This window comes from Pseudomonas sp. FSL R10-2964, from assembly GCF_009600035.1.
GTDB classification, from domain to species: domain Bacteria; phylum Pseudomonadota; class Gammaproteobacteria; order Pseudomonadales; family Pseudomonadaceae; genus Aquipseudomonas; species Aquipseudomonas bubulae.
In genome coordinates this window covers 57,672-112,938 of record NZ_WIWH01000008.1, presented here as the reverse complement: position 1 = coordinate 112,938, position 55,267 = coordinate 57,672, and the positions used below count along the sequence as shown (strand labels likewise).

The 55,267-nt window shown below is 57.7% G+C and carries 62 protein-coding genes, 1 tRNA gene and 1 pseudogene (2 of these 64 only partly in view); 17 read left to right on the top strand and 47 right to left on the bottom strand.

The window, feature by feature from the left end; translation table 11 throughout:
• On the top strand, positions 1-727 hold the 3' portion of the coding sequence (locus GHN92_RS06725; RefSeq protein ID WP_095024006.1) for a class II 3-deoxy-7-phosphoheptulonate synthase. 620 nt of this gene lie to the left of the window's left edge; the window shows 727 of its 1,347 coding nt (coding positions 621-1,347); its start codon lies beyond the left edge, outside the window; it ends in the stop codon at positions 725-727.
• Between the two features lie 124 nt (positions 728-851).
• Here the strand turns inward: GHN92_RS06725 and GHN92_RS06720 are convergent, their stop codons facing one another.
• Complete coding sequence (locus GHN92_RS06720; RefSeq protein WP_133144889.1) at positions 852-1,031, bottom strand: DUF1127 domain-containing protein; 180 nt, start codon at positions 1,029-1,031, stop codon at positions 852-854.
• 96 nt (positions 1,032-1,127) lie between these two features.
• On the opposite strand from GHN92_RS06720, the gene GHN92_RS06715 reads away from it, so the two are divergent.
• Positions 1,128-1,985: a LysR substrate-binding domain-containing protein gene (locus GHN92_RS06715; RefSeq protein ID WP_095019384.1), complete on the top strand. Its 858-nt coding sequence runs from the start codon at positions 1,128-1,130 to the stop codon at positions 1,983-1,985.
• Here the strand turns inward: GHN92_RS06715 and GHN92_RS06710 are convergent.
• From GHN92_RS06710 to earP, 3 genes are all read right to left on the bottom strand, one after another.
• Positions 1,975-2,724, bottom strand: coding sequence for a sulfite exporter TauE/SafE family protein (locus tag GHN92_RS06710; protein WP_176465201.1), 750 nt, complete (start codon positions 2,722-2,724; stop codon positions 1,975-1,977). The genes GHN92_RS06715 and GHN92_RS06710 overlap by 11 nt on opposite strands.
• Positions 2,725-2,863: 139 nt before the next feature.
• Positions 2,864-3,436, bottom strand: a complete 573-nt coding sequence (locus GHN92_RS06705) for an elongation factor P (protein WP_016780001.1) — start codon at positions 3,434-3,436, stop codon at positions 2,864-2,866.
• A gap of 49 nt (positions 3,437-3,485) precedes the next feature.
• Positions 3,486-4,619, bottom strand: a complete 1,134-nt coding sequence (gene earP, locus GHN92_RS06700; RefSeq protein ID WP_095019386.1) for an elongation factor P maturation arginine rhamnosyltransferase EarP — start codon at positions 4,617-4,619, stop codon at positions 3,486-3,488.
• Between the two features lie 125 nt (positions 4,620-4,744).
• Between earP and GHN92_RS06695 the strand changes: the two genes are divergently transcribed.
• The gene (locus GHN92_RS06695; RefSeq protein WP_133144888.1) at positions 4,745-5,227 is read left to right on the top strand and encodes a GreA/GreB family elongation factor; all 483 of its coding nucleotides are present in this window, start codon (positions 4,745-4,747) and stop codon (positions 5,225-5,227) included.
• 109 nt (positions 5,228-5,336) lie between these two features.
• Here the strand turns inward: GHN92_RS06695 and GHN92_RS06690 are convergent, their stop codons facing one another.
• Entirely contained in the window at positions 5,337-5,591 is a 255-nt protein-coding gene (locus tag GHN92_RS06690) for a hypothetical protein (protein ID WP_095002251.1), read from the bottom strand.
• A gap of 166 nt (positions 5,592-5,757) precedes the next feature.
• Here GHN92_RS06690 and GHN92_RS06685 point away from each other — a divergent pair, with 166 nt between their 5' ends.
• The 3 genes from GHN92_RS06685 to GHN92_RS06675 all read left to right on the top strand — a co-directional run bounded on the left by GHN92_RS06685 (position 5,758) and on the right by GHN92_RS06675 (position 7,799).
• On the top strand, positions 5,758-6,075 hold the full coding sequence (locus GHN92_RS06685; RefSeq protein ID WP_095002252.1) for a YqjD family protein: 318 nt from the start codon (positions 5,758-5,760) through the stop codon (positions 6,073-6,075).
• 148 nt (positions 6,076-6,223) lie between these two features.
• A complete protein-coding gene (locus GHN92_RS06680; protein WP_095002253.1) occupies positions 6,224-7,426 on the top strand; it encodes an MFS transporter in 1,203 nt (400 codons plus the stop codon).
• A gap of 76 nt (positions 7,427-7,502) precedes the next feature.
• Entirely contained in the window at positions 7,503-7,799 is a 297-nt protein-coding gene (locus GHN92_RS06675; RefSeq protein ID WP_133144887.1) for a DUF6388 family protein, read from the top strand.
• A gap of 63 nt (positions 7,800-7,862) precedes the next feature.
• Here GHN92_RS06675 and GHN92_RS06670 read toward each other — a convergent pair whose 3' ends face one another.
• On the bottom strand, positions 7,863-8,381 hold the full coding sequence (locus GHN92_RS06670; protein ID WP_133144886.1) for a DUF4142 domain-containing protein: 519 nt from the start codon (positions 8,379-8,381) through the stop codon (positions 7,863-7,865).
• Between the two features lie 169 nt (positions 8,382-8,550).
• Between GHN92_RS06670 and GHN92_RS06665 the strand changes: the two genes are divergently transcribed.
• Entirely contained in the window at positions 8,551-8,886 is a 336-nt protein-coding gene (locus GHN92_RS06665; RefSeq protein WP_130872522.1) for a hypothetical protein, read from the top strand.
• A gap of 445 nt (positions 8,887-9,331) precedes the next feature.
• Complete coding sequence (locus tag GHN92_RS06660) at positions 9,332-10,387, top strand: fatty acid desaturase (protein ID WP_133144885.1); 1,056 nt, start codon at positions 9,332-9,334, stop codon at positions 10,385-10,387.
• Between the two features lie 355 nt (positions 10,388-10,742).
• Here GHN92_RS06660 and GHN92_RS06655 read toward each other — a convergent pair whose 3' ends face one another.
• Positions 10,743-11,081, bottom strand: a complete 339-nt coding sequence (locus GHN92_RS06655) for a hypothetical protein (protein WP_133144884.1) — start codon at positions 11,079-11,081, stop codon at positions 10,743-10,745.
• A gap of 128 nt (positions 11,082-11,209) precedes the next feature.
• Between GHN92_RS06655 and GHN92_RS06650 the strand changes: the two genes are divergently transcribed.
• Both GHN92_RS06650 and GHN92_RS06645 read left to right on the top strand, forming a co-directional pair.
• The gene (locus GHN92_RS06650; protein WP_095002257.1) at positions 11,210-11,767 is read left to right on the top strand and encodes a helix-turn-helix transcriptional regulator; all 558 of its coding nucleotides are present in this window, start codon (positions 11,210-11,212) and stop codon (positions 11,765-11,767) included.
• Between the two features lie 105 nt (positions 11,768-11,872).
• Positions 11,873-12,448 (top strand): HD domain-containing protein, encoded by a 576-nt coding sequence (locus GHN92_RS06645; protein WP_095025163.1) that lies wholly within the window; start codon positions 11,873-11,875, stop codon positions 12,446-12,448.
• Positions 12,449-12,876: 428 nt separating this feature from the next.
• Here GHN92_RS06645 and GHN92_RS06640 read toward each other — a convergent pair whose 3' ends face one another.
• The 4 genes and pseudogenes from GHN92_RS06640 to GHN92_RS06625 form a co-directional block, all read right to left on the bottom strand.
• Positions 12,877-13,251, bottom strand: a complete 375-nt coding sequence (locus GHN92_RS06640; RefSeq protein WP_095025160.1) for a type II toxin-antitoxin system VapC family toxin — start codon at positions 13,249-13,251, stop codon at positions 12,877-12,879.
• Positions 13,248-13,475, bottom strand: coding sequence for a type II toxin-antitoxin system Phd/YefM family antitoxin (locus GHN92_RS06635; protein ID WP_095002259.1), 228 nt, complete (start codon positions 13,473-13,475; stop codon positions 13,248-13,250). The genes GHN92_RS06640 and GHN92_RS06635 overlap by 4 nt, the downstream gene beginning before the upstream one ends.
• A gap of 79 nt (positions 13,476-13,554) precedes the next feature.
• Positions 13,555-13,806 (bottom strand): annotated as a pseudogene (locus GHN92_RS06630) (helix-turn-helix domain-containing protein); the annotation flags it as partial.
• Positions 13,807-14,046: 240 nt separating this feature from the next.
• Positions 14,047-14,136: transfer RNA gene (locus GHN92_RS06625), tRNA-Ser, on the bottom strand.
• Positions 14,137-14,443: 307 nt separating this feature from the next.
• Here GHN92_RS06625 and GHN92_RS06620 point away from each other — a divergent pair.
• The 3 genes from GHN92_RS06620 (at position 14,444) to GHN92_RS06610 (ending at position 17,194) form a co-directional block, all read left to right on the top strand.
• Entirely contained in the window at positions 14,444-15,133 is a 690-nt protein-coding gene (locus GHN92_RS06620) for a crotonase/enoyl-CoA hydratase family protein (protein WP_095019389.1), read from the top strand.
• A gap of 223 nt (positions 15,134-15,356) precedes the next feature.
• Positions 15,357-16,139, top strand: coding sequence for a 1-acyl-sn-glycerol-3-phosphate acyltransferase (locus tag GHN92_RS06615; RefSeq protein WP_095002261.1), 783 nt, complete (start codon positions 15,357-15,359; stop codon positions 16,137-16,139).
• Positions 16,140-16,222: 83 nt separating this feature from the next.
• Complete coding sequence (locus tag GHN92_RS06610) at positions 16,223-17,194, top strand: magnesium and cobalt transport protein CorA (protein ID WP_095002262.1); 972 nt, start codon at positions 16,223-16,225, stop codon at positions 17,192-17,194.
• A 114-nt stretch (positions 17,195-17,308) separates the two neighbouring features.
• Here the strand turns inward: GHN92_RS06610 and GHN92_RS06605 are convergent, their stop codons facing one another.
• The 11 genes from GHN92_RS06605 to GHN92_RS06555 all read right to left on the bottom strand — a co-directional run bounded on the left by GHN92_RS06605 (position 17,309) and on the right by GHN92_RS06555 (position 26,393).
• Positions 17,309-18,031, bottom strand: a complete 723-nt coding sequence (locus tag GHN92_RS06605) for an amidotransferase (protein WP_153379726.1) — start codon at positions 18,029-18,031, stop codon at positions 17,309-17,311.
• 623 nt (positions 18,032-18,654) lie between these two features.
• Positions 18,655-18,996, bottom strand: coding sequence for a ribonuclease E inhibitor RraB (locus GHN92_RS06600; RefSeq protein WP_016779973.1), 342 nt, complete (start codon positions 18,994-18,996; stop codon positions 18,655-18,657).
• 265 nt (positions 18,997-19,261) lie between these two features.
• Positions 19,262-19,870 (bottom strand): START domain-containing protein, encoded by a 609-nt coding sequence (locus GHN92_RS06595; protein WP_095020313.1) that lies wholly within the window; start codon positions 19,868-19,870, stop codon positions 19,262-19,264.
• 47 nt (positions 19,871-19,917) lie between these two features.
• Entirely contained in the window at positions 19,918-20,172 is a 255-nt protein-coding gene (locus GHN92_RS06590) for a YkgJ family cysteine cluster protein (RefSeq protein ID WP_016779971.1), read from the bottom strand.
• Positions 20,173-20,325: 153 nt separating this feature from the next.
• Positions 20,326-20,799 carry a translation initiation factor 2 gene (locus GHN92_RS06585; RefSeq protein WP_169916725.1) on the bottom strand — a complete coding sequence of 158 codons (474 nt, stop codon included), beginning with the start codon at positions 20,797-20,799 and terminating at the stop codon, positions 20,326-20,328.
• 71 nt (positions 20,800-20,870) lie between these two features.
• Positions 20,871-22,340 carry a PLP-dependent aminotransferase family protein gene (locus GHN92_RS06580; protein ID WP_095002266.1) on the bottom strand — a complete coding sequence of 490 codons (1,470 nt, stop codon included), beginning with the start codon at positions 22,338-22,340 and terminating at the stop codon, positions 20,871-20,873.
• A gap of 247 nt (positions 22,341-22,587) precedes the next feature.
• On the bottom strand, positions 22,588-23,394 hold the full coding sequence (locus GHN92_RS06575) for an OmpA family protein (protein WP_095002267.1): 807 nt from the start codon (positions 23,392-23,394) through the stop codon (positions 22,588-22,590).
• Entirely contained in the window at positions 23,391-23,747 is a 357-nt protein-coding gene (locus GHN92_RS06570) for a DUF4398 domain-containing protein (RefSeq protein ID WP_095002268.1), read from the bottom strand. The genes GHN92_RS06575 and GHN92_RS06570 overlap by 4 nt, the downstream gene beginning before the upstream one ends.
• Positions 23,748-23,756: 9 nt before the next feature.
• Positions 23,757-24,575 (bottom strand): ABC transporter substrate-binding protein, encoded by an 819-nt coding sequence (locus tag GHN92_RS06565; RefSeq protein WP_095002269.1) that lies wholly within the window; start codon positions 24,573-24,575, stop codon positions 23,757-23,759.
• A gap of 136 nt (positions 24,576-24,711) precedes the next feature.
• On the bottom strand, positions 24,712-25,641 hold the full coding sequence (locus GHN92_RS06560; RefSeq protein ID WP_016779965.1) for an electron transfer flavoprotein subunit alpha/FixB family protein: 930 nt from the start codon (positions 25,639-25,641) through the stop codon (positions 24,712-24,714).
• Positions 25,642-25,643: 2 nt separating this feature from the next.
• Positions 25,644-26,393 (bottom strand): electron transfer flavoprotein subunit beta/FixA family protein, encoded by a 750-nt coding sequence (locus tag GHN92_RS06555; RefSeq protein WP_133144883.1) that lies wholly within the window; start codon positions 26,391-26,393, stop codon positions 25,644-25,646.
• Positions 26,394-26,939: 546 nt separating this feature from the next.
• Between GHN92_RS06555 and GHN92_RS06550 the strand changes: the two genes are divergently transcribed.
• A complete protein-coding gene (locus GHN92_RS06550; RefSeq protein WP_095019830.1) occupies positions 26,940-28,604 on the top strand; it encodes an electron transfer flavoprotein-ubiquinone oxidoreductase in 1,665 nt (554 codons plus the stop codon).
• Positions 28,605-28,759: 155 nt separating this feature from the next.
• Here the strand turns inward: GHN92_RS06550 and GHN92_RS06545 are convergent, their stop codons facing one another.
• Entirely contained in the window at positions 28,760-29,653 is an 894-nt protein-coding gene (locus tag GHN92_RS06545) for an AraC family transcriptional regulator (RefSeq protein WP_095003166.1), read from the bottom strand.
• A 179-nt stretch (positions 29,654-29,832) separates the two neighbouring features.
• Here GHN92_RS06545 and GHN92_RS06540 point away from each other — a divergent pair, with 179 nt between their 5' ends.
• The gene (locus GHN92_RS06540) at positions 29,833-30,897 is read left to right on the top strand and encodes an NAD(P)-dependent alcohol dehydrogenase (protein ID WP_133144881.1); all 1,065 of its coding nucleotides are present in this window, start codon (positions 29,833-29,835) and stop codon (positions 30,895-30,897) included.
• 46 nt (positions 30,898-30,943) lie between these two features.
• Here the strand turns inward: GHN92_RS06540 and GHN92_RS06535 are convergent, their stop codons facing one another.
• From GHN92_RS06535 to GHN92_RS06460, 16 genes are all read right to left on the bottom strand, one after another.
• The gene (locus tag GHN92_RS06535) at positions 30,944-31,507 is read right to left on the bottom strand and encodes a DUF1285 domain-containing protein (protein WP_095019648.1); all 564 of its coding nucleotides are present in this window, start codon (positions 31,505-31,507) and stop codon (positions 30,944-30,946) included.
• 15 nt (positions 31,508-31,522) lie between these two features.
• Positions 31,523-32,128 carry a DUF4823 domain-containing protein gene (locus GHN92_RS06530; RefSeq protein WP_095003163.1) on the bottom strand — a complete coding sequence of 202 codons (606 nt, stop codon included), beginning with the start codon at positions 32,126-32,128 and terminating at the stop codon, positions 31,523-31,525.
• A 173-nt stretch (positions 32,129-32,301) separates the two neighbouring features.
• Complete coding sequence (locus GHN92_RS06525) at positions 32,302-33,270, bottom strand: GTP 3',8-cyclase MoaA (RefSeq protein WP_095024459.1); 969 nt, start codon at positions 33,268-33,270, stop codon at positions 32,302-32,304.
• 125 nt (positions 33,271-33,395) lie between these two features.
• Complete coding sequence (locus GHN92_RS06520) at positions 33,396-34,037, bottom strand: TetR/AcrR family transcriptional regulator (protein WP_019827947.1); 642 nt, start codon at positions 34,035-34,037, stop codon at positions 33,396-33,398.
• Positions 34,038-34,483: 446 nt separating this feature from the next.
• A complete protein-coding gene (locus GHN92_RS06515; RefSeq protein WP_095039428.1) occupies positions 34,484-35,266 on the bottom strand; it encodes a TatD family hydrolase in 783 nt (260 codons plus the stop codon).
• Positions 35,267-35,299: 33 nt separating this feature from the next.
• Positions 35,300-36,286: a DNA polymerase III subunit delta' gene (locus GHN92_RS06510; RefSeq protein ID WP_095025751.1), complete on the bottom strand. Its 987-nt coding sequence runs from the start codon at positions 36,284-36,286 to the stop codon at positions 35,300-35,302.
• On the bottom strand, positions 36,279-36,911 hold the full coding sequence (gene tmk / locus GHN92_RS06505; protein WP_095024457.1) for a dTMP kinase: 633 nt from the start codon (positions 36,909-36,911) through the stop codon (positions 36,279-36,281). The genes GHN92_RS06510 and tmk overlap by 8 nt, the downstream gene beginning before the upstream one ends.
• 12 nt (positions 36,912-36,923) lie before the next feature.
• Entirely contained in the window at positions 36,924-38,018 is a 1,095-nt protein-coding gene (gene mltG / locus GHN92_RS06500) for an endolytic transglycosylase MltG (protein WP_178102606.1), read from the bottom strand.
• Between the two features lie 3 nt (positions 38,019-38,021).
• Positions 38,022-38,840 carry an aminodeoxychorismate lyase gene (gene pabC / locus GHN92_RS06495; protein WP_095024455.1) on the bottom strand — a complete coding sequence of 273 codons (819 nt, stop codon included), beginning with the start codon at positions 38,838-38,840 and terminating at the stop codon, positions 38,022-38,024.
• Complete coding sequence (gene fabF, locus GHN92_RS06490) at positions 38,840-40,084, bottom strand: beta-ketoacyl-ACP synthase II (RefSeq protein WP_029611296.1); 1,245 nt, start codon at positions 40,082-40,084, stop codon at positions 38,840-38,842. Before fabF ends, pabC begins: the two co-directional genes overlap by 1 nt.
• 111 nt (positions 40,085-40,195) lie before the next feature.
• Positions 40,196-40,432, bottom strand: coding sequence for an acyl carrier protein (gene acpP, locus GHN92_RS06485; RefSeq protein WP_016779952.1), 237 nt, complete (start codon positions 40,430-40,432; stop codon positions 40,196-40,198).
• 191 nt (positions 40,433-40,623) lie between these two features.
• A complete protein-coding gene (fabG, locus tag GHN92_RS06480; protein WP_016779951.1) occupies positions 40,624-41,367 on the bottom strand; it encodes a 3-oxoacyl-ACP reductase FabG in 744 nt (247 codons plus the stop codon).
• Positions 41,368-41,383: 16 nt separating this feature from the next.
• Complete coding sequence (gene fabD / locus GHN92_RS06475; protein ID WP_095003156.1) at positions 41,384-42,322, bottom strand: ACP S-malonyltransferase; 939 nt, start codon at positions 42,320-42,322, stop codon at positions 41,384-41,386.
• A 126-nt stretch (positions 42,323-42,448) separates the two neighbouring features.
• On the bottom strand, positions 42,449-43,459 hold the full coding sequence (plsX, locus tag GHN92_RS06470) for a phosphate acyltransferase PlsX (protein WP_095003155.1): 1,011 nt from the start codon (positions 43,457-43,459) through the stop codon (positions 42,449-42,451).
• Between the two features lie 4 nt (positions 43,460-43,463).
• A complete protein-coding gene (rpmF, locus tag GHN92_RS06465; RefSeq protein WP_003442519.1) occupies positions 43,464-43,646 on the bottom strand; it encodes a 50S ribosomal protein L32 in 183 nt (60 codons plus the stop codon).
• Positions 43,647-43,659: 13 nt separating this feature from the next.
• Positions 43,660-44,187 (bottom strand): YceD family protein, encoded by a 528-nt coding sequence (locus tag GHN92_RS06460; protein WP_016779948.1) that lies wholly within the window; start codon positions 44,185-44,187, stop codon positions 43,660-43,662.
• A gap of 105 nt (positions 44,188-44,292) precedes the next feature.
• Between GHN92_RS06460 and GHN92_RS06455 the strand changes: the two genes are divergently transcribed.
• Entirely contained in the window at positions 44,293-44,871 is a 579-nt protein-coding gene (locus tag GHN92_RS06455) for a nucleoside triphosphate pyrophosphatase (protein ID WP_095019640.1), read from the top strand.
• Positions 44,872-45,013: 142 nt separating this feature from the next.
• On the opposite strand, the gene GHN92_RS06450 is transcribed toward GHN92_RS06455, so the two are convergent.
• From GHN92_RS06450 to rluC, 3 genes are read right to left on the bottom strand one after another with little or no spacing between them, the layout of a single operon-like run.
• Complete coding sequence (locus GHN92_RS06450) at positions 45,014-46,003, bottom strand: S49 family peptidase (protein ID WP_095003152.1); 990 nt, start codon at positions 46,001-46,003, stop codon at positions 45,014-45,016.
• A 20-nt stretch (positions 46,004-46,023) separates the two neighbouring features.
• Positions 46,024-46,689, bottom strand: coding sequence for an HAD-IA family hydrolase (locus GHN92_RS06445; protein WP_095003151.1), 666 nt, complete (start codon positions 46,687-46,689; stop codon positions 46,024-46,026).
• Positions 46,676-47,638 carry a 23S rRNA pseudouridine(955/2504/2580) synthase RluC gene (gene rluC / locus GHN92_RS06440; RefSeq protein WP_095003150.1) on the bottom strand — a complete coding sequence of 321 codons (963 nt, stop codon included), beginning with the start codon at positions 47,636-47,638 and terminating at the stop codon, positions 46,676-46,678. Before rluC ends, GHN92_RS06445 begins: the two co-directional genes overlap by 14 nt.
• 720 nt (positions 47,639-48,358) lie before the next feature.
• Between rluC and rne the strand changes: the two genes are divergently transcribed.
• The gene (rne, locus tag GHN92_RS06435) at positions 48,359-51,622 is read left to right on the top strand and encodes a ribonuclease E (RefSeq protein ID WP_153379720.1); all 3,264 of its coding nucleotides are present in this window, start codon (positions 48,359-48,361) and stop codon (positions 51,620-51,622) included.
• 69 nt (positions 51,623-51,691) lie between these two features.
• Here rne and GHN92_RS06430 read toward each other — a convergent pair whose 3' ends face one another.
• The 5 genes in view from GHN92_RS06430 to lpxK are tightly spaced (at most 21 nt apart) and all read right to left on the bottom strand, a layout consistent with a single transcriptional unit that may run on beyond the window.
• Positions 51,692-52,303, bottom strand: a complete 612-nt coding sequence (locus tag GHN92_RS06430) for a hypothetical protein (RefSeq protein ID WP_178102605.1) — start codon at positions 52,301-52,303, stop codon at positions 51,692-51,694.
• Positions 52,304-52,318: 15 nt separating this feature from the next.
• Entirely contained in the window at positions 52,319-53,338 is a 1,020-nt protein-coding gene (murB, locus tag GHN92_RS06425) for a UDP-N-acetylmuramate dehydrogenase (protein WP_153379718.1), read from the bottom strand.
• The gene (gene kdsB / locus GHN92_RS06420; RefSeq protein WP_095019638.1) at positions 53,335-54,099 is read right to left on the bottom strand and encodes a 3-deoxy-manno-octulosonate cytidylyltransferase; all 765 of its coding nucleotides are present in this window, start codon (positions 54,097-54,099) and stop codon (positions 53,335-53,337) included. Before kdsB ends, murB begins: the two co-directional genes overlap by 4 nt.
• Positions 54,096-54,281 (bottom strand): Trm112 family protein, encoded by a 186-nt coding sequence (locus tag GHN92_RS06415; protein ID WP_086796064.1) that lies wholly within the window; start codon positions 54,279-54,281, stop codon positions 54,096-54,098. The genes kdsB and GHN92_RS06415 overlap by 4 nt, the downstream gene beginning before the upstream one ends.
• A gap of 21 nt (positions 54,282-54,302) precedes the next feature.
• Positions 54,303-55,267, bottom strand: partial view of a tetraacyldisaccharide 4'-kinase gene (lpxK, locus tag GHN92_RS06410; RefSeq protein WP_133144876.1) — the 3' portion only. It continues 46 nt past the right edge of the window; only the last 965 of its 1,011 coding nucleotides appear in the window; its start codon lies off the right edge, out of view; the stop codon is at positions 54,303-54,305.

The window sequence follows — 55,267 nt, the reverse complement described above, 5'->3', positions numbered from 1 at the left end:
TGAAACCCTCGCCTTTATGCGTGCCTGCGGCATGGACAGCTCGCCGCAACTGCGCGAAACCAGCTTCTTTACTGCCCACGAAGCGTTGCTGCTGAATTACGAAGAAGCCTTCGTACGCCGCGACAGCCTGACCAACGATTACTACGATTGCTCGGCACACATGCTCTGGATCGGCGACCGCACACGCCAGCTGGACGGCGCCCATGTCGAGTTCCTGCGCGGGGTCAACAACCCGATCGGGGTCAAGGTCGGCCCGAGCATGAACAACGAAGACCTGATCCGCCTGATCGATATCCTCAACCCGGATAACGATCCGGGCCGCCTCAACCTGATCGTGCGCATGGGTGCCGACAAAGTGGGCGATCACCTGCCGCAGCTGATCCGCGCGGTAGAAGGCGAAGGCAAGCAGGTGCTGTGGAGTTGCGACCCGATGCACGCCAACACCATCAAGGCCAGCAGCGGCTACAAGACCCGTGATTTCGCGCAAATACTGGGTGAAGTGAAACAGTTCTTCCAGGTTCACGATGCCGAAGGCAGTTACGCAGGTGGCATTCATATCGAAATGACCGGCCAGAACGTGACCGAATGCATCGGCGGTGCCAATCCGATTACCGAAGACAGCCTGTCGGATCGCTACCACACCCACTGCGACCCGCGGATGAATGCCGATCAGTCACTGGAACTGGCGTTTTTGATTGCCGAGACGCTGAAGCAGGTCAAACGCTGAAGAGCACCCTAACCCTCTCCCGGAGGGAGAGGGGACTGACCGCACGCGGTTTCAAGAACACCGACAATCAGCGCCCTCTCCCTTAGGGAGAGGGCTGGGGTGAGGGGCAGCAAACACCGCGCCCTCACCTGTTAAACGGATCATCCCAAAAAGCCCGATGGCTTTCGGCCTCGATATCCGCCCTGCTCAACCCAAGGTCCTTGAGCGCCGCATCACTGATCTGCCGCAAGCACGCCCGCTCCCGCGACAATTGATACCAGCGCGAAATCCGGGCAATCCACACTACGTCTATTTGACCTTTCATCACTTGAGCCCTCCTGTGGTATGGCTCAAGTGTCTGCGCGGGCATAAGATCAATCCAACGAATGTTTCTTATGCGATACATCTGCGAGATTGATCAATGGCTGAATTTCCCAGCATCGACACCGACCTGCTGCGCACCTTTGCCGCCATCGCCGATCACGGCGGCTTCACCCGCGCCGCCGAAGCGGTCAATCGCACCCAGTCGGCGGTCAGCATGCAGATGAAGCGCCTGGAAGAAGACGTGCTGCAATGTGCGCTGTTCCAGCGCGAAGGGCGCAGTGTCAGCCTGACCCAGGAAGGCGTGGTGCTGCTCGGCTATGCCCGGCGCATCCTCAAGCTGCACAGCGAAGTGTTCAACACCCTGCGCCAACCACAGATGGTGGGCACGGTGAAGATAGGTTCGCCGGATGATTACGTGATGCGTTTTTTGCCCGGCGTATTGTCGCGCTTTGCCCAGGACTACCCGCTGATCAACGTCGAGGTACATTGCGAGCCGTCATCCCAGCTGTTGCAGCGTAATGATCTGGACCTGACGATCGTGACCCGCAAACCCGGTACCGAAATGGGCCAGATCCTGCGCCAGGAACGCTTTGTCTGGATGGTGGCCCAAGGCTTTTCGCCCCATGAACAAACACCCCTGCCCCTGGCAATGTTCAATACCGACTGTTTTTGCCGGACCTGGGCCTGTAATGCCCTGGATATTCAACAACGTGAATACCGGGTTGCCTACACCAGTGCCAGCCTCGCGGCGATCAACGCCGTGGTCAGCACCGGGCTCGCCGTCACCGCTCAGCTACAAAGCCTGCTGACGCCCGACCTGCGCATCATCGGCGCGGCCGAGAACCTGCCGGAGCTTCCCTCAGCCAGTATTGTGCTGTTACGCAAAGCCAACAGCGCGTCGTCACCGATCATTGAGTGCTTTGCCGAATACATCGTCGAAGGCTTCAAGCTTTGAGCGCCAGCAACCCCGCGCACAGCAGCAAGAAAGCACAATACAGGCCGCGCAACAGGCGCTCCGGCAAAGCGTGAGCCAGCCTGACACCCCAACTGATGCTTAACAGCCCACCAATGGCCATCGGCACGCCCATGGCCCAGTTGACCTCGTCATGCACTGCATACGTCAGCAAAGTCACCGCCGTACTTGGCGCAGCAAGGGCCAGTGACAGGCCCTGGGCCACAACTTGAGTGGTGCCGAACACACTGGTCAGCACGGGCGCCGCCACCACGGCGCCACCGACACCAAACAGCCCGCCGGTCGTGCCTGCCACGGCACCCAGCACCCCGAACCACGGCCAGCCATAGCGTGAACCGGCCACAGGCGGGGCTGGCGAGGTGTACATTTTGATCAGGTTATAGAGGGTGATCGCCAGCAAAAAGACGATAAAGCCCCAGCGAATGATCCGCGCATCCACGCCAACGGCGAGCATCGCGCCCAACCAGGCGAAGCAAAAACTCATCAGCACCAGCGGCAATGCCTGACGCAAATTGATCCTGTTGCGTTGCTGATAGCGGTACAACGCCAAGAACACATTGGGCACCGACATGGCCAGGGCCGTGCCTTGCGCCAATTGCTGGTCCAGACCGAACCACAACCCCAATACCGGGATCGCGATCAGACCGCCTCCAATTCCGAACAACCCGCCCAGCGCCCCCATGGCGATACCCAAGGCTGCATACATTACAAAATCGATCAGCATTACCACCCCTCGTTGTGAGCACCCATGCTAACCAGTCCCCGGCGCCGGGCAAAGCGCAGAACCGGGGCTTTTTCATCGAGCAAAAAAAAGCCCGGCATCAAGGCCGGGCTTTTTCATCGTGCGGTTAACGCAAGGTTTAAACCTTGGCGCGGCCCTTGTAGGAACCACCGTCACGGGTATCGATTTCGATCCAGTCACCGATTTCAACGAAATCAGCAACGCTCAGCTCGGTACCGTTTTTCAGTTTGGCAGGCTTCATCACCTTGCCCGAAGTGTCGCCGCGAGCGGAACCTTCGGTGTAGTCAACCTGACGCACGATAGTGGTCGGCAGCTCTACGGATACCAGACGGTCTTCGAAGAAGATCGCTTCGCAAACGTCGGTCATGCCTTCTTCAACGAATGGCAGAACGGCTTCGATGTCTTCAGCGTTCAGCTCGTACATGGTGTAGTCAGTGGTGTCCATGAACGTGTAGGTGTCGCCGCTGATGAAGGACAGGGTCGCTTCTTTGCGATCCAGGATCACGTCTTCCAGCTTGTCGTCAGCGCTGTATACGATTTCGGTCTTGTAGCCAGTCAGCAGGTTTTTCAGCTTGGTCTTCATGATCGCGCTGTTACGACCGGACTTGGTGAATTCAGCTTTCTGAACCAACCAAGGGTCGTTTTCGAGCTTGATGACTGTACCGGGTTTAAGCTCTTTACCAGTTTTCATTACGAATATCCGAATTTGGATTGAGATTTACAAAAATCTAGGTCGCGTATCATATCCAATTTCTATAAAACAGTACTAGCGCTTGCGCAAGATCAGCCTGTAATGACTGTTCCAGACACCACTGTTCAGCGTGTGCAGCGATTTCAGGCCAGCATTGGAGCACCCCATTCCAGCTTTCGCCCATCTCGGCGCCAGCATTCCAGGCATGCCAAAGCCCGGTAACCGCCCGGGCGGCCTGTGGCGAAAGGCCTTTGACGTAGAGGTCGAGGAATGCGTTGAGCTTGACCCAGTGCGCGTCTTCTTCCTGCTCATAGATATGCCACAGCAGGGGGCGCCCTGCCCATTGCGCCCGCACAAACGAGTCTTCACCGCGCACTGCGTTGAAATCACAGCTCCATAACAGGTGGTCGTAATCCTCTTGCCTGACGAACGGCAACGCCTGAACGGTCAACGCCCCGCGCTGTTCGACCGCACCCAGGGGTAACTGCTCAATACCCAGCCACTGCAGCAGATCACCCATGATCCGTCCTTGTGGCACCAGCAGGTGGGTCGGCCCGGCCCCCGCCGCCATTGCATCCAGCCAGCTGGCCAGGCCGGTATTTTCATAGGCAAATAATGAAATCAGCCGCGCATTGTGCGCCGGGCAAACCCCCAGCCCCTGCAAAAATACCTGCTTGGCCTGCGGGTCCTGCTCAAAGGCGTGGCGGCGCTGCAACAAGTCTGCCTCACGCAACAGCCCGCCAGTACCGGCATCAAACCCCGGAAAGAAAAACATCCGTTTCAAACCGTCAGGCCGCATCGATGGCAGGCCGTGGCAGCCGCTGACCCAGTCTTCGGCACTCAAGTATTCGAGATTGATCCACAACGCCGGTTTTTCGCGAGCCTTCATCGCCTGCAGATAGCCTTCAGGCAGTTTGCAGGCAAAGGCCTCGACCACCACGTCGGCAACCTCCGTCGCCGGCCACTGCGCCGGCCACTGGCAAACCTCAACCCCCTGCTGCCATTGCTGCGCAGCGCCGACATCCGCCTCGGGGCACAACGGCACAAACGCTCGCAAGTCATCGACCCACAACCGTACGCCCTGCTGATGCTCGGCCACCAACTGCCGGGCCAGACGCCAGGTCACCCCGATGTCGCCGTAATTATCGACCACGCTGCAAAAAATATCCCAGGAGGCTTTCATACCGGGCTCCAACATTCAAAAGGGGGGATTGTCCGCATAATTGGCTGCGTACAGAAGTCTTGAGGCGGATTAATCTGCGCGGCACTCGTGCGACAATCGGCGTTCGTCACTATCAAGCTGCGACCATGAACAAGACTGCTGTGCACCTGCTGATGCTGGAGAAACTCGAAATCGACCTCGATGTCCTCCAGCGCGCGGCGCAAACCGCCTATGAAGCGGCCACCCATGCGGAAAACATCGCCGAGAACAAATACGACACCCTCGGCCTGGAAGCGTCATATCTGGCCACAGGACAGGCACGCCGGGTTGAGGAAATTCGCCAGGCGTTGAAAAACTGCCGGGCCATGACCCTTGCGCCGTACAACCCGGCGCAGGGCATTCAGATCGGAGCTCTGGTCAAGCTGGAAGCCGAAAATGGCAGCGAACAGTGGCTGTTCCTCGCCCCCGATGCCGCCGGGCTCAAGCTCGACCACAGCGGGCAGACGGTCACCGTCATCACCCCGCGCTCACCCCTGGGGGCCGCCTTGCAGGGCAAACAGCTTGATGATGAAGTGCAGATCAATGTAGGCGGTGCGGTACAGGTGTTTAGCGTTTGCGAAACGCTCTAGACAACTGTGGGAGCGGGCTTGCTCGCGATAGTATCGCCCCGGTCACGCAGATAAACCGCGGCAGCTGAATCGCGAGCAAGCCCGCTCCTACCAAAGTTTGATGCATGCCTTACTTGGCAGCAGCCACCATGCGGTTCAACTCACTGCGCACCATGTTGGCGTATTCCGGCGGTGACATGGCGTCCAGTTCCGAGCGCACCCATTCAGCCCACTTGCCCTTGCGCTTGGCACGTTCACCAAACAAACGCGCCGCATCCCCTTTGGCCTTGCCCAGGTTGCTCTGCCAAAGGTCATACAAACGGGATTTTTCATCTTCAAGCGCTGCACGCTCTGCGAGAGGCTTGTTGGCGAGGTTGAAGCTCATGTGAATTTCCTGCGGTGTTAATTAGGTGACATCTTACACCCTACAAAGAAGTGTCTCAGTCTGGTTTTTGACTACGCTGTCAGCTCAGGCGCAAATCAGATGCAACTTTTTAGCATTGGGTTGACTCCATTACATATCACCCCTTTAACCTGCAAGGAGTACCGCAATGGCTCGAAAAAATGCCGTACAAGCTGAAGATCAAATCAAGGATCAAGCGTTCAGCGAACTGCAAGACCTGATTGCCGAATCTGAAAAACTGCTCAAGGACAGCGTGTCCCTGGTCGGTGAAGAAGGCGAAACCCTGCGTGCCCAGGTGAGCCTCAAGCTCAAGCAGGCACTGGATTCAGTGACCAACGTGCGCGAGCGCACCAAGCCTGTGGTCGACGCCACGGAAAGCTACATCGGTGGCCATCCATGGCAGACCGTGGCCATCTCGGCCGGTTTCGGTCTGGTCGTTGGCCTGCTGCTGGGGCGTCGCAACTAACATCGGCTGCCACTGTTGCCTGCACAGCCCCTGGTGTTTATTGCCAGGGGCTGTGCGGTTTAAAATTTAAAACCGCCGACATATTCAGTGACATTCTCCGCTGACATTCTGATACTTCGTCGCATTCCCCATGCCAACGAGACAGTCAATGTCCACGTCTACTGCTGCAACAAAACCTCTTAGCACCGCCCTGATTCTGCTGATGGCCACCGCCACCGGCCTGGCTGTTGCCAGCAACTATTACGCCCAACCCCTGCTGCATACCATCGCCCAGCAACTGGGCTTGAGCATGGGCAGCGCCGGTACCGTGGTTATCACTGCCCAGCTCAGCTATGGCGCTGGCCTGTTACTGCTGGTGCCGCTGGGTGATCTGTTCGAACAACGCCGACTGATCGTCACCATGACCGTGCTCAGCGCCCTGGGCCTTCTGCTAAGCGCATTTGCCCCTTCGTTGACGTGGCTGTTGATCGGCACGGCACTGACCGGACTGTTTTCGGTATCGGCCCAGGTGCTGGTGCCCATGGCGGCCAGCCTGACCGACCCGCAAAGCCGTGGTCGGGTCGTTGGGACACTGATGAGTGGCCTGTTGCTGGGCATTTTGCTGGCCCGCACCGTAGCGGGCGCGCTGTCATCGGCAGGTGACTGGCGCACCATTTACCTGGTAGCTGCCGCCTTGATGCTGATCAGTGCCATCTCGCTGTATTGCGCCCTGCCCAACCACCATCAAAGCGCCGGGCTGAGCTACCCAAAACTGCTGAAGTCGGTGTTCACTCTGTTTATCGAAGAACCCGTACTGCGCCTGCGCGCCCTGCTGGGCCTGCTGACCTTCTCGCTGTTCGCCCTGTTCTGGACCCCCCTGGCCTTTTTGCTGGCGGTACCACCCTACAGCTACTCGGACGCGGTGATCGGTCTGTTCGGCCTGGCCGGCGCCGTCGGTGCGGTAGCGGCCAACTGGGCCGGACGCATGGCTGATCGCGGCAAGGGGCAACAGGCCACCACCGCTGGCCTGCTGGTGCTACTGGCCTGCTGGCTGCCCATGGCATTTGCCGGGCATTCATTGGTGGCTTTGCTGATCGGTGTGCTGGCCCTGGATTTTGCCGTGCAACTGGTCCATGTGAGCAACCAGAACGCGGTGTTCAAAGTCCGCCCGGCAGCCCGCAACCGCCTGAATGCTGGCTACATCACCTGTTATTTCATTGGCGGCGCACTGGGTTCACTGGTAGGTGCGCAGACCTACCCGGCCTATGGCTGGGACGGTATTGTCGTGGTCGGCGCCGTGGTCGCGACACTGGCATTGGCGGTATGGGGCTACAGCCTGCAGCGCGAAAGCAAGCTGCAACCGGTGGGCTAAGCAGCTATATGGCACTTTTCATCGTAATGCGAACTCGCTAGCATGCGAAAAATGCCCTGACCATCCGAGACGCCATATGATCCCTAAAGAATCCCGTAACGAACTGGCCCTGGATACTTTTATCAAGGCGCACCCTGAACTGATCGACGAAATGAAAGAGCTGAGCGCCGAGGATCGCCAGCAACAGATTTTGTGGGCTTTTGAGGACGAAGCCGAAAGCCGCGGCCTGGAAGCCTGGGAACTGGCCCTGGAACTGATCGCCCGCTCCCCCGAAGAACTCAAGAGCATGCGCCTTGAAGTGCATCAGGAAGTCGCCGAAGCCTTGGACATGAGCTGGGAAGAGTACTGCGGGTTCAACGAAATCGCGGTCTGAGCCACGCCACGTTGCATAAAACGCCCGGTCGATCACTCACCGGGCGTTTTTGCACTTAAAGGATCAGGACTTTTGGTGGGCATCCACCAGTTTTTGCGCCATCAGCAGATGCATTTCCAGCTTGGGCAGATACTTTTCGGCAAACGCCTGCAACTCCGGTGACTCGGGATTTTGCGCCTGCTCCTTGTACAACTCGATGGCCTGTTCATGGGCCTTGACCTGGTTGGCCGCATAGGCCGCGTCGAACGAATCGCCCTCCTGCACTTGCAGCATCAGCTTTTTCGCCTTGTCGAGTATCTGCTCATCGCTGGACACCTGCAGGCCCAGTCGGCTGGCAAGATCCTTCAAATCCCGATTGGCATTGGTATGGTCCTTGATGGCTTCCACGGCATAGCTTTCTATGTCCGTCGAAGAGGTTTTACTGATCGCCATACGGCTGGTCTCGATCTCCGCAATCCCTGCTGCATGAGCCTCATCAACAAAGTCTGCCGGACTGGCTGCGACTGCTGTGGCCGCCACGATCAGGGAGCAGACCAGGGCACAACCTGCCACAAAGCGTTTGGGGCCAATCAGGTGTTTCATAACGTCCTCCAGAAAAAGGCAGGTTTATTCCCTGCACAGAATCTGAAGGCACGTGATGGCAAAGGTTTAAATCAAAGCTGTTTTTTCTGACGGATGGCAACTGAAGGCACTTCAGCGAACCCTGAGCCATACTGTCCAGCAACACTTTGCGCCAAACAGGAGAAGCCATATGGACGCCTTCAGGGCCATGCTCGACAACTGGGAGTCCAGATCTCAGGAGTCCAGTGAGCGGGTTGAATACAACCTTTCACTACACAAGCGTGATTTGGTCAAAATCAAGGCTTTCGCCCAAGCCTACGGGCTGGATGAAGCCACCATTACCCAAAGCCTGATTCATTGCGCGCTTGAGCAAGCAGAGCAGGCCATGCCCTATGTGAAGGGCTCTGAGGTCATCAGGATTGAAGAAGGTGAAGAGATTTATGCCGATGCCGGCAAAACCCCAGCATTCGTGAAAGCGGAACAAGCAATTTCCAGAGAACTGGACCTGAACAGTCCGCCTTCCTGAATCAAGTCTTGGGCCGTGACCGGGTAGCGCTGCGCCCGGGGGCACCGGCAGGTGGCGTGTACTGCCGGGCCTGCGCGCAGCCCGCATTCAGCAACAGCACGCCAAAGGGGGAGCAGCCTTATCATCGTCTAAATCCATTTGAGCTCGAATGGGAGCGTTCAATGGCACTACCGGGTAGTAATCCTTCAATCCCGGCGCCACACGACCGAGCATTCGCAACAATTCGGTTCAGGCCAGTTACATAATATCAAACGTTAGTTTTCAGGCCGATATTTAACCCGACGCAAAAGTTAACCCCGCGCCACAAAGTTATTGTCCGACAATATAACGATATATATCCGCTCGTCCGACCAAACCGCCATAAAAACATTAAAACTTGCCCAATAAAATAAATGTGCTTTTCTAGTGAAGCGATCCCAACCCATCGTCTTCAAAGGATGAAGTGATGAACACTGACTCTCGAGCACCCAGTACGACTTTGCCAAAAACCGAGCAGGATTTAATTAACGACGTTACTCAAAAAATCACACAGCACAGTAATGAGCTACGTAAACGCTATCGCGTACTGGGTTTCCAGAATGCCATAGGCGCCAGCGTGATGGCTGTTTCTGTAACTGGCATGATAATAACGGGCACACTGTATATAAAAGGGCTTATTCCCGGCTGGCTTTGTATTGTAATCAATGCGTTGTTGACGTCATTTATTCATGAACTTGAACACGACTTGATTCATCGCCTGTATTTCAGAAAACACCCCGTGGCGCACAACCTGATGATGCTGCTGTGCTGGATAGCCCGCCCCGGTATGCCCAGCCCCTGGTTACGGCGTGAACTGCACTTTCATCATCACAAAGAATCCGGCACCCACACCGATGTTGAAGCCTGGATTACCACCAGCGGCAGCAAGTGGGGGGCCAAGCGCTTTTTAAAACTCATCGACGGTTTTGTCTTTGGCATTGTCAATGCCCTGATCGCACCGACCTGGCAAGAAAAAATCAGGTTGACCGTCAAGGTGCTTCGGTTGAATGCGCCCATGGGGCTTCTGTACTGGGGCTGCTGGTATATATTCCTGGGTTACCACCTCTACACATGGGTGAACTCGCTGATGGGCCTCACCGTTGAGCTCTCTGCTGCCGCATCACTGCTGATACAGGTGGTCAATGCTGCAGTGGTGATTATCGTCGCGCCCAATATCATCCGTCAGTTCTGCCTGTTTTTTATCAGCTCTAACATTCACTATTTCGGCGACGTCATGCCACGCAATCCCTTGCAGCAAACCCAGGTCATGAACCGGTGGTGGCTGTGGCCATTCCAGTTGTTTTGCTTCAACTTCGGGAGCACCCATTGCATTCATCACTTTGTGGTCAAGGACCCGTTCTACCTGCGCCAAATGACCGCGCCCTTCGCCCATAAAGTTTTAGCGGACGCCGGTGTCAGGTTTAATGACTTCGGCACCTATAAGCGCTCAAACCGTTACAGCTTTACGCAACCGGAAGCTTAAGCTATCAACCCGCTTCTATTTGTTTGATCTCGCCCTATAAATATCACCCTGGCCAGTGACCTTCAGAACTGGCTAAGCCTTTATCAACCGCACATCCTGTAGGAAATCAGGGGGCTGTGTTTACTTAATGTGGCGGTTAAGGAGGGGTTCGAAACCGTCCATACCCGTTTTTTTTCAAATCACGGCCCCCGGCTTATAACGACTGTAGAGAATCTGCTGACTAACAAGCGGCCCCATGGCAGCCCCATGGGGTTGTGTGTCAACTTGTGGATCTGCTGCCTGATAGGGCATGTGTATTCTTTGCGTTTAGCCCTCGAAAAAAGGCAAGAACAGTAAGCACCTTGCTCATGAACAATTAAAAATAGCTCGGCGGTTTTTTTAAGAAATACTCAGCTTCCTGATTATTCCGTTCATTTATTCTGAGCAGCAAGCTCGGGTGAGCTCCTGTATAGCCTATTGATTCTGCTGCAACAAAACCAGCTGATCTGTAGATGTTGGTTTGTACGTCTTGAAAAAGCATAAAACCTGTAGTTGCTTGTTGTTTCTCATAGCCTTCTAGCAGCATTGACAGGCAGCTTAGGCCATATCCTTTCTTGCGGCTATTTACCTCTGTAGCTAATGAGGCTATGCCTATCCATGAACTGTTGTTATGCCCCGGGATCACATAGGAAATGGCAGATGATATGGCCGTCATTTAGAGCAGCTCCGCAAAAGACATTGTCTGCTGGCACGTCGATCCAGCGTCCAACTATCCAGGCAATTTGCATGCAGGGCTCGCACAGATCAAACTCGCCAAGACTCCCACTTTTTCTGTAACTCAATATGCCTGATATGTTGCTAAAACCTTCGTTACCTGGAGTCATGCTCCGGCGATGGCGTCTCTTGCACCAAGTCAAACAATCCCATGCCGCAGAGTTGTTTAGCGTTACCCAATCGACTATCTCTCGCTGGGAAAGTGGCGTACTGGATTTGGATTCCCTCGCACACGAAAAGCTTGAGAAGTTGCTGGCTGCTCGCCTCACTACAGCCGCTGATCAAGCGCTGGGCCGAATGGTTCGTGAAAGCTCGCGCCCCGTTCATCTCATTTGTGATTTGACGCACCGTTTGCTTGCTTGTTCATCTTCGCGAGCAGCCCAATTCGCGACTCCTGTCAGCGAGCTGCTGGGTAGTTCTTTATGGCGCTTCGCTACGCCAACTATTATTAGCATGGAGGCTGACCTGGATAGACTGGGTTGGCGGGAAGCCTTCGCACCACCAGCGCTGGAATTTCTAACGGGCGACAATCATTCGTCCATTGTTCCGATCAGCCAAAGCTTATGTCGCTGGACACGAATCCCCCTTTCGGACGGAGCAACAACACGCCTGGTTGAGTCGCTCTGACTGCACCCTGCATATTTTATGCGTAGACGCTAATGATCTTGAGATCTAGTCTGGCTGAACCAGGTGAGCGGACATTCTGTCCGGCCCACAGAGTCAGAGGTGTTCATGGACATCGAAAAAATCAAAGGGCGCCTCCAATTTCTACGTGAGGCGGAAAAGCTCAAGGATGTACTTAGAAGCGCGCACACCTCTTCCGGGCGAACCGAAAGCACGGCAGAGCACAGCTGGCGCTTATGCCTGATGGCCGTCGTCTTTGGAGATTATCTGACCGGTCTCGACAGGTTAAAAATGCTCAAGATGTGTGTCATTCACGACTTGGGAGAGGCCATCAGCGGTGACATTCCCGCCGTCAATAAAGATTCGTTTCCCAACAAGAGCGAGCAAGAGAGGAGCGACCTCATTCTCTTGACCAATACTCTGGATGAATCATTAAAAGCCGAGATATTGGCACTTTGGGACGACTACGAAAATGCTTTGTCACCAGAGGCGGTAGCCGTCAAGGCGCTAGATAAGTTGGAAACAATGCTTCAGCACAACCAGGGCAAGAACCCACCGGACTTCGATTACGAATTCAATCTTGCCTATGGCAAAAAATACACAGATGCCGCCCCTCTATTCGAGGCGCTTCGCAATATCATCGACGAAGAAACCAAAGCTAATATGCTTTTGAATCCGAAATGAACAAGTGCCACGTTGATGTGAATTGACTCCTTTGCATCAAAAAGTCCTACCTTTGCAGGAATCCGCAGGGCTCTCGTCTTCCAAAACTCTCCGCCCAGCCCGCGGCCCTGTCCGCTGTCAACCAGGCGCAGAACTGCGGAAAAAAAGACCTGCTTAGCCCGCAGACGAGGTGGGGGGACGACAGTGCGCGCCAGGGTATGAAGCATGCCACTACCCTGCCCGTCAAAATTGCTATCCGATGGCCTTCACCTGAGAGCCCTGTTGCCTTTATGAGTGGCGCCAAAGCTTGACCACCTTCTATCAACACTTTGACGAGAAGCGCTGTGCGCTCTCACTGGCAGCCTCACAAGGTGTGTTTACAGTTCTATTTGTTACGAGCCGTAAAAAACCGCCTCGATGGGCGGCTTGGTCATACGATAACGCACAGGTCAAACGATGATCGTGTGAGGGTATCCGTGCATGGCACTATCGTGAGTCACCAGGCTGATACCTTCTGCAAGCGCTTGGGCAACCATGATGCGGTCAAACGGATCTCGGTGATGGTTCGGCAGATTGCCTACAGTCAGCCCGTGATCAGAAGTGATCGGCAATTCGAGGTAGCCTGCATCTATCAGCACTTTGCGTAGTACAGCAGGAATAACGCCGGTGCGCTCGGCGCCTTTGATGGTCAGCTCCCAGATGCTGGCTGCGCTGAAATAAAGGGTGTTGGCCTCATCGTCGATAAGCTGGGCGGCAGCCTTGGGCAGTTTGTCGTCGCCAATAGCTGCCCAGATCAGGATATGCGTGTCGAGCAATAACCTCATGCCTTTCCCTCAAACAGATCTGCTATTTCAGCATCCAGAGCGTCCGAAGCATCGGCGTTGAATGTCACACCCGCGAGCATCCCGCGGCGCTTGGGGGGTGTAATAGGAACCAGCTTGGCCACTGGCACGCCTGCCTTGGCGATGATGATGGTCTCCCCGCCCGCTGCCGCATCAACAAGCTGCGAGAAGTGTGTTTTCGCTGCATGGATGTTGTGGATCTGCATATGGCTACCTCCCAAGGGTTGGTTGATGAGGTTAGCCTAGTCCAGCCAATGGACTAAGTAAAGTATGCTGAATGCTACCGTGTTTACACCTGAGGGCTAAGACTTGCGCCTCCAAAACAGCAGAGGTCAACTTGGGGCTGGAAGCCGGTTTGCGGGACTTCTCTTGCAGTCCCGACTGACCGTGCGCCTCGTAACGGTTAAGCCACTTGTAGGCCGTTTGCGGGCTGATGCCAAACCGTCGACACAGTTCTCGTTTATTGCTACCGGGTTGCCGTGCTAAGGCAACGAACTCTTCTTTCAGGCTCATGGCATCTCTCGTGTCCCAGGGCATGATGGTTTTCCGGCGAAGTTGGCTCCCCGAAAAGTGTCCACCATGTCCCCGCACACCCGTCAACCTTATGTCCGGTCCGTACACACGGGGATGAAGGGACCTACCCCAAAGGACGGGGGGCCCAGCCAGAAAAAGCCCTACGTATTCTCATATTATTCCAATACCACCATTTTCCAGACGCCAGAAACCACAAACCCCCGACTTTCTCTAGGAAAATCAGGGGTTTGTGTTTACTTAATGTGGCGGTGAAGGAGAGATTCGAACTCTCGATACAATTTCTTGTATACACACTTTCCAGGCGTGCTCCTTAAGCCACTCGGACACTTCACCGTATCTCTTCAAACAAGTTCTGTCTGTCGAGGCGCGCTAATGTAGTCGAAAGCTTTCGATATGACAAATGTTTTTTTCAGAATTTTCATGTGCTTACGAAAATAGTCCTTTTGGCGGTATGCCACGGGGGGGCGTTTCTGCCAAATTCCGGCACCGCAGCTTTGCCCGTTCAGGCAAAAACCCTGCTCCGCTGCCCTCTATATAGAAGGTGCAGGCCAATTGCATGACTCACCGGTCAGTCATGGCCCTTTACCTGGGCCACGGGGCTGGGTAACGTCTGCCCCACTTCATAACAAGGATTTGCGCCATGAGTGACTTGATTGCCTATCACCTGGAAGACGGTATCGCCACGCTGACCTTGAGCAATGGCAAGGTCAATGCCATCTCCCCGGATGTGATCACTGCGTTTAATGCCGCACTGGACCAGGCCGAGCAGGATCGCGCTGTAGTCATCATTACCGGGCAACCAGGCATTCTCTCTGGCGGCTATGACTTGAAGGTGATGACCGCCAGCCCCGAGCAAGCCATTGAGCTGGTCAGGCAGGGCTCGACCCTCGCTCGTCGCCTGTTGGCGCATCCGTTCCCGGTGGTGATTGCCTGTTCCGGCCACGCGGTGGCCAAGGGCGCATTTCTGCTGTTGTCGGTGGATTACCGTATCGGCGTGGAAGGCCCGTTCAGCATCGGCCTGAACGAAGTGCAGATAGGCATGACCATGCACCATGCCGGTATTGAGCTGGCCCGCGACCGGCTGCGCAAATCGGCATTCCACCGCTCGGTTATCAACGGTGAGATGTTCACCCCGCTCACCGCAGTTGACGCAGGCTTCCTCGACAAGGTGGTCAAGCCTGATGAGCTGCAAGCCGCAGCCCTGGAAGCCGCCCGCCAGTTGAAGAAGATCAATATGAGGGCCCACAGGAACACCAAGCTCAAGGTGCGCAAGGAGCTGCTGGAAACGCTGGACAAGGCAATTGAAGAAGACCAGCACCACCCGCTCTGACCCTCCCCCCCCTGAAATACCGGTCCCGACCGCAACCTGCGGTCGGGATTGTGCCTGCCTGACGTCCCCCTGCAATCATTCTCAAACTGCTCTGGCCCGCCTCTTACAAAGCTCGTTGAAACAAATGCTAAAACTTCAGCTATCTCCTACTTGTATCGGGGTAATTGCTGAAGACAGTGCACATCCGTACACTGCGCCGACTTTTGTTTTGGCGAGCCTGTAAATGCTACTTTCGATGCGTATGTTGTTGATGTGTCTGCATTTTATGCTTGCAGGCGTACTGGGTGTAATACTGGGCATGTGCCGTCCCTTCAATCCGGACAACAGCCGCCTGTGCGCGCGCCTGTATGCCTGGCCGTCCCGCTGGATCCTGGGCTACAGACTCAAGGCCGAGGTCGGACCGTTGATGGACAAGCCGCAAAGCTGTGTGGTGATTGCCAATCATCAGTCCAACTACGACCTGTTTATATTCGGCAACGTGGTACCGCGCCGCACTGTGTGCATCGGCAAAAAAAGCCTTAAGTGGGTGCCTCTGTTCGGCCAGCTGTTCTGGTTGGCGGGCAACGTGCTGATCGATCGGGGCAATGCCCAGAAAGCCCGCAAGTCGATGCTGACGACTACCCGCACCCTGCAAGAGAAAGACACGTCCATCTGGGTATTCCCGGAAGGCACGCGCAATTTCGGCAAAACCCTGCTGCCTTTCAAGAAGGGCGCATTCCAGATGGCAATCACTGCCGGGGTGCCGATCGTACCGGTGTGCGTTAGCACTTATAGCCAGCACCTGCAGCTCAACCGCTGGCACAGTGCCGATATCCAGATCCGTTCACTGCCTGCCATCCCGACAGCCGGCCTGACCCTGAATGACATCCCGCAGTTGATGGAACAGTGCCACGAGCAGATGCGTGAATGCATTGAAGCCATGGACCGGGAACTGCTGAGCCAGAAAAACATTCACTTGCCACCCCTGTCCAAGGGCAACTCGACAGTATCCAACCCGAACCACTGAACCTTTGTCGTCTCAAAGTGGCCAATAGCACGCTAAGCTGCATCTTCGTGCCATAACCCTTTGAAGAAGAAGCGATTAGAACTATGGGGAGAGTTGTTGCTGCTGCGGTTTATAACGCAGGCAAGAAAGTCACCAATATCACGCTGGACGAAGGCATTGAGTGGGCGAAAAAGCCTGGTCACTTCGTCTGGATTGGTCTTGAGCAACCCGACGCGCAAGAGCTGGCCAACTTGCAACGCCAGTTCAACCTGCATGAACTGGCCATCGAAGACGCCCTTGAGCAACACAGCCGTCCCAAGCTCGAGACCTTTGGCGATGCGCTGTTTATCGTGATCTATTCTCCGGTTCGCCATGAAGGCAAACTGGAGTTTGTCGAAACCCATATCTTTGCCGGCAACGGCTATATCATCACCAGCCGCAATGGCCATTCAGCCTCTTACAAATCCGTACGCCAGCGTTGCGAAGCACGGCCGCTGCTGCTGGAGCATGGTGAAGACTTTGTGCTGTATGCCCTGCTCGACTTCGTTACCGAGAGTTATCAGCCTGTCAGCGAAGCCATCCATGCCGAAATCGAGCAGCTCGAACAAAGCATCATGGGCAATGCCCTGAATGAGGCGGACATCGTCCACCTGCATGGCCTGCGCCGCGATGTACTGCGTCTGCGCCGCTATGTGGCGCCCATGGTGGAGATCAGCGAAGAACTGCAGCGCCTGACCTTCCCCTTTATCGACAAGAACATGCGTCCTTATTTTCGTGATGTGCAGATTCACGTCACGCGGCAGATGGAAGATCTCACCAACCTGCGCGATGCCGCTACCCAGACCATTGAGATCGTTGTGCTACTGGAGTCTTCACGCCAGAGCAATGTACAGCGCAAGTTCGCCGCCTGGGCGGCCATCCTGGCGTTCCCCACTGCCGTGGCGGGGATTTACGGGATGAACTTCCAGAACATGCCGGAATTGACCTGGCACTACGGCTATTTCGGTGTGCTGGGGTTTATTGCGGTGGGCGTCACCGGCCTGTGGACCAGCTTCAAACGGTCTGGCTGGCTCTAACCCTCTCACCCTGTGGGAGCGGGCTTGCTCGCGATTCAGACAGCGCGATTGTTCAGCCAAACCGCATCGTTCCAATCGCGAGCAAGCCCGCTCCCACCTATATCGAGCCGGATATCAGGCGATCTGCGGCTTGTGCGACACAAAACGCATCATCCACTCGGCAACGGTGCGGCCATGATGATCCTGGCCCAGGCTGGCGATACCGCTGCTGTAGACCTGCTCGCCCAGATGTTCCTGGCGCAGGTCAAGCAAGGCCCGCGAATAGTCGTGGATAAACTCGGGGTGGCCCTGGAAGCACAGCACCTGATCATTGATGTGGTAGGCGGCAAACGGGCAGAAATCACTGGAAGCAATGACCGTGGCGTTCTCCGGCAAGGCCGTAACCTGGTCCTGATGGCTGATCAACAGCGTCAAGTCCTCGACCACCGGATTCATCCACGGTGCCTTGGCAGCCAGTTTGTACTGGTGGGTGCCCACGCCCCAGCCTTGAGTGGCGCGCCCGCTCTTGCCACCCAGCAGCAGCGCCAGTAATTGATGGCCAAAGCAAACGCCCAGCAACTTGTCACCGCGCTCGTAGCGGGTCAACAAGTAGGTTTTGAGGGTTTGAATCCACGGATCGGTGCCAAATGAGTCCGCCTTGCTGCCGGTAACCAGGTAAGCATCGAACGTCTGGTCATCAGACGGATATTCGCCATGCATGACATTGAAAACAGTGAACTGTGCCGCGATTGGCTGCGTGGAGAACAGGCGCACAAACATTTGCCCGTAGCCCTGATATTGGTCAACAAACTCTGGACGCAGAATGTCGGTTTCCAGAATGCAGATGCGTAGCGACATAAAAGTACCTGGCACGATAAAGGCGAAAGTAATGATGACAACAGATCCGAGCCTGCCCTGAAAGGGTATTTGATGGCAAGTACTGAACGTAGTAATCGCCCTGCAACCCCTGAAAACGGGGGCCTTTTGTAGGACAAAACAGGGCTGCACTGCACTCCCTGACGAACGGTAGGGGGCTAAGAATATGGACACCAAACGGGCCCGTTGCGTCTAGATACGGGTCGGCAGGTCAGGGGTAAAAGATTTAATAGCGTTTTAGAAACTTACTGCACTTGGATGATGTTAAAGGGTTCTAAGCCATGTCTTATGGGGGCTCTAAGGTTAACCCTGTTGCCAGGGCCGCTTTCTTTTCGAGGCATTAATCTCTTGGCGCAGGCATTGTCGTTCAGGAAAAACAAAAAAAGGCAGATAGCCATGTTCAAACATACGAAAGTACGTCAAGCCGGTCTTATCCTCTTTGCTACCACCTTGCTGCTGATCTTGCCGAACCTGACAAAGGTTATCGGTTAGACATGCCAATATGCCGAAGACGTGCGCCCCTGCGCGTCTTCGCGGGCTAAAGTTGCTGGCTATAAAACAGAACGGCCGGCCCTGAGGCCAGCCGAGAAACGATCAAACACCTTTCAATTGAGCAGGCCACGCACCTCCTGCTTCACGCCCCAACCTTCGATAATTCCTCCCAGCGGCACGACTACTGCTTCAAAGTCCTGCTCGAAATCGCCGATGCCCCCATAGGTGGCATACATCACCTTACTCAACTCCAGATGCCATGCACCGTCATCTCGCACATTGATCTGCGCATTCAGGGACTCACCACAAAATTTTTGTGCAGCTCTGCGCGCCCGCTCCTCGTCCGGGAAGATCGCGTAAAACTCGATGGGATGGATACGTGAAAAATCAAAACCGCCTTCTTTCATGCGGCGCAGCACATAGCTGCTGAGGTCTTCTTGATGGGCTGTGCTCATGAAACGTCCTCCTCGCAATGGATAGACATTCAGCGCTCCCCTTCGGCAACAGTCGGGCCGTGACAAGGGAAGAAATAAGCATGTAGCAAACAAGATCAGAGCCAGTCGATTACTTCGCTGGTCTGGTTGCAGAGTAGCTCCAGGGTGCGGGATCTGCCAAGGGGGCAAGCCATGAATTTCAACAGGTTTTTTCGTTTGTCGGAAAAAACCGCGCCCGGTACCCGGACAGATGCGCTGTCCAGGACCCGGCTTGCGCTGCTGTGAGTTACGGCTTTTCAGCGCGCTCTTTCAGCCCTTTGAGGGTATTGAAAGGCGCATCGACCACAAACTTGTTGGCCAACCAGGAAGGCACGCTGCCGCCCGGCTCGGTGTGTACCTGATAGGTCACTTCGGTCAGGTTGTCACCTTTGGGCACCAGCTTCCAGAAGCCGTTGACCTGGGCAACCCGTACAAAGCCCTTTTCTTCCGGGATATAGGTCGGCAGGCCTTTGAGCGTGCGGGTCAGGCTGCCATCTGCGCCTTGGGTAGACGTTACCAGCAGCACCGAATCTCTCGGGGTAACCGGCCACGGTGTTTTGAACTGGGTGTAAGTCCAGCTCTGGTCGCCCTCATGCTTGAGCAGCTTTTGCGACTGGCACTCATGGATCCAGGCACAAGCGCTGGCCACGTCTTCCTGCAACTTGCTGATTTTGGCCAGTGGCGCCTTGATGGTCGTCACGCCCTGGTACGCCTTGTACTGGGAGCCGGCCACCTCACTCAGCGACACCTTGATGCCGTCCTGATCCTTGGCAACCTTCCAGTCTTCAGCCTGAGCCACACCCGCCAGCAGAGCGCTCAAACCACAGATCAATGCCACTTTATGCAACGAACCCATTGTCTTGTTCCTTATTGTTGAAGGTTTGTTCACTGGACACGAACACACTATGCAGCGGTCACCTGCTCCCACCAGCCAATCAGGTTGATGGCCTCTTCCCGATTGCTGCCGCACACCTCGATATCTGCCTTGAAATCACCACACACCGCAGGGCGTTGCGGCTGGCCGAATAAACCGCACAAGTAGTCGACAGAAAGATGCAGGCAGCGTTCCCCGGCAGGCTTGCCATTGGGCATACCGGGCAGCGGTGTACTGATGGAAGGGGCTATGCAGCATGCGCCACAGCCTTCACGGCAATTCATGACGTCAGCTCCTCGTTCGGGGCAAAGTGTGTTGATGACAAGGGATAGTACTCGCTGGAACAGGTGTTTGAAATTGACCGTTCAGCAGAATGTGCCGATAAATGACGGTGACTGACCAGTCAGTTTAGAAGGCTGTTTTACAGCGCTCGACACTTATTGTTTGAACTCGAAATCCAGTGCCGCACCTTCGATTTCATTGTGTCGATATTCATTGCGCAATTGCAGGTCCATTTCATTACTGAGCAAACGCCCATTGAGCTGAAAAGGACTTTCTTCGACAGACTTTTCGCCAAACATATTGGGCAGTAACGGTTTGTGCGCAGGCATGGCTACCGTGCCCAAGGGCCGCAGTTGCTTGACCATCTCGGGCGGCAGGCGCAGGTCGAGCTTGGCAGCAGGCAAGGGCTTTTTGGCGATTTCATGGGCCGACCGGGATTTTGTGGCGATTGGCTTACGCTTTTTGACCGGCGCTTTTTTCTCGCTGGCGGCAGGTTTTGCCGATGAATGGACAGATTGCGTCTGCGCAGAAGTGGATGCGGGGAGCACCGGATCTGCTGTTGCAACGACTGCATTGAGCGCACTCAAAACACCCATCAACACAAGACTCGCACAATATGTCGCTTTCATAACTCCCACAGCTTTAACGGTTCAGGTGCGTATGCTCGCGCTTTACGCACAGGGGAACAAGGTAATTATAGTCAAAATGCCATACCGGCTATTGCCGAGCCACCATATAGACCTGCAGTTTCCTGGCAGAGCTGGTTGGCAAGCATGCCAAGCGTCATCAGGGCCCGCTCGGCTTCCCGATTCCAGGGCGTGCCGCAGTTTAACCGGATGCAATGATTGAACTGCTCGGTGTTACTGAAAATCAGCCCCGGCGCAATACTGATGCCTTGTTGCAGCGCCCGCACATGCAGCTCCTGGGTATTGACCCGGCCCGGCAAACTGACCCACAGGATAAAACCACCGCTGGGGCGGGACATCTGCGTCCCTTCCGGGAAATGCTGTTGCACTGCCAGCTGAAAAGCACTGAGGTTTTTTCTGTATTCCTGGCGGATATAGCGTAAATGGCGGTCGTAACCGCCATTTTCAAGGTAAGCCGCCACCCCCATTTGGGTCACGCTGCAGGCCGAATGGGTGGTAAAGGTTTGCAGGCGCTGGATTTCCTGCTGAAACTTGCCCGCAATCATCCAGCCGATTCGCACACCGGGTGACAGGGTTTTGGAAAAGCTCGAACAGTAGATCACCCGATCCAGGCGATCAAAGGCCTTCAAGGCCTTGGTGCGCCCGACCTCGAACATCAGTTCGCCATAGATATCATCTTCCACAATCTGGATATCAAAGTCCGAGGCCAGGCGTAGCAGCTGCTTTTGCCGCTCTTCAGGCATGGTCCCACCCAGGGGGTTGCTCAGGCGCGTGGTCAGCACCAATGCCTTGATCGACCATTGGTTGGCGGCCAGTTGCAGGGCTTCAAGGCTCATGCCGGTGGCCGGATCACTGGGGATTTCAATGACTTTCAAACCCAGCAGGTCAGCCAGTTGCAACAAGCCGTAGTACGTTGGCGACTCCGCCGCGATCAGGTCTCCGGGGCGGGTCAGCACCCGTAATGACATTTGCAGGGCATCGACACAGCCGTGGGTGATGATCACTTCAGACGGATCGACCACCACGCCAGCATCGCGCATGCGTATTGCCACCTGGCGGCGCAGGGGTTCGAAGCCGGGGCTGAACATATAGCTGAACGCCCGCGGGCTGTGAAAGCGGGTGACCTTGGCCAGTTGCTGGTGCAAAGCGCGTACAGGCAGGTAATCGACACTGGGCACCGCCGCTCCCAGCGGGAACACACCTTCGCGGCGGGACTCGACCAGGACTTGCTGGATAATGCTGCTGCGGGTGACCAGCCCCGGACGCTCGACACGGGCGATATCCGGAGTGGGTGCGGTAAGTGCCGGGGTCTGGTGCACATAATATCCGGACTGCGGCCGTGCCCGGATCAACCCCTGGTCTTCAAGATTGGCGTAGGCCTGCAACACCGTGGCATGACTGACGTTGAGCTGCGAGCTCATCTTGCGCACCGAAGGCACACGCTCGCCCGGCTGATAAACGCCACGCCGGATATCTTCAGCCAGCTGCTGAGCGATACGTTGGTAAAGCAAAAGGTTGGTCATGGCGCTGCACTCGATGTTCAGGCTTTGTTTTTATGGGGAACAATACCGGAACAGTTTAGAAGTGTACGGGCACAGTTGTCACTTATCTAAGCCGTACAGCGCGAGTGCGGGGGTAACTGTATGGGTGCGGACAATGCAGCTGTGGGAGCGAGATTTGCCCGCGATGGCAGCACCGCGGTACGCCTGGCACACCGAGCCGCTCCAATCGCGAGCAAGCCCGCTCCCACAGTCCAGGCAAATCCCGGTTTTAGCGAGCGGCGCCCAACTGGCCTTTTTCGTCCGAGAAGACGATTTCAACACGACGGTTCTGGGCCCGGCCGCGCTCACTGGCGTTCACATCCACCGGGTACTGGTCGCCATAACCTTCCACCTGGATGCGTTTCTCGTCGATACCCAGGTCGATCAGCACATCCGCCACTGCCTGGGCACGGGCCATGGACAGCTTGAGGTTATCCTCCGTGCCGCCCGTGCTGTCGGTGTAACCCTCAATCCGCACAATGCGCTTGGGGTTGAGTTGCAGAAACTGCACCAGTTTGAGAACCGTGCGGTTGGCCGAATTTTTCAAATCGGCTTCGCCTGTATCAAACAACACGTCACCCAGGGTCATGACCAGGCCACGATCGGTCTGGGTCGTGGCCAGGCTGACGATTTGCTCTTCCAGCCATTGGCCCTGCTGCTGAACGCTTAACAGCTTGGCCTCCCGCAAGGCCAGTTGCAGTCGCTGACGCTCCAGCTCGAGCTTGGCCGCGCGCTCTTCATTCAGCACCTGCTGGGTGTGCTCACGGGCGATTTCGCTGTAACGCTGGCTCAAGTAGGCGTAATGCGCAACGTCATCACCGCTGCCCCAATAGCTGGACAACCGGTCAGCACGCGCCAGGGACTCACCGGAGCGGATCACGTCCTTGGGAGCGATGCGCAATACATTGGTATCTTCCTTGACGGCCTGGAAGTCGGTACCGGCCTGCTGCAAGGCCTGCTGGCTGTTGTGATGGCCGGTGCAACCGCTCAGGCCGATAGCCAGCGCCCCCATGTAAGCTGCGGACTTGAGGCTCATTGCGCCTCCGCCAGTTGTTTGCGCAAGCGCGCGATACGGGTATTGAGCACGTTCAATTGTTCCTGGCTTTTTTGCGTCAGCACACGAGCTTCAGCCAAGCGGGCGTCAAGCTCCGCCTGTTCGGCCTGCATGCGCGCGTCCTTGTAAGATTCATCTGCCATATCGGCCAGCGCTTGGGCCAACTTGTCTTCGGCTTGTTTAAGCTCGGCCAGGTCATCGGCTTTTGCACCCACCGCCTTGGCTTGCTCCAGGGCCTGCTCGGTCAAACGCAATTGTTCATTCGGCGCAGGATCGGCTGCACACCCCGCCAGAGCCACAACGGCCAGGGCAGCGAAAAGAGGTCGAATTGTCACTAGGGATTCCTACTGTTTTGGGGCGCTGAGCGGTTGTTGCAGCTGGGTTTTCCACCGCTCCAGATTGCGTTGCACTACCGCCTCGGTCAGGCCGGAGGCGGGCAATTCTGTCATCTTTTTGGCGAGCTGTCCGCGCAACCACGGCTCATTACAGGCTGAGTCATGGGAAACAGCCAAAAACAGCCCTGGCTGATCGACAGGTTGCGGATGTGCCAGCAAATCATCGGCGATGCCCAGGGTTTGCGCAGTGACCATACCGGCATAACGACCGGCCAGTACATACTCGGCCTGCCCCAGCAGCAGCTTCTGAAAAGCCTGGGTCAACCCGGGCTGGGGCTCCAGGGTCAGTTGATGACGGGCAAACTCATTGAAGGTTTCGCTTAAACGGGCCTTTTCCGAGACCGCGCCCTTGTGCCCATGCAAGTCTGCGGGCGTTTCGTAGATCAGGGGAGAATCTTTGCGCGTCCACACCAGATAATCGTTGCGCACCAGCGGCGGGTGGATGTAATCGAAGGAAGAAAGCCCGGCCACGGTCAGCGGAGCATCGAGCAGCAAGTCCATGCGTCCGGTACGAACCTCGTCATGGGCCTGGGCACGCTTGCCGCCATAGAGCACTTCAACCTTGATCCCCAGCTCGTGGCCAGCCTGCTGGATCAGGTCGGCACTGGCGCCGATCAAATGGGCAGGGTCGGCCGGATCACGCCACAGGTAAGGCGGGGCATCGGGGCTGCCGGTGACGATCAGGCGTTCGCATTTGCCCGCCGCCTCGGACAGCAATGGCAAAAACACCAACCCTGCCAGCAGCCTGCTGATCTGACGCATATCCATACCCTACACTCCCTCCACACAATTGACAGGCATTAAAAAGCCCGGTTACCCGGGCTGTGAAAACAGGCAGGACACTGAGTGCCCTACCCTTCCCCACGCCCCGGTAACCGGGCCCTTTATAAGTGAAGCAACTGGATTAAACCAGTTTCTCCAGCTCAGGCACAGCTTCGAACAAGTCCGCTACCAGGCCGTAATCGGCCACCTGGAAGATCGGTGCTTCTTCGTCCTTGTTGATCGCAACGATCACCTTGGAATCTTTCATCCCGGCCAGATGCTGGATCGCGCCGGAAATACCGACCGCAATGTACAGCTGTGGCGCAACGATTTTACCGGTCTGGCCAACCTGCATGTCGTTGGGTACGAAGCCTGCGTCCACAGCGGCGCGGGATGCGCCAACAGCAGCGCCCAACTTGTCAGCCAGGGTGTACAGCAGCTTGAAGTTGTCACCGTTCTGCATGCCACGGCCGCCAGAAACCACAACCTTGGCTGCGGTCAGCTCAGGACGGTCCGACTTGGCCAGCTCTTCGCCAACAAACGACGAAGTGCCTGCATCGTGAACCGCTGCAACCGCTTCAACCGCTGCCGAACCACCTTGCGCAGCAACCGGGTCGAAACCGGTGGCGCGTACGGTGATCACTTTGACCGGCGCAGTGGACTGTACGGTGGCAATGGCGTTACCGGCGTAAATCGGACGAGTGAAGGTGTCGGCGCTAACCACCGAAATGATCTCGGAGATCTGATCAACGTCCAGTTGCGCAGCAACGCGCGGCAGGATGTTTTTGCCGTTGGAAGTAGCTGCAGCCAGGATATGGCTGTAGCCAGCGCCCAGCTCTGCAACCAATGGCGCAACGTTTTCAGGCAACTGATGGGCGTAGGCCGCGTTATCAGCAACCAGAACTTTGGCCACACCAGCGATCTGCGCAGCTGCTTCGGCTACAGCGCCAATGCCCTGGCCTGCAACCAGAACGTGGATGTCGCCACCGATTTTGGCGGCAGCGGCAACGGTGTTCAGCGTGGCCGGAGCCAGTGCCTTGCCGTCGTGTTCTGCGATTACCAAGATAGTCATGATTAGATTACCTTCGCTTCGTTTTTCAGTTTCTCGACCAGTTCAGCCACCGACTTGACCTTGATACCCGCGCTGCGTGCAGCCGGGGCTTCCACTTTCAGGGTCTTGTTGGTCGAAGCAGTCGAAACACCCAACGCGTCTGGCGTCAGTACTTCAAGCGGCTTTTTCTTGGCTTTCATGATGTTTGGCAGGGACGCATAACGCGGCTCGTTCAAACGCAGGTCGGTGGTGATGATCGCCGGCAATTTCAGCGAAATAGTTTGCGCGCCGCCGTCTACTTCACGGGTCACGGCAACCTTGTCACCTGCCACTTCAACCTTGGACGCGAACGTGCCCTGACCGAAACCGGTCAACGCAGCCAGCATCTGGCCAGTCTGGTTGTTGTCGCTGTCGATGGCTTGTTTACCCAGGATCACCAGCTGTGGCTGTTCCTTGTCGACAACGGCCTTGAGCAGCTTGGCCACGGCCAGCGAGGTCAGGTCTTCGGCGGACTCGACCAGAATGGCGCGATCAGCACCCAGCGCCAGCGCGGTACGCAGCTGTTCCTGAGCGGTGGTCGGGCCGATGGAGACGACGACGATTTCAGTCGCAACGCCTTTCTCTTTCAGGCGTACGGCTTCTTCCACGGCGATTTCGCAGAAGGGGTTCATCGACATCTTGACGTTGGCGAGGTCAACGCCGGAGTTGTCCGCTTTGACGCGCACTTTAACGTTGTAATCGACCACTCGTTTGACAGCTACAAGAACCTTCATGGATTCCTCGTTACTCTCCGGTGAAAAGAAAGTCGCCTAGGCGAACCTGGCGGTTGATGCTCGTCAGCACAAGGGCACCTCCAAAGATCGTTGCCTTATTAATAGACGGGTACCAGCGACTGCCCCTGCGACCGTCTGTCCGATGTGACTAACAAGTCATCCACCAAAAGGACGTGTAAACTCCGCTGCAAAAATGGCAGGCTCCCACTGGCTCATGCCTGTGCCCTGTCTTTAGAGGTGCTCTTGAAACCGACAATCAGCCTACGGCGAGCGCAAAACCGACCGTATCTTGACCGGAACACCATTTGCGGTCAATACAGCAAATGGGCCAGTTTTAAGCCGCGCGTCTTTGATTTGTCTGGGTTGCAGTGAATTCAAACAAACGTTTGTATTGGACCCTGCCAGTGGTGTAGATATAATGCCCGACCTCATAGAGAGAGCGGCGCCTCATCCATTGCGTCCTTGGCCTGCGTCGAGGGAATAATGGATGAAACGCCAAACCTCCAATTAGAAAAATACCGTTGAGCCTTGAGTAGGAGAGAACCTGTGGAACGCGAATACATGGAATTCGACGTGGTCATCGTCGGCGCCGGCCCTGCCGGTTTGTCCGCCGCCTGCCGCCTGAAGCAGAAGGCCGCCGAAGCCGGTAAAGAAATCAGCGTCTGCGTGGTTGAAAAAGGCTCCGAAGTCGGTGCTCATATCCTGTCCGGTGCGGTCTTTGAACCTCGCGCCCTGAACGAGTTGTTCCCGGACTGGAAAGAGCTCGGCGCTCCGCTCAACACTCCCGTTACCCGCGACGATATTTATGTACTGCGCAGCGACAGCACCGCGACCAAGGTGCCAGACCTGTTTGTGCCGAAAACCATGCACAACGAAGGCAACTACATCATCTCCCTGGGCAACCTGTGCCGCTGGCTGGCACAGCAGGCCGAAAACCTGGGTGTAGAAATCTACCCGGGCTTCGCTGCTCAAGAAGTGCTATTCGACGAAAACAATGTGGTTCGCGGGATCATCACCGGCGACCTGGGCGTTGACCGCGAAGGCAACCCCAAGGAAGGCCTGTACACCCCGGGCATGGAACTGCGTGGCAAGTACACCCTGTTCGCCGAAGGCTGCCGCGGTCACCTGGGCAAGCAACTGATCGAACGCTTCAAGCTCGACAGCGACGCAGATGCCCAACACTACGGTATCGGCCTGAAAGAAATCTGGGAAATCGACCCGGCCAAACACCAGCCAGGCCTGGTGGTGCACACTGCAGGCTGGCCGCTGGACATTATCAGCAGCGAAAACACCGGCGGTTCTTTCCTGTATCACCTGGAAAACAACCAGGTAGTAGTTGGCCTGATCGTTGATCTGTCCTACAGCAACACCTTCCTGTCGCCATTCGACGAATTCCAGCGCCTCAAGCATCACCCGGTGCTCAAGCAGTACCTGGAAGGCGGCAAACGTATCAGCTATGGCGCTCGCGCCATCTGCAAAGGCGGCCTGAACTCGCTGCCGAAAATGATCTTCAACGGCGGCGCATTGATCGGTTGCGATCTGGGCACCCTGAACTTCTCCAAGATCAAAGGCAGCCACACCGCGATGAAGTCCGGCATGCTCGCAGCTGAGGCCGTGGCTGACTCGTTGCTCGCCGACTCCGAAGGCGGTGATGCACTGAACACCTACGTTGAGGCCTTCAAGGCCAGCTGGCTGTTCGACGAACTGTTCGCCAGCCGCAACTTCGGTCCGGCACTGCACAAGTTCGGCCCTATCGTGGGCGGTGGTTTCAACTGGCTTGATCAGAACATCTTCGGCGGCAAACTGCCGTTCACCCTGCACGACACCAAGCCTGACTACGCCTGCCTCAAACAGGCCAAGGACTGCAAAAAGATCGACTACCCGAAGCCGGACGGCAAACTCAGCTTCGACAAGCTCAGCTCGGTATTCATCTCCAGCACCAACCACGAAGAAGAGCAGCCTTGCCACCTCAAGCTGCGCGACGCGAGCATCCCGATCAGCGTCAACCTGCCGCTCTACGACGAGCCTGCTCAGCGTTATTGCCCGGCGGGTGTGTACGAAGTGATCACCCAGGAAAGCGGCGAGAAGCGCTTCCAGATCAACTCGCAAAACTGCGTGCACTGCAAAACCTGTGACATCAAGGACCCATCACAGAACATCACCTGGGTAACCCCGGAAGGTGGCGGCGGGCCGACTTACCCGAACATGTAAGTCTAAAAAAGGCTCCTTCGGGGGCCTTTTTTATTGCCCCCGGATTTGTGGGAGCGGGCTTGCTCGCGATGGGATCGCCCAGGTTTGCCTGACAGACTGCGCTGTGCGCATCGCGAGCAAACCCGCTCTCACACCGCGCCCGTCACACCGACTGACTAGCACCCCACCCCTTCATGACCGGGGCTGCGTTCGAAGTAGCGCTTGTACTCGCGACTGAACTGCGACGTACTCTGATAGCCCACCCGCTCCGCCACCTGCGCCACCCCCAGCCCCTCACTCAATAGCAACTGCTGCGCCCGCAACAGCCGCAACCGCTTGAGATACTGCACCGGCGACAACAAGGTGCTGCGCTTGAAATGCTCATGAAAGGTCGACGCGCTCATATTCGCGCAACGGGCCAATGTCTCGACATTCAGCGGCTGTGCGAAGTGTTCATGCAAGTAGCTCAATGACGCCGCCACCCGGGCAAACTGCCCTTGCTGCTCAACCAAAGCCCGCAACACACCCGCCTGCGGCCCCCGCAAGGCCGCGAACAGCACCTCGCGCAACCTCGCCTGCCCCATGATCCGGCACTCCAGAGGGTCGTGCAGGCAACGCAACAGGCGCTCGACCGCCTGGCGCATATCGTCATCCAGCACCGCCGAGGTCATCGACTCCGGAGTTTGGGCAACTGCACTGCGGTCAGGGGCCAGGCCCATGGCCAGTACCAACTCGCCCAGTACCGCTCGGTCGATGCTGATAGCAACACCCAGCAATGGCATTTCTTCCGAAGCGAAGGTTTCACACTCAAAAGGCACCGCCAGCGCCTGCACCAGATAATGTCCGGCACCGTATTCCAGGGTGCGCTGGCCCAGATAGGCCAACTTACTGCCTTGAGCAATCACCATTAGGCTAGGCTCATAAATCTGCGGCATTCGGGCTACTACCCGGCAGGCAGAAACTACCCGGACTTCGGGCAACAAGGTCGACACAAAACCGGTTTGTGTCGCCAGCGGTTCGATCAGAGACACCAGAGCGGCGTTCTCGTCACGGTGACGGGTCAAAAGCATGGAGAAAGGTTCGCAGGAGGAATAGACAGCCGCATCTTCGCAGAATTGGTCAATAAAATGGCAGCCACCCCGTCAATCCGGAGTATTAGGCATGACAGGCGGAGGAATCGTCATAGTCCTGAAAGGCATGTAAGCGCAAAATTGCGCCCTGTTCACAGTCAACGTTTCGCGAGGTTCTCATGTCCACTGTTACTTATAACGCTATCGGTTATGCCGCCCAGAATGCCAAGGCCCCACTGGCGCCCATGCCGTTCAACCGTCGCGCACCGCGACCGGACGACGTCGCGATCGAAGTGCTGTATTGCGGTGTCTGTCACTCCGACATCCACCAGGCGCGCAATGACTGGGGCTTCGCGACTTACCCGCTGATGCCGGGCCATGAAATCATCGGCAAGGTCACCGCCGTTGGCGACAAAGTTACCAAGCACAAGGTCGGCGATCTGGTCGGCGTGGGCTGCATGGTTGATTCGTGCCGCACCTGCTCGGCCTGCAAGGAAGACCTGGAGCAATACTGCCTGGAAGGCATGACCCAAACCTACGCCAGCCCGGACCGCATCGACGGCACGCTGACCATGGGCGGTTACTCGGACAAGATGGTTGTCAGCGAACACTTCGTACTGAGCATTCCGAAAAATCTCGACCCGGCCAGCGCCGCACCCCTGCTGTGCGCCGGCATCACCACCTACTCGCCTCTGGTTCATTACGGCGTGGAAGCGGGCGACAAGGTCGGTATTCTGGGTATGGGCGGCCTGGGCCACATGGGCATCAAGTTCGCCAAGGCTCTGGGCGCTGAAGTGACCCTGTTCACCCGCTCCGAAGCCAAGGCTGAAGAAGCGCGTCGCCAGGGCGCCGACCATGTGATCGTGTCCACCGATGCCGAGCAGATGAAAGCCGCTGCCGGGCACTTCGACTTCCTGCTGGACACCATTCCGGTGCCGCACGACCTGAACCCGTACCTCGAAACCCTGACCTTTGACGGCGTACACATTCTGGTGGGCCTGATCGAGCCGGTTGAGCCGGCACTGAACGCCTTCAACCTGGTGTTCAAGCGGCGCGTACTGGCCGGCTCGCTGATCGGCGGCATTGCCGAAACCCAGGAAATGCTCGATTTCAGCGCCGAGCACGGGATTACCTGCGATATCGAAATGCTCGACATCAAAAACATCAACGAAGCCTTTGAGCGCGTGGTGAAAGGCGATGTGAAATACCGCTTTGTGATCGATATGAAAACGCTGAAAGCCTAAATGCGTCTTTGTGGGAGCGGGTTTCCCGCTCCCACAATCACTGGGCCTAGGGCTCAAGCCCTATCGGGAAAAACTCGCCAGCGCTCCACACGCCCAGCCAGTTTTGCCCATCGATTTCAGCAACCACCGCCAGTTCTATCAACTGATAGAACACATTGCGGTGGATCAGCGCTTCAAGGTTACGCCGTACATGCAGGTAAGGCGCAGGCTCCTGGGTCTCGGGGTTAATGACGAAGCGCAGCGGGTGCTCGCTGCCAGCGCTGACCGACTCATCGACATTGGTGGTAAAGCGCAGCACTTGCTGCTCCCCCACCCCTTCCACGTCCAGAGCGACCGCTACAAAAGGCGCGTCATCCACTTTGATGCCGACCTTTTCGACCGGTGTGATCAGAAAATATTCATCACCATCGCGACGAATGATGGTCGAGAACAATTTGACCATTGGCTTGCGACCGATCGGCGTACCCATGTAATACCAGGTGCCATCACGGGCGATACGCATATCGATGTCCCCGCAAAAGGCGGTATCCCACAAATGAACGGGCGGCAGCCCCTTGTCGGCCCTGGGGATTTGCGCCAGCAAATTGCTGACGTCTACCGGCTCGCTCATGGTGCTCTCCTCGACTTATTGATCGCTCAAGCCTATCAAGCTGCGGGCGTACTTGGCGAGCGGCGGGCCAATCAGGTCGGCGGGCTTGTTGTCATGGAACGTCAGCAAACCGCCACGGCTGCGAATGGTGGCGGTGTCGATCAGGTACTGAGTGCTGGTTTCGATCAACATCAGCTGGATCACCCCACTGTCGATGCCCAGGCGGCTGATTTCTTCCTGATCGAGCCATTCGTCGCTGTTGCCGATGCGGTCATCGGCCCGGGCAAAGCGGGTGTACAACAGGTAGTGGGCGCCAAAATTACGCGCTTCGGTCATGGCCTGATCGAGCCCCACCGGCTCCTTGGCCCGGCGCACCATGGGGAAGTATTCGACAAAACCGTTGAAAGCTTCTTCGGCAACGATATTGGGCCGCACATACGGATCGCCGATCGGTGCAAAAGGCCCCTGGGCGATATAAATAAAGGAATCAGGCTGAATGCGCAGCGAATTGCTGCGACGTGTATTGCTGTGATCGAGCAAACCGGCGTCGCTCATTTGATAGCGCGCGCCCTCGCCCAGATCACTGACGCTCATGCAGCCGCCCAGCGCCAAAAAAGCCAGCAACACAATCAGACCACGCATCCCGCTCTCCCGAAAGCCGATGACAAAAAACCGGCGAATAGCCCCGAGATGCAGATTACGCGCCAACACCCTCCTCCCCTGTGGGAGCGGGCTTGCCCGCGATGGCATCAACTCGGTGTATCAGCAAGACCGGGTTGCCAGCATCGCAGGCAAGCCCGCTCCCACTCAGATTGTTAGCCGCCGATGATTTTCATCACCGTAGCGCCGCCCGAGAAAGCCACGTCCTGTTTGTCGCCCAGGGCTTTCATCAATAAACCTTGCAGCGCTGGCAATGCCTCGTGGCGCGGCTTGTTCAGCAGATCACCCACATAGTGGCGATTGCTCGATGACAGGCAACCATGCAGCCACCCCGTGGACGACAACCGCAACCGCGAGCAGGTCCGGCAAAACGGCACGCTTTCGTTGGCAATCACGCCGAAATACCCGTGCCCGGGAATCTGGTAACGCACCGCCGTGGCGTCGATGGGCGCATCAGCCTGCAGGTATTCATGATGCTCGCCAATCAGCGCCAACAACTGCTGCAAGCTGACGAACTGCTGCAGGAAAGCATTGCCATCACTGGCCAGGTGCCCCATGCGCATAAGCTCGATAAAACGCAGCTCGTAACCACGCTCAAGGCAGTACTCCAGCAGCGGCATGACCTGATCCAGGTTCTGCCCGCGCAGCGGCACCATATTGACCTTGATTTTGATCCCGGCCTCACGCGCCTGTTGCATGCCATCGAGCACCGTTGCCAGGTCTCCGCCCCGGGCAATGCGGCGGAATGCTTCTGGGTCAAGGGTATCGAGGGAGACGTTGATGCGAGCGATGCCCGCGTCCAGCAGCAACGGCAGTTTGCGCGCAAGCAATTGGCCATTTGTAGTCAGGCTGATATCACCCAGGCCGAGCCGGCCGACTTCACGCATAAAGGTGTCGAGCTTGGGGCTGATCAGCGGCTCACCGCCGGTGATGCGCAAGCGCTCGATGCCTGCAGCTTCGATCAGATAGGCCACGCCGCGCACCATGGCTTCGGCCGACAGCTCATCCTGTGCCGCCACCAGCCGTTTACCGTTGGGCACACAGTAAGTGCAGGCATAGTTGCAGGCTGAAGTCAGGCTGATCCGCAAATTGCGAAAACGTCTGCCTTGGCGATCAACGATCATGAATGACTCCGGCGCGGGGGAAATGGGTCGCTGCAAAACCTGACTCATAAATCAGGTTTTGGCAAGACCCAAGCCTGAGTATAAGCCTCAAGGCCATAAGCCATGAAGGCAAATACAGGCTGTGGTTACTCGACTGCCGGGGTGTCGGTGTCACGCTTGCGCTTGTTGCCCATGCGCACGCCGATGTCCATCAGGAACTGGAAAAAGCCCTCCTGATCTTCCAGCACATTGCTCCAGAACGGCGAGTGATACAGCGCCACCGCACCATGCACCAGGGCCCAGGCCGCGCAATAATGGAAGTAAGGCGGCACGTCTTCGAGCTTGCCTTCGCTGATGCGGCCCTTGATCAGCAGGGTCAGGCGCTCAAAGTTGGAAGCGCGGATCTTGTGCAGCTCTTCGACCAGTTCAGGCACCTGATTGCCCTTGACCACCTTCTCTTCAAGGCGATCAAACAATCGGTAGCGCTGCGGGTCGCGCATGCGGAACTCAAAGTAGGCACGGGACAGCGCCTCCTTGTCTTTATCCACATCGGCGGAATGCAGCAGCTCGTTCAAATCGCGCTCGTAATCGAGCATCAGGCGCAGGTAGATTTCGGCCTTGGACTTGAAGTGCTTGTAGATCGTGCCTTTGCCGATACCCACGGCATCAGCGATCATCTCGACGGTGACACTGTCTTCACCCAGGTCGAGGAACAGCTTGAGCGCGGTATCGAGAATTTCTTGCTCACGGCGACGAAACTCACGGACCTTACGGGGTTCTTTGTGCATAAGAAAAGGTCTGTTCGGGTCAAAATCGAAGCGGAGTATTATGCATTAGTCACGCTAAATTGCACGGATCATCCTGCATATCGATGGGTTCAAACGATTTACCCACGATTAGATGAGCACTCAAGCGAAGCTGGGGTATTCCAAATCTGTTTAAAAAACGATCAGCTGCGGCTGGACGTTCGACAAAGCTGACCAATACTTATCATGTCGGCGTGACATCCCCCCCAAAGTGCTGCGCCGATATTGGCCGCAATGGAATGTGTGCCTTTGTTTTACTCCTAATGGTCTTAACCCGGATTCCCCAGAGCCCGGGTTTTTTTTGCCTGCTGTTCAGTTAAACGCCAAACCTGTAGGAACGGGCTTGCTCGCGACACAGGCAACTCGGTTTAGCAGACACACCGCAGCGATCCCATCGCGAGCAAGCCCGCCCCCTCAAATCCACGCAATCATCTGACCCGTGCCAGCGGGAACAGGCGCTTGAAGTTTTCGGTGGTTTGCTCTGCAAAGCGTTCGTAGGACTCACCGCGCAACATCGCCAAAAACTCAGCCACTTCACGCACGTATTGCGGCAGGTTTGGCTTGCCACGATGGGGGATCGGGGCGAGGTAAGGCGAGTCGGTCTCCACCAGCAGCCGGTCGGCAGGCACCTGACGGGCCACATCGCGCAGGGCATCAGCATTGCGAAAAGTCACAATCCCCGACAGCGAGATGTAGTAACCCATGTCCAGCGCCGCCCTGGCCATGTCCCAGTCTTCGGTAAAGCAATGCAGCACACCGGCCTGCGGCAACGCTGCCTCACGCAACATGTCCAGGGTATCGGCGCGGGCACCGCGGGTGTGGATCACCACCGGCTTGCCGGTCTGTTGTGCCGCCTCCAGGTGAACCCTGAACGACAGTTGCTGCAAATCGGCTGCTTCAGGCTCGTAGTGGTAGTCCAGGCCAGTTTCACCAATGGCCACCACCCGTGGGTGATTCAACTCGCCCAACAGCCAGTCAAGCGCCGGTGCGGCACCGGGTTGTACGTCCAGCGGGTGGACGCCCACCGAGCAGTCCACATCGGCATAGCGCTCAGTCAGGGCTTTGACATCGGCCGCGTTGTCGGCGCTTACGCCAATGCATAGAAAATGCCCGACACCACGTTGGCGCGCAGCCTCAAGGGCGGCATCCAGCGAGCCGTCATGGGCGCTCAGATCAAGACGATCGAGATGGCAATGGGAGTCAACCAGCATACAAAAAATTACCTGTTTATCAATTCAGTCAGATCAGCGCTGGCCGGGCAGGCCTGCCCACTGCACCAGCAACGCTTCAAGCAACAGATCACGGTTGAGGTTGGCCTTGCTCAAGACCTTCTGGCGCTGGGCAAGAATCCAGTCCTGAATAGTCAGGACTTTGTCCTGCGCAGTCTTCTGCGCCAGGTACTGCAGCACTTTGCGCATGTCCTCCAGCCCGAGACCGGCTTCGTCCTGAGTCAGTTGATAGCGCAGGATCAGGTTCGACCAGTCGCAAAACCAGTCAAAGAGCAACAGCAGCGGGATGGCTTTCCAGCTTTCAGCCAACTGACTGGCCGACAACTCGCGCTTGAGCAGTTTTTTAACCCCCTCAACCACCGCCGCACGCTGCTCGCGCACACCCTGGGCCTGCAGCTTGACGGCCACCAGGGGGGAACCGGCTGCCAGAGTCAGTAATTCGACCCGCTCGGCCTCAGGGATATCGGGCAGCGCATGGGCCAGCCATTCAAGGCTCAGCGCTTCACTTGGCAACGGGCAGGCCTGCTGCACACAGCGGCTGCGAATGGTCGGCAGCAACCGGCTGGACTGATGACTGACCAACAGCAAGACAGTGTTGCCCGAGGGTTCTTCAAGGCTTTTGAGCAAGGCGTTGGCGGCGTTGATGTTCATCGCCTCCACCGGCTCGACCAGCACCACCTTGCGCCCGCCCAACTGGGCGGTCTGCACCACAAAACTGACCAGATCACGCACCTGGTCTACCTTGATCGCCTTGTCAGCCTCTTCAGGCTCAAGAATGTAGTTGTCGGGGTGACTGCCCGCCGCCAGCAACGAACAGGACTTGCACGTACCGCAAGCCTCAAGCCCGACCGGCTGCTTGCACAGCAGGCTGGCCATCAGCCGCTCGGCCAGCGCCCGCTTGCCGATGCCCGCCGGGCCGTGCAGCAGGTAGGCATGAGCGTGCTGCGCGCGCCCGGCCATCTGCTGCCACAGACCGTCTTGCCACGGATAAGCCTCAGCCACGGTGCATGCCCAGCAATTGCGGCAACAGGGCGTCGAGCTGGCCCTGCACCTGCTCCAGGGTTTGTGCGGCATCGATCAGGCGGTAGCGCCCGGGCTCAAGCCTGGCACGTTCAAGGTAGGTACTGCGCACGGCGTCAAAGAAGGTGCGGCCTTCCTGCTCAAAGCGGTCGAGGCGACCGCGGGCACTGGCACGGGCCATGCCGACTTCGATGGGCAGATCGAACACCAGGGTCAGATCCGGGCGCAGAGCCCCCTGAACAAAGGTCTCCAGGGTGGCGATGCGCTCATGGGACAAGCCCCGGCCGCCGCCCTGATAGGCATAGGTAGCATCGGTAAAGCGATCACACAGCACCACCGCGCCACGGGCCAGTGCCGGACGAATCACTTCGGCCAGATGCTGGGCGCGGGCGGCGAATACCAGCAGCAGCTCGGTGTCGGCACACATGGCGTCGTCGCTGGGCGTAAGCAGCAGCTCGCGGATGCGCTCAGCCAGCGGCGTGCCGCCGGGTTCGCGGGTCAGCACCACGTCGATGCCTGCGGCGCGCAAACGCTCTGCCAGGTACTCGCGATTGGTACTTTTGCCCGCGCCTTCGGGGCCTTCCAGGGTAATAAACAAGCCAGTCACAGGCGGCAATCCTTAATCAGTGTCTTTCGGACTTTGCGGCTCGACCGGGGCGCTTGCCGGTTCAGCAGCGGGGGCCGGCGCAGGGCTCGAACGATAATCGGCCCGACGTTTGATCTGGAATTCACGCACAGCAGAGTTGTGCGCATCCAGGTCATCGGAAAACGTGTGGCTGCCATCGCCCTTGGCCACAAAGTACAGGCTGGTGCCATCCGCCGGGTGCAGTGCGGCATAAATGGCCTCACGCCCGACCATGGCAATCGGTGTCGGCGGCAGACCGGGAATGGTGTAGGTGTTGTACGGCGTAGGCTCGCGCAAATGGGCGCGGGTCAGTTTGCCGTTGTATCGCTCACCCAGACCGTAGATCACCGTAGGATCGGTTTGCAGTGGCATGCCGATTTTCATCCGACGCACAAATACTCCGGCAATTTGCCCACGCTCTTGTGGCACACCGGTTTCTTTTTCCACCAGGGAAGCCATGATCAGCGCCTGGTATGGCGTTGTATAGGGTACGCCCGGGTCACGCTGTTCCCATTCCTGGGCCAGCACTTTATCCAGACGGTCGTAGGCCTTTTCCAGCAACTGGGCATCGGTCATGCCACGCACAAAACGGTAGGTATCAGGGAAAAACCGCCCTTCCGGGAATACCCCTTCGTGCCCGAGTTTGGCCATGACTTCGCTGTCGCTCAGGCCGTCGAGGGTCTGTTCGATTTTTTCGTGTTTGGCCAGGGCGCTACGCACCTGGCGAAAGTTCCAGCCTTCAACCAGGGTCAGGCTGTATTGCACCACCTCACCACGCTGCCACACACCGATCAACTCCTGGGCGGTCATGCCCGGAGTCATGCGATATTCGCCGCTGTGCAAAGGCTGGCCTTCAAGGTTAAAGCGCCAGTAAAGACGCAGCCAGAATGCGTCTTGCAGGTTACCGTCAGCTTCCAGTCGATTGAAGGTGCCGGTCGGCGTGGCGCCGGCCGGGACATCGAGCAATTGCTCTTGCGTCAGGTTCAGCGGCTGGTCGAGCGCCGAGTTGAGCTTCCAGGCACTGACGCCCAGCAGCAAGCCCGCCAGCACCAGACCTGTCTCCAGCAGCACCAAGATTTTACGTTTCACGAATCAGACATCCAGTAAGGTGCGAGCAATACCTTGCAGTTTACGGGTCAGCGGCCCCACCGGCCAGCTAAGGTCTGCAAAAGCGCGCACCGGCCAAATGCCATATACGCTGTTGCAGAGAAAGAGTTCATCGGCCTGTTGCAACTGCGCAAGGCTGATATCGGTAACATGGCAAGGGATGCCCAGGCGCCCGGCCTCGGCCAGCAGTGCAGCCCGCATCACGCCAGCCACACCGCAGCGGCGCAGGTCGGCAGTCAGCAAAACGCCGTCACGCACAATAAACAGATTGCTGAACACACCTTCAATCACCCGCCCCGAGGTATCGCGCATCAAGCCCTCGGCACAGGCCGGGTCTTGCCATTCGGAGCGCGCAATGACCTGTTCGAGTCGATTGAGGTGTTTGAGCCCGGCCAATAGCGGTTGCTCGGCCAGACGGGTGGCACAGTCGAACAGGGTGATACCGTGCAGCGCATTGGCTTCAGGCCAGGCAGCCGCCGGGCTGGCTTGCAGAATTCTTCGAGGCATGGCCCCGGGGGATATACCATAACCGCGCTGGCTGTCGCCGCGGGTCAGGATGAGCTTGAGGACGCCCTCGCCCATCGCGTGGGCGTAAGCCAGCAATTCGCTGCGGATCAGTGCTTGATCCGCAACAATCGCCAGCCGGGAACACCCTTGCGCCAGGCGCTGCAGGTGCAGCTCCAGCAGCAACGGCGTGCCAGCCTTGACGGCGATGGTCTCGAACAGTCCATCGCCATAGGCCAGCCCACGGTCTTTGAGCGACGCCAGGGCGCTCGCCGGTTGACCGTCGACCCAGCTTTGCATTACTCGGCGTACCGGCGGAACACCAGCGAGCCGTTGGTGCCACCAAAACCGAACGAGTTGGACAGCACCACATCGATCGGCATTTCGCGCGGCGTGTGCGGCACGAAATCCAGGTCGCAGCCTTCATCAGGCTCGTCGAGGTTGATGGTCGGCGGTGCAATCTGGCTGTTGATGGCCAGTACGCTGAAGATCGCCTCGACTGCACCGGCGGCACCCAACAGGTGACCGGTCATGGACTTGGTCGAACTCACGGCCAGGTTGTAGGCGTGATCGCCGAACACCGACTTGATCGCCGAAACTTCTGCCAGGTCACCGGCAGGCGTCGAGGTGCCGTGGGCGTTGATGTACTGCACCTGATCAGGGTTGACCCGGGCATCACGCAAGGCATTGGTGATGCAGCGTGCCGCACCCGCACCGTCAGCCGGAGGCGAGGTCATGTGGAAAGCGTCACCGCTCATACCAAAACCGATCAGCTCGGCGTAGATGGTCGCGCCACGCGCCTTGGCATGCTCGAGCTCTTCGAGCACCAGCGCGCCGGCACCGTCGGACAGCACAAAACCGTCACGGCCTTTGTCCCACGGACGGCTGGCCCGGGTCGGGTCGTCGTTGCGGGTCGACAGCGCACGGGAAGCACCAAAGCCGCCCATGCCCAGACCGCAAGCAGCCATTTCTGCGCCACCTGCAATCATCACATCGGCTTCGCCGTAGGCAATGTTGCGCGCCGCCATGCCAATACAGTGCGTACCGGTGGTACAGGCTGTGGCGATGGCGTAGTTAGGCCCCTGTGTACCCAGGTGGATAGACAGAAAGCCGGAAATCATGTTGATGATCGAGCCCGGCACAAAAAACGGAGAAATCCGTCGCGGGCCTTGCTCGTGCAGGGTACGGCTGGTTTCTTCGATATTGGTCAGACCGCCAATACCCGACCCCATTGCCACACCGATGCGCTCACGATTGGCGTCGGTAACTTCCAGGCCGGAATTGCGCACAGCCTGAAACCCGGCTGCCAGACCGTATTGAATAAACAGGTCAAGTTTTCGGGCTTCTTTGACGGAGAGGTAGTCCTCAACGTTAAAGCCCTGTACCGAGCCGCCAAAACGGGTGGAATAGGCAGAAAGATCCGTGTGTTCGATCAGACCAATGCCACTACGGCCTGCCAGAATGCCTTGCCAGGTGCTCGGAACATCCGCACCCAGTGGCGACAACATCCCCATACCGGTGACTACGACGCGTCTACGCGACACAGCACTCTCCTTTATTCTATTGACGACACTTTGCATCACACCTAAAGAAAAAACCGCACGCCAGAGCGGCAGTGCGGTTTTTCCATGACAGCGAGCAACGATTACAAACTATTACGCCTGGTGGCTAGTAACGTAGTCGATTGCTGCTTGTACAGTAGTGATCTTTTCAGCTTCTTCGTCAGGAATCTCAGTCTCGAATTCCTCTTCCAGAGCCATCACAAGCTCAACGGTGTCAAGGGAGTCGGCACCCAGGTCTTCAACGAAGGAAGCGGCATTGGTCACTTCTTCTTCTTTAACGCCCAGTTGCTCGGCAACGATTTTCTTGACGCGCTCTTCGATGGTGCTCATACCTTGTTTTCACTCCTAATGGACAAATTCAGGCAGCTGGCCAGTGGGCAAGTGTATCGAAAGCCTTTTCGGTTTTTCAACTGAAAGCTTTGCACTCACCCCGCAACAACCGGCCACCTATAAAAAGATTGCAGCTTTATAACGGATTTTAGACAGCTCGTATGACATTTTTTTGAAGCAATCCGTCACATTTAACTCATGTACATCCCGCCGTTGACCGGAATTGTAGCCCCGGTCACGTAGGCTGCACCGTCGGATGCCAGGAAAGCGACCACGTTTGCGATCTCTTGAGCCTGGCCCAGACGGCCCAGCGGAATCTGCGTCTGCAAGGCTTCGCGCTGTGCTTCTGGCAGCTCACGGGTCATATCGGTGTCGATAAAACCTGGAGCGACCGAGTTGACAGTGATCGAGCGAGAGCCCACTTCACGTGCCAGAGCACGACCGAAACCTTCAAGGCCTGCCTTGGCGGCGGCGTAGTTTACTTGGCCAGCGTTGCCCATGGCACCCACAACAGAGCCAATATTGATAATTCGTCCCCAACGGGCCTTGGTCATGCCGCGCAAAACACCTTTGGACAGGCGATACAGACTGTTCAGGTTGGTGTCGATGACATCATGCCATTCGTCATCTTTCATGCGCATCATCAGGTTATCACGGGTGATACCGGCATTATTGACCAGGATCGCCGGCGCGCCGAACTGCTCCTGAATGCTCGCCAGTACCGCAGCAACCGATTCATTGCTGGTCACGTTGAGTTCCATGCCAGTGCCCTGAACACCGTTTTCTTTCAGGGTGGCAGCGATGCGCTCGGCACCGGAAGCGGAAGTCGCCGTACCAATTACAATGGCGCCCTGACGACCCAACTCCAACGCGATAGCCTGGCCAATGCCACGGCTTGCGCCTGTTACCAGTGCAACTTTACCTTGCAAGCTCATGCAGGCTTCTCCTGATTCAGACCAGAGCCAAGCGCGCAGCGGCGAAGGCATCCGGGGTATTCAAATTGTGAGTGGTAACGCCTTCGGCACAGCGCTTGCTGATGCCCACCAGGACCTTGCCCGGACCGCATTCGACCAGGTCAACCGGACCATTGGCCGCCAGGGCCTGAACCGATTCAACCCAGCGCACAGGCTTGTACAGCTGCTCAAGCAAATCGCGCTTGAGGGTTGGCAAATCGGCTGCCACCGCGGCGCTGACATTCTGCACCAGGGCAATGGCCGGCATTTTCCAGTCGATCGCTTCAATGGACTCGGCAAAACGCTCGGCAGCTGGACGCATCAGTTCGCAGTGCGACGGTACGCTTACCGGCAACGGCAAGGCACGCTTGGCGCCCTTGGCCTTGCACAGTTCCATGGCGCGCTCGACAGCGGCCTTGGCCCCGGCAATCACGACCTGACCCGGCGAGTTGAAGTTGACCGCGCTGACCACTTCGCCTTGCGCAGCTTCAGCACAGGCAGCCAGTACATCGGCATCTTCCAGACCCAGGATCGCCGCCATGGCGCCCTGCCCGGCCGGTACGGCCTCTTGCATCAACTGACCACGACGCTCGACCAGCTTGACCGCCTCGGCCAGGGTCAGGCATTCGGCGGCCACCAGCGCGCTGTACTCGCCCAGGCTGTGGCCGGCAACGAAGTCAGGACGCTTGCCGCCTTCAGCCAACCACAGACGCCAAAGGGCAATCGAGGCCGCAAGAATGGCAGGCTGGGTGATATCAGTCTGGTTCAGCTTCTCGGCAGGACCTTCCTGAGTCAGCGCCCACAGGTCGTAACCCAGGGCGTCAGACGCTTCTTTAAATGTTTCCAGGACCAGCGGATGTGCCGCGCCCAGCTCGGCCAACATGCCGAGGGACTGCGAACCCTGCCCTGGAAAGACGAATGCGAGGGATGTAGACATGTAACAAGCCCCTAATGATCTTGTCGTCGGAGAATTGACGTCCTGCCGTGGCGGACGCAAGAAACTGACAGTTGGATGGCTGATTGGACCGGGCGGTCACATTTAAGCGCCCGACCGCTAAAACGCCTACGGCAACAACCCTTCAAGGCGCCCATACAAACGCTTTGGCAGGTCTTCATGGATTTCAATCAGCGCACGTTCAATTGCACTTTGAAAGCCCTGAGCACCTGCCGAACCGTGACTCTTGACCACAATGCCCTGCAAGCCGAGAAAGCTCGCACCATTATGCCGCGCCGGCGCCAGATCCGCCTGCAAGCGCCGCATCAACGGCAATGCCAGCACGCCCACGAAGCGACTGAACAGGTTGCGCCTGAACACCGCCTCAAGCCGGCTCGAAATCATCGTTGCCAGGCCTTCGCTGGACTTGAGCATGATGTTGCCGACAAACCCGTCACACACCACCACATCAGCTTCGCCCCGATACACCCCGTCGCCTTCGACAAAACCGATGTAATGCAACCCCGGCGCCGCCTGCAACAATGCCGCCGCCTCCTTGACCTGCTGATTGCCCTTGACGTCCTCGGTACCGATATTGAGCAAGGCGACCCGCGGACGAGGCACACCAAGCGCCTGCGCCGCCACCGAGCCCATCACCGCAAACTGGAACAACTGACTGGCCGTGCAATCGACATTCGCCCCCAGATCCAGCAACTGACAGTAGCCGGTCTGGGTCGGAACTGCCGCCACCATCGCTGGACGGTCGATGCCCGGCAAGGTCTTGAGCACATGCCGGGACAAGGCCATCAGCGCCCCCGTGTTACCGGAACTGACACAAGCTTGCACCTTGCCATCACGGAGCAACTCCAGAGCAACGCGCATGGACGAGTCCGGCTTGCTGCGCAGGGCATGGGAAGGCCGCTCATTCATGGCAATGACTTCTGAAGCCGGGACAATAGACAGGCGCGAGCGATCCACAGCCGAATGGCCAGCGATCAGGGATTCAAGTAGGGAAGGTTGACCAACGAGGGTCAGATGCAGCGAGGGAGTAGCAGACAGGCAGGCAATACAGGCCTGAACAATGCTGCGGGGACCGAAGTCCCCGCCCATTGCGTCGATCGCGATGACCTGAGCGGACAAGTGATTACTCGTCAGCGCCCTTGTCGATCACTTTACGACCACGGTATACGCCTTCTGGCGATACGTGGTGACGCAGGTGAATTTCACCGGTGGTTTTTTCTACAGACAGAGTGCTAGCCGAAAGAGCATCGTGCGAACGACGCATGTCACGGGCAGAGCGGGATTTTTTGTTCTGCTGAACAGCCATAATTGATTAACTCCTAAACGTTTGGGTCACGCTTTAACTGCGCCAATACACTGAACGGGTTGGACCGCGTTACCTCGTCCTCGCCTGGTTCGGGCTCATCGAGACCCGCCGGCTGCTGGCATTCTTCCGGATGATGAGCAGGCACAATGGGCAAGGCGAGCAAAAGCTCCTCCTCGATCAGTGCATGCAGATCCAATGGATCTTCGCCCAGTTCCAGCACGTCATAACCTTTCGGTAACGACTGGGTATTCGCACCCTCTTTCACCACGGCGTAACTGCATTCGCTGTGGATCGGCAGGGTGACCAGCTCAAGACAACGCTGGCAAACCATCTTGACCTCGACGTCGATGGAGCTGTGTATTACCACAGATCTACGTTCGTCGCGCTCAAAAACAAATTTAGCCTGGACCGTACCGACATCGTCGGAAAGCGGATCGCAGAGTCTCTCCAAATCAGCCAGCAACACTTCACCTTGAAGGGTAGTGCCACGATCAGCCAATTTGCGCGGGTCAACGTGAGGTGGAATCGGGTCATTCAACATAGGCGCAGCATTCTAGGGAGGACCCCTTCACGTGTCAAAGGAAATTGTGTCTGTGCGACATTGCGTACGAGCATTAGAATCGTCAACTGCCTACAGGAGTCGCGCATGCTACCTTTATTACTCGCTTCAAGCTCGGTTTATCGCCGCGATTTATTGTCTCGCCTGCGTCTGCCCTTCACGTGCAGCTCGCCGGATATCGACGAAGGCCATCATCAAGGCGAGACCGCCATCGAACTGGTCAAGCGCCTGTCACTGGAAAAAGCCCGCGCGCTGGCTGCCAGCCATCCGAATCATCTGATTATCGGCTCGGACCAGGTTGCCGTACTCGACGGACGGATCATCGGCAAACCCCACACTTACGAAAAAGCGCACCAGCAATTGACCACGGCAAGCGGTGCCAGCGTCAGCTTCCTGACCGGCCTGACCCTGCTCAACAGCCAGACCGGCCATTATCAGACCGATTGCGTGCCGTTTACCGTACACATGCGCAGCCTGAGCGCAGAGCAGATCGAGCGTTATCTGCGCGCCGAGCAGCCCTACGACTGCGCAGGCAGCTTTAAAGCCGAAGGGCTTGGCGTGAGCCTGTTTCAGCGCACCGAAGGCGATGACGCCACCAGCCTGGTCGGCCTGCCACTGATCCGACTGGTGGACATGCTGCTTGCCGAGGGCATACACCTGCCATGAATAAGCCGGGCAATCTGTAGCAGCTGCCGAGGAACGAAGGCTGCGTTCGGCAGCTGCTACGCGACATAGAGCCTCTAAACTTTTTGCCAGCCATAAAAAAACCGGCCCTCTTTCAGGCCGGCTTGTTTGAAGCACTCAACAATCAGCGCAGCGTCGGCCCCTGAAAGCCCATCCACATGGCCAATTGCTCAGCCACGCTGGCACCGAGCTTTTTCGAGAAGCGGTCGAAAGCCGATTCCTGCACCGTGAAGTCCACCAGCTCCTTGGCGCCGATCACGTCACGGGCAACCGAACTGGTATTGCCCAGCCCGTCAATCAACCCCAGCGGCAGCGCCTGCTGCCCCGTCCAGACCAGGCCCGAGAACAGCTCCGGGTGCTCCTTGTCTTTCAGGCGATCGCCACGCCCCTGCTTGACGCTGTCAATGAACTGCTGGTGCGTCACATTCAACACACCCTGCCAGAACTTGGTCTCATCCGGCTTTTCCGGCTCAAACGGATCCAGGAACGCCTTGTGGTCGCCCGACGTGTAAGCACGACGCTGAATACCCAGCTTGTCCATCGCACCGACGAAACCGAAGCCTGCCGCCGTCACGCCAATCGACCCGACGAGACTGGCCTTGTCGGCGTAGATCTCATCAGCAGCACTGGCAATGTAATAAGCCCCGGATGCCCCCAGATCGGAAATCACCGCATACACCTTGGTATCGGGATGCAGCCCACGCAGGCGACGGATTTCATCGTAGACATAACCCGACTGCACAGGACTGCCGCCCGGGCTGTTGATGCGCAGCACCACCCCCTTGACCCGCGGATCGTCAAACGCAGCCTGCAGGCTGGTGACCAGATTGTCGGCACTGGCCGGCTCCTTATCGGCAATCGGACCACGCACATCGATCAGCGCGGTGTAGCTGGAACCGCCGACAGCGCTGCGCTCCATACTCACCAACGGGGTAAACAGCAACAACACCGCAATCAGGTAGCAGAACATCAACACCTTGAAGAAAATGCCCCAGCGCCGCGAGCGGCGCTGCTCCTGAATGCCCGCCAACAGGGTTTTTTCCAGCAACTGCCAGCTTTTGTCACCACCGACAGTGTTTTCAGCCGCAGAGGGCGCCTTCCATTGATCGACCATGCACTACCCCAGCAAAGATCTTAATTAGCCTGGCGATCAAGCCAGGCACGCAACTCGGGAAAACTGTCAATTGCCAACCGGGGCTCGAACGTCAGCAAGCGCTCCATCGATTGAGCACCATAGCCTACCGCAACCGAGTCGATACCCGCATTGCGCGCCATCAGCAAATCAAAGGACGCATCACCCACCATCAACGCCTGCTGCGGACACACATCGCAATGAGCCAGGATCTGATTGAGCATCAACGGATCAGGCTTGCTGGCGGTCTCGTCTGCAGCACGGGTGATATCGAAGAAATCCTCCCAGCCGTGGGCCTTGAGCACACGATCAAGGCCACGACGGGCCTTGCCCGTGGCCACCGCCAGACGATAGCCCTGGGCACGGAATGCTTCCAGCGATTCCCGGACTCCCGCAAACAACGGCGAAGGCTCGGCATCCATGGCGATATAAATATCGGCATAGTGCTGGCGGAAGGCAATCACCTGCTCCGGGGGCATGTCGGGGTAAAGGGTCAGGATCGCCTCAGGCAACCCCAGACCGATAATCCCCTTGACCGCCTGCGCATCACGTACCGGACGCCCCGCACGTTGCGCCGCACCCTGCATCGCCGTGACAATCCGACCAATGGAATCAGCCAGCGTGCCATCCCAGTCAAAAATGAGCAGCTTGTACTCAGTAAGGGGCACTCAGACGCTCCACGGTTTTGGCCCACATTTCATCGACCGGGGCCTGGAATTTCATTTCAGTCCCATCGGGCATCGGCACGGTCAGCATGTAGGCATGCAGAAACAGGCGCTTGCCGCCCAGGTCGCGGATTTCCTTGGAGAACCCCTCATCACCGTACTTGCTGTCGCCGGCAATGCAATGCCCGGCATGCAGGGTATGCACACGGATCTGGTGAGTACGCCCGGTAATCGGTCGCGCTTCGACCATGGTTGCAAAATCACCAAAGCGGCGCAGCACCTTGAACACAGTGACCGACTCTTTGCCTTCGTCTTCGTTGACTTCAACCATGCGCTCACCCGAACGCAAGTTGCTCTTCATCAGCGGCGCACGCACCTGCTTGATGGACGCCGCCCAGTTGCCACGCACCAGAGCCATATAACGCTTGTCGATACCGTCGCCGCGCAGGGCCTCGTGCAAATGACGCAACATGCTGCGCTTTTTGGCGATCATCAGCAGGCCGGACGTGTCACGGTCCAGGCGATGCACCAGCTCCAGCTCCTTGACGTCTGGGCGCATCTGACGAAAGGCTTCAATCACGCCAAAGGTCAGGCCGCTGCCGCCGTGCACGGCGATGCCTGCTGGCTTGTTCAATATAATCAGGGCCTTGTCTTCATAGACAATGGCCGCTTCAAGGCGCAGCAACAAACCCTGGGCCACAGGCACCGGCTCGTCGCGCTCAGGCACGCGAACCGGCGGCACGCGCACGATATCGCCGGCCTGCAGCTTGTACTCGGGCTTGATCCGGCCCTTGTTCACACGCACTTCGCCTTTACGCAAAATGCGGTAAATCAAGGTCTTGGGAACACCCTTGAGCCGAGCAAGAAGGAAGTTGTCGATGCGTTGGCCGGCATATTCCGGCGAGACCTCAAGCAGCTGGACGCTGGGGGTCGGGGGGGTAGTCGTCGTCATGCCGTGAATGATAACAATTTTTTATGGAATTGAAGCACTTAATCATTGCTGCTATAGTCGCGAACGCCGCCAAAAGCGGCCTGGACAGAGGATTAACGGTGAACAACCGGCCCTGACCAACGCTCTTGATCAGGACGCGAGGCCGTCCTACGGGGCTTTTGCTGGATACGCAAGACCTGGAGTTGTAACAAGCGCAGGTGACATGAGGCCTGAAGCGAGCCTGGAAAGCAGAGTGCAAACTCGCCTTTTACGCCGATATTCACGGCCAGTTCACAAAGTGCAGTCAGCCTCGGGAATTTCGAGCGAATGCTTCGGAAACAACGCCTTTATTAGCCATGATGCGTGAACTCCCCTTTGGAGAACACGGTAAATGCCAACCCGCTGCGGATTCTGCGCGCGGCAGCACCCGAATTATCAGGGATACGTGTAGGGTGGAGATGCACAACCGCCGGACTGTGTAGCAATAGGCTTTATCAAGACGCTTCATCTCGTCCACAGCCGCCGGTTGATTCCTCCTCCTGACCAGACTTTTGCTTAAGAGGTGCATTAGCACCACAGCAAGCAGGAAGCGTAAGTCGCGACTTCGCCCCCAAGGGTCGAACCTCGCTGTACACAGGAGTGGCCAACAACTCCTGACGCACCTGACACCGACCATGAGAAGTCGTGTGTGCCGAACGCCGTTTCCGGTAGCCCGGAAACCGACGGTACAACATGAAAAGAATGCTGATTAACGCAACTCAACCTGAAGAGTTGCGCGTTGCACTGGTAGATGGCCAACGCCTCTACGACCTGGACATCGAGTCGGGTGCTCGCGAGCAGAAGAAAGCCAACATCTATAAAGGCCGTATTACTCGCATCGAACCAAGCCTTGAGGCTGCCTTTGTCGATTTCGGCTCCGAGCGCCACGGCTTCCTGCCCCTCAAAGAAATCTCCCGCGAGTACTTCAAGAAAGCCCCTGAAGGCCGCGTCAACATCAAGGACGTCCTGAGCGAAGGCCAGGAAGTCATCGTGCAGGTCGAAAAAGAAGAGCGCGGCAACAAGGGCGCAGCCCTGACCACGTTTATCAGCCTCGCCGGCCGCTACCTGGTCCTGATGCCAAACAACCCGCGTGCAGGCGGTATTTCCCGTCGCATCGAAGGTGAAGAGCGCAACGAACTGCGTGAAGCGCTGAACGGCCTGATCGCTCCTGCCGACATGGGCCTGATCGTTCGCACTGCCGGCCTTGGCCGCAGCAGTGAAGAAATGCAGTGGGACCTCGATTACCTGCTGCAACTGTGGACCGCCATCAAAGAAGCCTCGCTGGATCGCGCCGCACCCTTCCTGATCTACCAGGAAAGCAACGTGATCATCCGCGCCATCCGCGACTACCTGCGCCAGGACATCGGCGAAGTGCTGATCGACAGCGTTGAAGCCCAGGACGAAGCCCTGACCTTTATCCGCCAGGTGATGCCGCAGTACGCCAGCAAAATCAAACTCTACGAAGACAGCGTTCCGCTGTTCAACCGTTTCCAGATCGAAAGCCAGATCGAGACCGCTTTCCAGCGCGTCGTTGAACTGCCTTCCGGCGGTTCCATCGTTATCGACCCGACCGAAGCCCTGGTGTCCATCGACATCAACTCGGCCCGCGCCACCAAAGGCAGCGATATCGAAGAAACCGCACTGCAAACCAACCTTGAAGCGGCGGAAGAAATCGCCCGTCAGTTGCGCCTGCGCGACATCGGCGGCCTGATCGTCATCGACTTCATCGACATGACCCCGGCCAAAAACCAGCGCGCAGTGGAAGAAAAAGTCCGCGAATGCCTGGAAGCCGACCGCGCCCGCGTACAAGTGGGTCGTATCTCGCGCTTCGGCCTGCTGGAAATGTCCCGTCAGCGTCTGCGCCCATCCCTGGGTGAAAGCAGCGGCATCGTTTGCCCGCGCTGCAACGGCACCGGCATCATCCGTGATGTTGAATCGCTGTCGCTGGCGATCCTGCGCCTGATCGAAGAAGAAGCCCTGAAGGACCGCACTGCCGAAGTCCGCGCCCAGGTGCCAATCCCGGTTGCAGCGTTCCTGCTCAACGAAAAACGCAACTCGATCACCAAGATCGAACTGCGTACCCGTGCCCGCATCGTCATTCTGCCGAACGACCACCTCGAAACGCCGCACTTCGAAGTTCAGCGCCTGCGTGATGACAGCCCGGAAGCCCACACCAACCAGTCCAGCTATGAAATCGCTGCCGCTGCCGCTGAAGTGGAAGAAGTTCAACCGGCTGCTGCCACCCGCACCCTGGTTCGCCAGGAAGCCGCCGTTAAAACAGCACCGCCACGCACCTCGGCACCGGTTCCGACCGAAGCCGCTGCTGCTGCCGCACCTGCTCCTGCACCGGCGGCCACCATCGCCGAGCCAAGCCTGTTCAAGGGCCTGGTCAAGTCGCTGGTAAGCCTGTTTGCCTCCAAGGAAGAGCCTGCAGCACCGACCGTAGTCGAGAAGCCGGCAACCCCTGAGCGCCCTGCACGCAACGAAGAACGTCGCAACGGTCGCCAGCAGAGCCGTAACCGCAACGGTCGTCGTGACGAAGAACGTAAACCGCGCGAAGAGCGTGCTCCACGTGAAGAGCGTGCCGCTCGCGAACCACGCGAAGAGCGCAGCCCTCGCGAAGAAACTCCGGTTGTGGCTCAAGCCCCTCGCGAAGAGCGCGCACCGCGTCCACCGCGCGAAGAACGTGCGCCGCGTGCACCACGTGAAGACCGCAAGCCGCGTGGCGAACGCGAAGAGCGCGTACGTGAACTGCGCGAGCCTCTGGATGCAGCACCAGCCGTAGCCGCTGTGGCCGCTACCACTGCTGTAGCTGAAGAGCGCCCAGCCCGTCAGCCGCGTGAAGAGCGCCAGCCGCGCGCACCTCGCGAAGAACGTGCGCCACGCGAAGAGCAGGTTGTAGCTGCCGCTGAAGACGAAGAAGTGCTGAACGGTGAAGAGCAGTCCCAGGACGAGACCCAGGACAACGCCGAAGGCGATCGTCCACGCCGTCGTTCCCGTGGCCAGCGTCGTCGCAGCAACCGCCGCGAGCGTCAGCGTGACGCCAACGGCAACGTGATTGAAGGCTCGGAAGAGAACAGCGAAGAAGGCAACAGCCAGAACGCTCCTGCAACCACTTCTGAAGCAGCCGTCGTGGCCGTGACTGAAACCGTTGCCAGCCAGGTCGTCAGCGCTCCTGCTGAAGCCCAGGCGCACCAGCAGGCAGAACGCGCAACAGAAGTGGCCCAGGAATCGGCCCCGGCTGAAACCGTGGCCGTTGTTGAAGCTGACAAGGAAATTGTGGCTGTCGAAACACCTGCGGCCCAGGCCCCAGCCGTTGAAACCGCTGGCGAAGCAGCAACTAAAGAAGAAGCAGTCGCTGCCCAGGCACCGGCCACTGAAACGCCTGTTGTTGAAACTCCAGTAGTAGAAGCACCGGCAGTAGAAGCGCCAACAGTAGAAGCAGTGACGCCGATCGAAGCCGTCAAGGCGCCTGAAGTTGAAATTGCACCAGCTCAAGAAGCACAGCCTGAAGTCCAGGCCGTTGCCCAGCCGGTTGCAGCGACTCCAGAGCCAGTGGTTGAAGCCGTGGTGGAAGCACCAGCGGTCGAAACTCCGGTTATCGAAAAAGCACCGCATGCCCGCGAAGCCCGCGTTGTGCGCGCGCCAGTAGCAGAGCCTGCCGCTGTTGAAGCCGTAGCAGAGCCCGTTGCCGCACCTGAAGTGGTAACCGTTGAAGCCGCGGTCGAAACGATAGTAGCCGTAGAGCCGGCCCCCGTTGAGACTGTTGTGACAACTGAAGTGGTTGAGGTAGTGGTTGCAGCAGCTCCGGTTGTCAGCGCCCCAAGCAACGGTCGCGCACCTAACGACCCGCGTGAAGTACGTCGTCGCAAGCGTGAAGAGGCAGCTGCTGCAGCGGCCGCTCAGGCAACTGCGCATGAAGGCGTAGCCCAGGAAAAGGCACACGAGGATAAACCCCTCGCCTAATTCCAAAGGCCATTAAAAAGCCCCGCCAGTTCTGAACTGGCGGGGCTTTTTTTATGCCTGCGAATTAAATCAAAAAGGCCAGAACGAGCGACGACCTTTCTCCAGCTCACCGCGACATTGGCCAAGCTGTGCACCATAGGTTTTGGACTGCTGCTCGACTTTACGCGCCACCTGCATCAACCAGGGTTTGGCGCGATAGGTATTGCGACTGTAACCCCCCCTGCCCTCGTGATACGCCAGGTACTGGTTATAGGTATCCCACTTGGAGATCCCCAATTGACGCTGGGTACCCGCGGTGTACCAACCGATAAACATGATGGCGTCAGCGAAATTGTCGCGCGACCCGGAACTGCCCATGCTGTTTTCAAAGTCACGCCATGCCGGAGGCTGAGCCTGTGCATAGCCGTAGGACGGGCTGACCCGGTCCCACGGGATGACCCACAAAAGGTAAGCACGAGGCGGAAGCGCATCGGCAACGAAGCTGCTTTCCTGCTTCATGATTGCCATCGCAACATGCACTGGCGTGCCCCAGCGCTCCTGCATCGCTACCGAGTCTTTGTACCAGGCCGGATATTGCCTATAGATACTGCACAGGTTGTTTTGATCTTTAGGCGGAGCAGTGACACAACCGGTCAACGTCACCAGTGCCAACGCCAGCGCCCCTGCCGGTATGTGCTTCATTGATAGTCCAGACCGTTAATACAGGTTGGGCTCCATCTCCAGCTGCACCGCAAAGCGCTGCTCGATATCTGCCTGAATACGCTGCGCAAGGGCCAGCAACTGCAAACCGGTAGCCGACCCATAGTTGACCAGCACCAACGACTGCAGGCGATGCACTCCGGCATCCGCCTCACGAAAGCCCTTCCAGCCTGCAGTTTCGATCAACCAGCCCGCCGCCAGCTTTACCTGGCCATCGGCTTGTGGGTAACCAATCAGGCCGGGATGGGCCAATTTCAATTCCGCCGCCAGGCTTGCCGATACCAGCGGATTCTTGAAGAAGCTGCCGGCATTGCCCAACACCGCAGGGTCAGGCAGTTTTTCGCTGCGGATACTGCAGATAGCCCGACTTACATCACTGGCCGTCGGCTGCTCAATGCCCTGCTCGGCCAGGCGCTGACGCACAGGGCCGTACTCCAGATGCAGATGCATGGCCCTACTCAGGGCAAAGCGCACACGCAAAATCAACCAGCGCCCGGCCTGCTGCTTGAACAGACTGTCACGATAGGCAAAGTTGCATTCGGCCAGACTGAACTCACGCAACTCGCCGGTTTGCCGGTCGAGCGCTGTAAGGCCTGCGAATACATCCTTGATCTCGACCCCATAGGCGCCGATATTCTGCATCGGCGCGGCACCCACGGTGCCAGGGATCAGGCTGAGGTTTTCCAGGCCCGACAAGCCCTGCTCAAGGGTCCACAGCACGAAGGCATGCCAGACCTCCCCCGCTTCAGCCTCCACCACTACCCGCTCGCCATCATCTTCCAGCAAGCGGATACCGCGACTGGCCATGCGCAAAACCAGCGCTGGCACATCGCCGGTCAACAGCAGGTTGCTGCCGCCGCCAATCACCAGCAACGGCAACTTGTGCTCAGCCGCACACAGCAAGGCCTGGCGCACATCATCATCGTTGTGCGCCTGGGCAAACAGGCTGGCCTTCACATCAACACCAAAGCTATTGAAGGGCTTGAGCGACGCATTGACCTGCATGTCCAAACTCATGACTCCAGCAAACGCCGAACGCGCTCAAGATCTTCCACGGTATCTACCCCGGCAGGCGGAGCTTCAAGCACATCGGCCACGTGAATACGCACACCATGCCACAGCGCCCGCAGTTGCTCGAGGCGCTCGGTGTTTTCGAGCCAGCAAGGCCCCCAGCTGACGAAGTCATGCAGGAAGCCCGCTCGATAGGCGTAGATGCCGATATGTCGACGGTAAGGCACGCCTGCTGGCAGTGCGTCCGGGTGCAGTGCAAAGTCATCCCGCGCCCAGGGCAACGTGGCCCGGCTGAAGGTCAGCGCCAGCCCGTTGATATCACTGACCACCTTGACCACATTGGGATTGAACAGCGTCTCGACATCATCGATAGGCTCGGCCAGGGTCGCCATGCTCGCCTCGCCATGGGCCGCCAGGTTGAGCGCAACCTGATCGATCACCTGTGGCGGGATCATCGGCTCATCGCCCTGCACGTTAACCACGATGGCATCGCTGGCCAGACCCAGTTGCGTAGCCACTTCGGCCAGGCGATCAGTGCCGGATTCATGGTCGGCACGGGTCAGCAGCACCTCGGCGCCGAACGCCTTGCAGGCCTCGACAATACGCATATCGTCAGTGGCAACGACCACACGTTGCGCGCTGCTTTTACAGGCCTGCTCCCAGACATGCTGGACCATCGGCTTGCCGGCGATCATTTGCAGCGGCTTGCCCGGTAAACGGGTCGAGGCATAGCGCGACGGGATAACGACGGTAAAAACCGGGATCATTTATCCAGACGCTCTTCGGCAGTGAGGGTGCGGGCTTCGGTTTCGAGCATTACCGGAATGCCATCACGGATCGGGTAAGCCAGGCCTGCGCCCTTGCTGATCAGCTCGGTCTTGTCGGCACTGAGCTTGAGCGGGCCTTTGCAAACAGGGCAGGCGAGGATATCGAGCAGCTTGGTGTCCATAAATGTTCCCCTTGAGATGAGTTAGGGTAAAAGACGATCAGGTAAAAGACGCAGCAATTGTTGGTCAAACCACAACACAAAGGCCTCGGAAGGCACTGCATCAACAGCCAGATACCACCAGTCGGATGACGCGAAGTCACGGCACTTCACCGCGTCCTTTTCGGTCATGACCACGGGTAATGATGGCGAGAAATTCAATATTTCGGCGCTATAAGGCGCGTGATCAGCAAACGCATGAGCAATTGGCCGCCAGTGTAGCGTTTCAAGGGTGGTGAAGAAACGCTGCGGGTTGCCGATACCGGCGACCGCATGCAGAGCCTGCTGCGCAGGAAAAAAGCCCAGCGCCTTGCGCTCCCCACTCACCAGATTCACCAGTGCGGTGGGTTGCAACGCAAAGGCAAAACCGCCCTGCGGGTCGCTGGCAGCGCCGTTATAGAGCACCGCGTCAACGCTCTGCAGGCGCTCGACCGGTTCGCGCAGCGGCCCGGCAGGCAGGCAACGGCCATTACCCAGGCCTCTGGCATTGTCGATCAACACCAGCTCCAGATCCCGCGCCATACGGTAGTGCTGCAACCCGTCATCCGACAGGATCAGGTCCAGCGGCTCGCTGGCCAGTAGCGCCTTGATCGCCCGACTGCGGTCGGGATCGATCATCAGGGGCACACCGGTGCGCTGCACGATCAGCAAAGGTTCATCCCCCGCCTGCACAGCACTTTGCTCGGCGCGTACACGCCACGGCAGTTGCGGCGGGGTCGCGCCATAGCCGCGACTGACCACGCCAACGCGCAGTCCCTGGCGCTGACAGTGCTCTATCAGCCACAGGATTAATGGCGTTTTGCCGGTGCCGCCGACCGTGATGTTCCCCACCACGATCAACGGCACCGGCGGGCGATAGATCTCGCCCTCACCGGCGACAAAACGTACCCGCTTGCGCTCAACCACCCGTCGGTAGAGGCATTCGAGTGGTCGCAACAGGATCAGCAGCG

Coding starts and splice junctions, on each gene's coding strand:
- GHN92_RS06720 (WP_133144889.1), bottom strand. CDS start 1,031: ATGAAAGGTCAAATAGACGTAGTGTGGATTGCCCGGATTTCGCGCTGG.
- GHN92_RS06715 (WP_095019384.1), top strand. CDS start 1,128: ATGGCTGAATTTCCCAGCATCGACACCGACCTGCTGCGCACCTTTGCC.
- GHN92_RS06705 (WP_016780001.1), bottom strand. CDS start 3,436: ATGAAAACTGGTAAAGAGCTTAAACCCGGTACAGTCATCAAGCTCGAA.
- earP (WP_095019386.1), bottom strand. CDS start 4,619: ATGAAAGCCTCCTGGGATATTTTTTGCAGCGTGGTCGATAATTACGGC.
- GHN92_RS06695 (WP_133144888.1), top strand. CDS start 4,745: ATGAACAAGACTGCTGTGCACCTGCTGATGCTGGAGAAACTCGAAATC.
- GHN92_RS06690 (WP_095002251.1), bottom strand. CDS start 5,591: ATGAGCTTCAACCTCGCCAACAAGCCTCTCGCAGAGCGTGCAGCGCTT.
- GHN92_RS06685 (WP_095002252.1), top strand. CDS start 5,758: ATGGCTCGAAAAAATGCCGTACAAGCTGAAGATCAAATCAAGGATCAA.
- GHN92_RS06680 (WP_095002253.1), top strand. CDS start 6,224: ATGTCCACGTCTACTGCTGCAACAAAACCTCTTAGCACCGCCCTGATT.
- GHN92_RS06675 (WP_133144887.1), top strand. CDS start 7,503: ATGATCCCTAAAGAATCCCGTAACGAACTGGCCCTGGATACTTTTATC.
- GHN92_RS06670 (WP_133144886.1), bottom strand. CDS start 8,381: ATGAAACACCTGATTGGCCCCAAACGCTTTGTGGCAGGTTGTGCCCTG.
- GHN92_RS06665 (WP_130872522.1), top strand. CDS start 8,551: ATGGACGCCTTCAGGGCCATGCTCGACAACTGGGAGTCCAGATCTCAG.
- GHN92_RS06660 (WP_133144885.1), top strand. CDS start 9,332: ATGAACACTGACTCTCGAGCACCCAGTACGACTTTGCCAAAAACCGAG.
- GHN92_RS06655 (WP_133144884.1), bottom strand. CDS start 11,081: ATGACGGCCATATCATCTGCCATTTCCTATGTGATCCCGGGGCATAAC.
- GHN92_RS06650 (WP_095002257.1), top strand. CDS start 11,210: ATGCCTGATATGTTGCTAAAACCTTCGTTACCTGGAGTCATGCTCCGG.
- GHN92_RS06645 (WP_095025163.1), top strand. CDS start 11,873: ATGGACATCGAAAAAATCAAAGGGCGCCTCCAATTTCTACGTGAGGCG.
- GHN92_RS06640 (WP_095025160.1), bottom strand. CDS start 13,251: ATGAGGTTATTGCTCGACACGCATATCCTGATCTGGGCAGCTATTGGC.
- GHN92_RS06635 (WP_095002259.1), bottom strand. CDS start 13,475: ATGCAGATCCACAACATCCATGCAGCGAAAACACACTTCTCGCAGCTT.
- GHN92_RS06620 (WP_095019389.1), top strand. CDS start 14,444: ATGAGTGACTTGATTGCCTATCACCTGGAAGACGGTATCGCCACGCTG.
- GHN92_RS06615 (WP_095002261.1), top strand. CDS start 15,357: ATGCTACTTTCGATGCGTATGTTGTTGATGTGTCTGCATTTTATGCTT.
- GHN92_RS06610 (WP_095002262.1), top strand. CDS start 16,223: ATGGGGAGAGTTGTTGCTGCTGCGGTTTATAACGCAGGCAAGAAAGTC.
- GHN92_RS06605 (WP_153379726.1), bottom strand. CDS start 18,031: ATGTCGCTACGCATCTGCATTCTGGAAACCGACATTCTGCGTCCAGAG.
- GHN92_RS06600 (WP_016779973.1), bottom strand. CDS start 18,996: ATGAGCACAGCCCATCAAGAAGACCTCAGCAGCTATGTGCTGCGCCGC.
- GHN92_RS06595 (WP_095020313.1), bottom strand. CDS start 19,870: ATGGGTTCGTTGCATAAAGTGGCATTGATCTGTGGTTTGAGCGCTCTG.
- GHN92_RS06590 (WP_016779971.1), bottom strand. CDS start 20,172: ATGAATTGCCGTGAAGGCTGTGGCGCATGCTGCATAGCCCCTTCCATC.
- GHN92_RS06585 (WP_169916725.1), bottom strand. CDS start 20,799: ATGAAAGCGACATATTGTGCGAGTCTTGTGTTGATGGGTGTTTTGAGT.
- GHN92_RS06580 (WP_095002266.1), bottom strand. CDS start 22,340: ATGACCAACCTTTTGCTTTACCAACGTATCGCTCAGCAGCTGGCTGAA.
- GHN92_RS06575 (WP_095002267.1), bottom strand. CDS start 23,394: ATGAGCCTCAAGTCCGCAGCTTACATGGGGGCGCTGGCTATCGGCCTG.
- GHN92_RS06565 (WP_095002269.1), bottom strand. CDS start 24,575: ATGGATATGCGTCAGATCAGCAGGCTGCTGGCAGGGTTGGTGTTTTTG.
- GHN92_RS06560 (WP_016779965.1), bottom strand. CDS start 25,641: ATGACTATCTTGGTAATCGCAGAACACGACGGCAAGGCACTGGCTCCG.
- GHN92_RS06555 (WP_133144883.1), bottom strand. CDS start 26,393: ATGAAGGTTCTTGTAGCTGTCAAACGAGTGGTCGATTACAACGTTAAA.
- GHN92_RS06545 (WP_095003166.1), bottom strand. CDS start 29,653: ATGCTTTTGACCCGTCACCGTGACGAGAACGCCGCTCTGGTGTCTCTG.
- GHN92_RS06540 (WP_133144881.1), top strand. CDS start 29,833: ATGTCCACTGTTACTTATAACGCTATCGGTTATGCCGCCCAGAATGCC.
- GHN92_RS06535 (WP_095019648.1), bottom strand. CDS start 31,507: ATGAGCGAGCCGGTAGACGTCAGCAATTTGCTGGCGCAAATCCCCAGG.
- GHN92_RS06530 (WP_095003163.1), bottom strand. CDS start 32,128: ATGCGTGGTCTGATTGTGTTGCTGGCTTTTTTGGCGCTGGGCGGCTGC.
- GHN92_RS06525 (WP_095024459.1), bottom strand. CDS start 33,270: ATGATCGTTGATCGCCAAGGCAGACGTTTTCGCAATTTGCGGATCAGC.
- GHN92_RS06520 (WP_019827947.1), bottom strand. CDS start 34,037: ATGCACAAAGAACCCCGTAAGGTCCGTGAGTTTCGTCGCCGTGAGCAA.
- GHN92_RS06515 (WP_095039428.1), bottom strand. CDS start 35,266: ATGCTGGTTGACTCCCATTGCCATCTCGATCGTCTTGATCTGAGCGCC.
- pabC (WP_095024455.1), bottom strand. CDS start 38,840: ATGCAAAGCTGGGTCGACGGTCAACCGGCGAGCGCCCTGGCGTCGCTC.
- acpP (WP_016779952.1), bottom strand. CDS start 40,432: ATGAGCACCATCGAAGAGCGCGTCAAGAAAATCGTTGCCGAGCAACTG.
- fabG (WP_016779951.1), bottom strand. CDS start 41,367: ATGAGCTTGCAAGGTAAAGTTGCACTGGTAACAGGCGCAAGCCGTGGC.
- fabD (WP_095003156.1), bottom strand. CDS start 42,322: ATGTCTACATCCCTCGCATTCGTCTTTCCAGGGCAGGGTTCGCAGTCC.
- rpmF (WP_003442519.1), bottom strand. CDS start 43,646: ATGGCTGTTCAGCAGAACAAAAAATCCCGCTCTGCCCGTGACATGCGT.
- GHN92_RS06460 (WP_016779948.1), bottom strand. CDS start 44,187: ATGTTGAATGACCCGATTCCACCTCACGTTGACCCGCGCAAATTGGCT.
- GHN92_RS06455 (WP_095019640.1), top strand. CDS start 44,293: ATGCTACCTTTATTACTCGCTTCAAGCTCGGTTTATCGCCGCGATTTA.
- GHN92_RS06450 (WP_095003152.1), bottom strand. CDS start 46,003: ATGGTCGATCAATGGAAGGCGCCCTCTGCGGCTGAAAACACTGTCGGT.
- rluC (WP_095003150.1), bottom strand. CDS start 47,638: ATGACGACGACTACCCCCCCGACCCCCAGCGTCCAGCTGCTTGAGGTC.
- rne (WP_153379720.1), top strand. CDS start 48,359: ATGCTGATTAACGCAACTCAACCTGAAGAGTTGCGCGTTGCACTGGTA.
- GHN92_RS06430 (WP_178102605.1), bottom strand. CDS start 52,303: ATGAAGCACATACCGGCAGGGGCGCTGGCGTTGGCACTGGTGACGTTG.
- murB (WP_153379718.1), bottom strand. CDS start 53,338: ATGAGTTTGGACATGCAGGTCAATGCGTCGCTCAAGCCCTTCAATAGC.
- kdsB (WP_095019638.1), bottom strand. CDS start 54,099: ATGATCCCGGTTTTTACCGTCGTTATCCCGTCGCGCTATGCCTCGACC.
- GHN92_RS06415 (WP_086796064.1), bottom strand. CDS start 54,281: ATGGACACCAAGCTGCTCGATATCCTCGCCTGCCCTGTTTGCAAAGGC.